The 57,113-nt window shown below is 73.4% G+C and carries 55 protein-coding genes and 1 tRNA gene (2 of these 56 only partly in view); 6 read left to right on the top strand and 50 right to left on the bottom strand.

Translation table 11 applies throughout. The annotated features are described in order from the left end of the window. The 5 genes from QWY28_RS09035 to QWY28_RS09015 all read right to left on the bottom strand — a co-directional run. Positions 1–450, bottom strand: partial view of an ABC transporter ATP-binding protein gene (locus tag QWY28_RS09035; protein WP_300952169.1) — the 5' end (the start) only. 531 nt of this gene lie to the left of the window's left edge; the window shows 450 of its 981 coding nt (coding positions 1–450); its start codon is at positions 448–450; its stop codon lies beyond the left edge, outside the window. Further along, entirely contained in the window at positions 443–1,651 is a 1,209-nt protein-coding gene (locus QWY28_RS09030; protein ID WP_300952168.1) for a branched-chain amino acid ABC transporter permease, read from the bottom strand. Before QWY28_RS09030 ends, QWY28_RS09035 begins: the two co-directional genes overlap by 8 nt. Positions 1,652–1,671: 20 nt before the next feature. After that, complete coding sequence (locus QWY28_RS09025) at positions 1,672–2,994, bottom strand: ABC transporter permease subunit (RefSeq protein ID WP_300952166.1); 1,323 nt, start codon at positions 2,992–2,994, stop codon at positions 1,672–1,674. 258 nt (positions 2,995–3,252) lie between these two features. Next, entirely contained in the window at positions 3,253–3,870 is a 618-nt protein-coding gene (locus QWY28_RS09020) for an ANTAR domain-containing response regulator (RefSeq protein ID WP_300952165.1), read from the bottom strand. 57 nt (positions 3,871–3,927) lie between these two features. Beyond that, complete coding sequence (locus QWY28_RS09015; protein ID WP_300952164.1) at positions 3,928–4,092, bottom strand: hypothetical protein; 165 nt, start codon at positions 4,090–4,092, stop codon at positions 3,928–3,930. Between the two features lie 68 nt (positions 4,093–4,160). Between QWY28_RS09015 and QWY28_RS09010 the strand changes: the two genes are divergently transcribed. Then, positions 4,161–4,244: transfer RNA gene (locus QWY28_RS09010), tRNA-Leu, on the top strand. 63 nt (positions 4,245–4,307) lie between these two features. Next, the gene (locus tag QWY28_RS09005) at positions 4,308–5,087 is read left to right on the top strand and encodes a transcriptional regulator (RefSeq protein WP_300952162.1); all 780 of its coding nucleotides are present in this window, start codon (positions 4,308–4,310) and stop codon (positions 5,085–5,087) included. An 8-nt stretch (positions 5,088–5,095) separates the two neighbouring features. Here QWY28_RS09005 and pyk read toward each other — a convergent pair whose 3' ends face one another. The 8 genes from pyk to trpC form a co-directional block, all read right to left on the bottom strand. Continuing rightward, a complete protein-coding gene (gene pyk / locus QWY28_RS09000) occupies positions 5,096–6,559 on the bottom strand; it encodes a pyruvate kinase (protein WP_300952160.1) in 1,464 nt (487 codons plus the stop codon). A gap of 118 nt (positions 6,560–6,677) precedes the next feature. Then, positions 6,678–8,147: a glutamate synthase subunit beta gene (locus QWY28_RS08995; protein ID WP_300952158.1), complete on the bottom strand. Its 1,470-nt coding sequence runs from the start codon at positions 8,145–8,147 to the stop codon at positions 6,678–6,680. Continuing rightward, positions 8,140–12,684: a glutamate synthase large subunit gene (gltB, locus tag QWY28_RS08990; protein ID WP_300952156.1), complete on the bottom strand. Its 4,545-nt coding sequence runs from the start codon at positions 12,682–12,684 to the stop codon at positions 8,140–8,142. Before gltB ends, QWY28_RS08995 begins: the two co-directional genes overlap by 8 nt. Positions 12,685–12,872: 188 nt before the next feature. Then, a complete protein-coding gene (gene lgt / locus QWY28_RS08985; protein WP_300952154.1) occupies positions 12,873–13,787 on the bottom strand; it encodes a prolipoprotein diacylglyceryl transferase in 915 nt (304 codons plus the stop codon). After that, positions 13,784–14,386, bottom strand: a complete 603-nt coding sequence (locus QWY28_RS08980) for an SCO family protein (protein ID WP_300952152.1) — start codon at positions 14,384–14,386, stop codon at positions 13,784–13,786. Before QWY28_RS08980 ends, lgt begins: the two co-directional genes overlap by 4 nt. Next, positions 14,379–15,209 carry a tryptophan synthase subunit alpha gene (gene trpA / locus QWY28_RS08975; protein ID WP_300952150.1) on the bottom strand — a complete coding sequence of 277 codons (831 nt, stop codon included), beginning with the start codon at positions 15,207–15,209 and terminating at the stop codon, positions 14,379–14,381. Before trpA ends, QWY28_RS08980 begins: the two co-directional genes overlap by 8 nt. Further along, on the bottom strand, positions 15,206–16,489 hold the full coding sequence (gene trpB, locus QWY28_RS08970; RefSeq protein WP_439117241.1) for a tryptophan synthase subunit beta: 1,284 nt from the start codon (positions 16,487–16,489) through the stop codon (positions 15,206–15,208). The genes trpA and trpB overlap by 4 nt, the downstream gene beginning before the upstream one ends. Further along, positions 16,486–17,268 carry an indole-3-glycerol phosphate synthase TrpC gene (trpC, locus tag QWY28_RS08965; RefSeq protein WP_300952148.1) on the bottom strand — a complete coding sequence of 261 codons (783 nt, stop codon included), beginning with the start codon at positions 17,266–17,268 and terminating at the stop codon, positions 16,486–16,488. Before trpC ends, trpB begins: the two co-directional genes overlap by 4 nt. Positions 17,269–17,420: 152 nt before the next feature. Between trpC and QWY28_RS08960 the strand changes: the two genes are divergently transcribed. Beyond that, the gene (locus QWY28_RS08960) at positions 17,421–17,798 is read left to right on the top strand and encodes a DUF4190 domain-containing protein (protein WP_300952146.1); all 378 of its coding nucleotides are present in this window, start codon (positions 17,421–17,423) and stop codon (positions 17,796–17,798) included. A gap of 19 nt (positions 17,799–17,817) precedes the next feature. On the opposite strand, the gene QWY28_RS08955 is transcribed toward QWY28_RS08960, so the two are convergent. The 16 genes from QWY28_RS08955 to hisD all read right to left on the bottom strand — a co-directional run bounded on the left by QWY28_RS08955 (position 17,818) and on the right by hisD (position 33,589). Continuing rightward, positions 17,818–18,219 carry a DUF2752 domain-containing protein gene (locus QWY28_RS08955; RefSeq protein WP_300952144.1) on the bottom strand — a complete coding sequence of 134 codons (402 nt, stop codon included), beginning with the start codon at positions 18,217–18,219 and terminating at the stop codon, positions 17,818–17,820. 7 nt (positions 18,220–18,226) lie between these two features. Beyond that, the gene (locus tag QWY28_RS08950; protein WP_300952143.1) at positions 18,227–18,421 is read right to left on the bottom strand and encodes an HGxxPAAW family protein; all 195 of its coding nucleotides are present in this window, start codon (positions 18,419–18,421) and stop codon (positions 18,227–18,229) included. Positions 18,422–18,534: 113 nt separating this feature from the next. Continuing rightward, the gene (locus QWY28_RS08945) at positions 18,535–19,161 is read right to left on the bottom strand and encodes a Trp biosynthesis-associated membrane protein (protein WP_300952141.1); all 627 of its coding nucleotides are present in this window, start codon (positions 19,159–19,161) and stop codon (positions 18,535–18,537) included. After that, positions 19,154–19,501: a phosphoribosyl-AMP cyclohydrolase gene (hisI, locus tag QWY28_RS08940; RefSeq protein ID WP_300952139.1), complete on the bottom strand. Its 348-nt coding sequence runs from the start codon at positions 19,499–19,501 to the stop codon at positions 19,154–19,156. The genes QWY28_RS08945 and hisI overlap by 8 nt, the downstream gene beginning before the upstream one ends. 45 nt (positions 19,502–19,546) lie before the next feature. Further along, positions 19,547–22,597, bottom strand: a complete 3,051-nt coding sequence (locus tag QWY28_RS08935; protein ID WP_300952137.1) for an Ig-like domain repeat protein — start codon at positions 22,595–22,597, stop codon at positions 19,547–19,549. Positions 22,598–22,777: 180 nt separating this feature from the next. Then, positions 22,778–24,574, bottom strand: coding sequence for an ABC transporter ATP-binding protein (locus tag QWY28_RS08930; RefSeq protein ID WP_300952136.1), 1,797 nt, complete (start codon positions 24,572–24,574; stop codon positions 22,778–22,780). Beyond that, complete coding sequence (locus tag QWY28_RS08925; protein ID WP_300952134.1) at positions 24,571–26,385, bottom strand: ABC transporter ATP-binding protein; 1,815 nt, start codon at positions 26,383–26,385, stop codon at positions 24,571–24,573. The genes QWY28_RS08930 and QWY28_RS08925 overlap by 4 nt, the downstream gene beginning before the upstream one ends. Before the next feature lie 197 nt (positions 26,386–26,582). Continuing rightward, positions 26,583–27,251 carry a TasA family protein gene (locus QWY28_RS08920; protein WP_300952132.1) on the bottom strand — a complete coding sequence of 223 codons (669 nt, stop codon included), beginning with the start codon at positions 27,249–27,251 and terminating at the stop codon, positions 26,583–26,585. Between the two features lie 223 nt (positions 27,252–27,474). After that, entirely contained in the window at positions 27,475–27,954 is a 480-nt protein-coding gene (locus QWY28_RS08915) for an MOSC domain-containing protein (RefSeq protein ID WP_300952130.1), read from the bottom strand. A 103-nt stretch (positions 27,955–28,057) separates the two neighbouring features. Next, positions 28,058–28,819, bottom strand: coding sequence for an imidazole glycerol phosphate synthase subunit HisF (hisF, locus tag QWY28_RS08910; RefSeq protein ID WP_300952129.1), 762 nt, complete (start codon positions 28,817–28,819; stop codon positions 28,058–28,060). After that, positions 28,816–29,550, bottom strand: coding sequence for a bifunctional 1-(5-phosphoribosyl)-5-((5-phosphoribosylamino)methylideneamino)imidazole-4-carboxamide isomerase/phosphoribosylanthranilate isomerase PriA (priA, locus tag QWY28_RS08905; protein WP_300952127.1), 735 nt, complete (start codon positions 29,548–29,550; stop codon positions 28,816–28,818). The genes hisF and priA overlap by 4 nt, the downstream gene beginning before the upstream one ends. Positions 29,551–29,587: 37 nt before the next feature. Continuing rightward, complete coding sequence (locus tag QWY28_RS08900; RefSeq protein WP_300952125.1) at positions 29,588–29,914, bottom strand: hypothetical protein; 327 nt, start codon at positions 29,912–29,914, stop codon at positions 29,588–29,590. Positions 29,915–29,924: 10 nt separating this feature from the next. Next, positions 29,925–30,572: an imidazole glycerol phosphate synthase subunit HisH gene (gene hisH, locus QWY28_RS08895; RefSeq protein WP_300952124.1), complete on the bottom strand. Its 648-nt coding sequence runs from the start codon at positions 30,570–30,572 to the stop codon at positions 29,925–29,927. Beyond that, entirely contained in the window at positions 30,569–31,177 is a 609-nt protein-coding gene (gene hisB / locus QWY28_RS08890) for an imidazoleglycerol-phosphate dehydratase HisB (protein WP_300952122.1), read from the bottom strand. The genes hisH and hisB overlap by 4 nt, the downstream gene beginning before the upstream one ends. Continuing rightward, entirely contained in the window at positions 31,174–32,283 is a 1,110-nt protein-coding gene (locus tag QWY28_RS08885) for a histidinol-phosphate transaminase (protein WP_300952120.1), read from the bottom strand. Before QWY28_RS08885 ends, hisB begins: the two co-directional genes overlap by 4 nt. Positions 32,284–32,290: 7 nt before the next feature. Beyond that, on the bottom strand, positions 32,291–33,589 hold the full coding sequence (gene hisD / locus QWY28_RS08880; protein WP_300952118.1) for a histidinol dehydrogenase: 1,299 nt from the start codon (positions 33,587–33,589) through the stop codon (positions 32,291–32,293). Positions 33,590–33,675: 86 nt separating this feature from the next. Between hisD and QWY28_RS08875 the strand changes: the two genes are divergently transcribed. Together QWY28_RS08875 and ybaK are read left to right on the top strand one after the other, a co-directional pair. Next, the gene (locus QWY28_RS08875; RefSeq protein ID WP_300952116.1) at positions 33,676–34,341 is read left to right on the top strand and encodes an LON peptidase substrate-binding domain-containing protein; all 666 of its coding nucleotides are present in this window, start codon (positions 33,676–33,678) and stop codon (positions 34,339–34,341) included. A gap of 234 nt (positions 34,342–34,575) precedes the next feature. Next, positions 34,576–35,070, top strand: coding sequence for a Cys-tRNA(Pro) deacylase (ybaK, locus tag QWY28_RS08870; RefSeq protein WP_300952114.1), 495 nt, complete (start codon positions 34,576–34,578; stop codon positions 35,068–35,070). A 22-nt stretch (positions 35,071–35,092) separates the two neighbouring features. Here the strand turns inward: ybaK and QWY28_RS08865 are convergent, their stop codons facing one another. The 3 genes from QWY28_RS08865 to lepB all read right to left on the bottom strand — a co-directional run bounded on the left by QWY28_RS08865 (position 35,093) and on the right by lepB (position 37,327). Then, positions 35,093–36,013, bottom strand: coding sequence for a hypothetical protein (locus QWY28_RS08865; protein WP_300952112.1), 921 nt, complete (start codon positions 36,011–36,013; stop codon positions 35,093–35,095). Continuing rightward, positions 36,010–36,507 carry a SigE family RNA polymerase sigma factor gene (locus QWY28_RS08860; protein ID WP_300952111.1) on the bottom strand — a complete coding sequence of 166 codons (498 nt, stop codon included), beginning with the start codon at positions 36,505–36,507 and terminating at the stop codon, positions 36,010–36,012. Before QWY28_RS08860 ends, QWY28_RS08865 begins: the two co-directional genes overlap by 4 nt. Before the next feature lie 70 nt (positions 36,508–36,577). After that, positions 36,578–37,327, bottom strand: coding sequence for a signal peptidase I (gene lepB, locus QWY28_RS08855; protein WP_300952109.1), 750 nt, complete (start codon positions 37,325–37,327; stop codon positions 36,578–36,580). Between the two features lie 84 nt (positions 37,328–37,411). On the opposite strand from lepB, the gene QWY28_RS08850 reads away from it, so the two are divergent. Continuing rightward, complete coding sequence (locus QWY28_RS08850) at positions 37,412–37,768, top strand: hypothetical protein (RefSeq protein WP_300952108.1); 357 nt, start codon at positions 37,412–37,414, stop codon at positions 37,766–37,768. Between the two features lie 38 nt (positions 37,769–37,806). Here the strand turns inward: QWY28_RS08850 and QWY28_RS08845 are convergent, their stop codons facing one another. The 18 genes from QWY28_RS08845 to mraY all read right to left on the bottom strand — a co-directional run. Next, a complete protein-coding gene (locus tag QWY28_RS08845; RefSeq protein ID WP_300952106.1) occupies positions 37,807–38,364 on the bottom strand; it encodes a hypothetical protein in 558 nt (185 codons plus the stop codon). Beyond that, positions 38,349–41,906, bottom strand: coding sequence for a DNA polymerase III subunit alpha (gene dnaE / locus QWY28_RS08840; RefSeq protein ID WP_300952104.1), 3,558 nt, complete (start codon positions 41,904–41,906; stop codon positions 38,349–38,351). The genes QWY28_RS08845 and dnaE overlap by 16 nt, the downstream gene beginning before the upstream one ends. 162 nt (positions 41,907–42,068) lie before the next feature. Further along, positions 42,069–42,785 (bottom strand): GNAT family N-acetyltransferase, encoded by a 717-nt coding sequence (locus QWY28_RS08835; RefSeq protein ID WP_300952103.1) that lies wholly within the window; start codon positions 42,783–42,785, stop codon positions 42,069–42,071. Then, the gene (locus QWY28_RS08830) at positions 42,772–43,707 is read right to left on the bottom strand and encodes an RluA family pseudouridine synthase (protein ID WP_300952101.1); all 936 of its coding nucleotides are present in this window, start codon (positions 43,705–43,707) and stop codon (positions 42,772–42,774) included. The genes QWY28_RS08835 and QWY28_RS08830 overlap by 14 nt, the downstream gene beginning before the upstream one ends. Further along, complete coding sequence (lspA, locus tag QWY28_RS08825; protein WP_300952099.1) at positions 43,704–44,258, bottom strand: signal peptidase II; 555 nt, start codon at positions 44,256–44,258, stop codon at positions 43,704–43,706. Before lspA ends, QWY28_RS08830 begins: the two co-directional genes overlap by 4 nt. Next, positions 44,231–45,115, bottom strand: coding sequence for a TraR/DksA family transcriptional regulator (locus QWY28_RS08820; RefSeq protein WP_300952097.1), 885 nt, complete (start codon positions 45,113–45,115; stop codon positions 44,231–44,233). The genes lspA and QWY28_RS08820 overlap by 28 nt, the downstream gene beginning before the upstream one ends. A 182-nt stretch (positions 45,116–45,297) precedes the next feature. Further along, on the bottom strand, positions 45,298–46,050 hold the full coding sequence (locus QWY28_RS08815) for a DivIVA domain-containing protein (RefSeq protein WP_300952095.1): 753 nt from the start codon (positions 46,048–46,050) through the stop codon (positions 45,298–45,300). A gap of 170 nt (positions 46,051–46,220) precedes the next feature. Next, complete coding sequence (locus tag QWY28_RS08810) at positions 46,221–46,511, bottom strand: YggT family protein (protein ID WP_300952093.1); 291 nt, start codon at positions 46,509–46,511, stop codon at positions 46,221–46,223. A gap of 6 nt (positions 46,512–46,517) precedes the next feature. Next, positions 46,518–47,021 carry a cell division protein SepF gene (locus tag QWY28_RS08805; protein WP_300952091.1) on the bottom strand — a complete coding sequence of 168 codons (504 nt, stop codon included), beginning with the start codon at positions 47,019–47,021 and terminating at the stop codon, positions 46,518–46,520. 58 nt (positions 47,022–47,079) lie between these two features. Beyond that, on the bottom strand, positions 47,080–47,778 hold the full coding sequence (locus QWY28_RS08800; RefSeq protein WP_300952089.1) for a YggS family pyridoxal phosphate-dependent enzyme: 699 nt from the start codon (positions 47,776–47,778) through the stop codon (positions 47,080–47,082). Then, on the bottom strand, positions 47,775–48,506 hold the full coding sequence (locus tag QWY28_RS08795) for a purine nucleoside phosphorylase YfiH/LACC1 family protein (RefSeq protein WP_300952088.1): 732 nt from the start codon (positions 48,504–48,506) through the stop codon (positions 47,775–47,777). Before QWY28_RS08795 ends, QWY28_RS08800 begins: the two co-directional genes overlap by 4 nt. Positions 48,507–48,513: 7 nt before the next feature. After that, positions 48,514–49,725 (bottom strand): cell division protein FtsZ, encoded by a 1,212-nt coding sequence (gene ftsZ, locus QWY28_RS08790; RefSeq protein WP_300952086.1) that lies wholly within the window; start codon positions 49,723–49,725, stop codon positions 48,514–48,516. Between the two features lie 422 nt (positions 49,726–50,147). Next, positions 50,148–50,915: a cell division protein FtsQ/DivIB gene (locus tag QWY28_RS08785; protein ID WP_300952085.1), complete on the bottom strand. Its 768-nt coding sequence runs from the start codon at positions 50,913–50,915 to the stop codon at positions 50,148–50,150. Beyond that, on the bottom strand, positions 50,908–52,275 hold the full coding sequence (gene murC / locus QWY28_RS08780) for a UDP-N-acetylmuramate--L-alanine ligase (protein ID WP_300952083.1): 1,368 nt from the start codon (positions 52,273–52,275) through the stop codon (positions 50,908–50,910). The genes QWY28_RS08785 and murC overlap by 8 nt, the downstream gene beginning before the upstream one ends. Next, the gene (murG, locus tag QWY28_RS08775; protein ID WP_300952082.1) at positions 52,272–53,351 is read right to left on the bottom strand and encodes an undecaprenyldiphospho-muramoylpentapeptide beta-N-acetylglucosaminyltransferase; all 1,080 of its coding nucleotides are present in this window, start codon (positions 53,349–53,351) and stop codon (positions 52,272–52,274) included. Before murG ends, murC begins: the two co-directional genes overlap by 4 nt. 6 nt (positions 53,352–53,357) lie before the next feature. Beyond that, entirely contained in the window at positions 53,358–54,614 is a 1,257-nt protein-coding gene (ftsW, locus tag QWY28_RS08770; protein WP_300952080.1) for a putative lipid II flippase FtsW, read from the bottom strand. 15 nt (positions 54,615–54,629) lie between these two features. Then, a complete protein-coding gene (murD, locus tag QWY28_RS08765) occupies positions 54,630–56,090 on the bottom strand; it encodes a UDP-N-acetylmuramoyl-L-alanine--D-glutamate ligase (protein ID WP_300952303.1) in 1,461 nt (486 codons plus the stop codon). A gap of 20 nt (positions 56,091–56,110) precedes the next feature. Then, positions 56,111–57,113: the 3' portion of a phospho-N-acetylmuramoyl-pentapeptide-transferase gene (gene mraY, locus QWY28_RS08760; RefSeq protein WP_300952078.1), read on the bottom strand. Its footprint extends 68 nt past the window's final position; 1,003 of the gene's 1,071 nt are visible here — the last part of the coding sequence; the start codon falls outside the window, past its right edge — the gene reads right to left on this strand; its stop codon occupies positions 56,111–56,113.

Here is a 57,113-nt window from a genome sequence, read left to right as displayed (position 1 = left end):
CTTGAGCAGGTTCTCGCCGGCCTGGCCCTGCGCCCCCAGCATCATGTTGTCCATCACCGTCATCCGGTTCAGGGACTTGGTGAGCTGGAAGGTGCGGACCATGCCGGCCTGGGCGACGCTCGAGGCCGACGTCTTGTCCAGCGCCCGGCCGTCGAACTCCCAGTGCGCGCCGGAGCCGGCGGAGCTGGGCTTGTCGAAGCCGGTGATCAGGTTGAAGAACGTCGTCTTGCCGGCGCCGTTGGGGCCGATGAGCGCGGTGATGATGCCGCGCTGGACCTCGAGGTGCTCGACGTCGACGGCGGTGATGCCGCCGAAGCGCCGCTCGATCTTGTCGACCTTGAGGATCGGGTCGCGCTTGGCCGACCCGGGCTCCGGCGTGACGCCGGACATGAGGGCACGACGCGCGGCGGGGTCCGCCAGGGACGACGTGCCGATGGTGGTCTCAGACATTGAACCGGAGCTCCCTCTTGTTGCCCAGGATTCCCTGCGGTCGGAAGATCACGAGCAGGACCAGCGCGACACCGACGATGATGAACGAGAACTGCTCGGTCTGCTGGGTGCTCATCACGCTGTCGGGGACGTAGGCACGCGCCGACTCGCGGATGAGGATGCGCGCGGAGAAGAACAGCACGGTGCCGAGCACCGGGCCGAGGATCGTCGCAGCACCGCCGAGCAGCAGCGCGGTGTAGGCGAAGAACGTGATCTGGCGGCCGAGCGCGTCCGGCTGCACCGTCGAGGCGAGCACGTAGACCATGCCGCCCAGCGCGCCGAACAGTCCGCCGATGACCAGCGACTGCATCTTGATCGCGAAGACGTTGCGACCGAGGCTGCGCATCGCGTCCTCGTCCTCGCGGACACCCCGCAGCAGACGGCCCCACGGGCTGCGGACCAGCAGGTAGACCACGAGGGTGCTGAGCGCCACGAGCGTCCAGGCGACCGCGCGGACCCACCAGCCGTTGACGCCGGAGCGGCCGTAGGTGACCGGCATCGCGAAGAACACGGCGTAGAGGCCGATCACCACGATCAGCGCGACGAGCAGCTTGTGCACCAGCCCGCGGCGCCGCTCGGCGGGAGCCGCGGCCGGGTCGTCGGCGCGCTTGGCGCGGCGTACGAGCACGACGACCGCGACGACGCAGGCCGCGAAGACCAGGCCGCCGAGCGCGCGGACCCAGCCGGCACCGTCGGCCACGTCGGTGTAGTTGAAGGGCACCAGCGTGAAGGAGCCGTCGCCGAAGAACGACAGGTCGACGAACGCCGGCTGGTAGGTGCGGCCCTGGATGCCCTGGGCGCCACCGGTGAGGTCCTTGAGGTTCGCCAGGCGTCCGACGAACCTGATGATCTCCGCCGCCGAGATCGTGACGATCGCGAGGTAGTCACCGCGCAGCTGGAGCGTCGGTATGCCGAGCACCAGGGCGAAGACGAACGCCAGGCCCAGGCCGATCAGCACCGCGAGCGGCAGCGGGATGTCGTGGACCAGCGAGATGGCGAAGCCGTACGCACCGAGCAGCATGAAGCCGGACTGGCCGAAGTTCAGCAGGCCGGTGTAGCCGAAGTGCAGGTTGAGGCCGATGACGGCGATGGCGACCGCGGCGGTGCCGGGGCTGATCGCCTCGCGGATGACCGCGCCGAGGATGTCGAGGATGGTGTCCATGCGTTGAGTCCCTCTCCCCTTCAGCCGACCCGCTCGGCGCGGCCGAGGATGCCCTGAGGCCTCACCAGCAGCAGCACGATCAGGATGCCGAGGGCAACGGCGTACTTGAGGTCACCGGGCGCGCCCAGCGGTCCGGCCAGCTCCACCACGAGCCCGATGATGATCGAGCCCACGAAGGCGCCGAAGGCCGTTCCGAGGCCACCCAGGGTGACGGCGGCGAACAGCAGCAGCAGGATCTGCATGCCGGTGTCCCAGCGGATGCCGTTGCTGATGACCAGCGCGTAGAGCACGCCGGCCAGGCCGGCGAGACCGGCCGCGGCCGTCCACACCAGCCGGATGATCTTGTCCACGTCGATGCCGGAGGCGGCGGCGAGCGCGGGGTTGTCGGACACCGCGCGGGTGGCCTGGCCGATGCGCGTGCGCACCAGCACGTAGCCGACGACCGCGATCGCCACGATGGCGACGCCCATCGCGAGGAAGGACAGGTTGGTCAGCGTCACCGGGCCGAAGGTGGTGGTGCCGAAGTCGCGCACCACGACCTTCTGCAGCGAGGCACCGACGAAGAACTGGTAGGCGTACTGGGCCGCCAGCGCGAGACCGATCGTCACGATCATCAGCTGGGTCAGGCCCAGCCCGCGCCGTCGCAGCGGTTGCCAGAGCAGGCGGTCCTGGAGGTAGCCGCTCGCCGCGCAGATCACCGTGGTCACCACGATGCCGAGCCACAGGTTGATCCCGGCGAGGTTGACCAGGCCGTAGGCGACCATGCCGCCGAGCGTCACCTGCTCGGCGTGGGCGAAGTTCGACAGACCGGTCGTGCCGTAGATGAGCGAGAGGCCGAGGGAGGCGAGCGCGAGCAGCAGGCCGAGGCGGAGGCCGTTGACGACCGACTGGGCGATCTGGTCGGTGAACGACTCACCGCCGGCGTCGTAGTCCTCGCTGCGGACCTCGACGATCGGCGAGACCGACGTGCCGAGCTTGGCCGCGACCTTGACCGACCCGTCGGGGCCGGCGATGGCCGACCGCGGCGGGAGCTGCTCGAGGCCGTCGGGGAGCGTCTCCTCGTCGAGGACGACGAAGTACTCCCCCGCCTCGGAGACCGCGAAGCTGAACTTGCCGTCCTCCGCGGTGGTCACGGTCTCGACGTCGTTGCCCTCGGCGTCACGCAGGACGACGTCGACGCCGGCGACGGGCTCGGCCCGGGAGCCGACGGTGCCGCTGATGCAGCCGGTCTCGTCCGGTTTCGGGAGGCACAAGGTGGCCGCGTTCGCGCTCGGGGAGCCCGACAACAGGAGCAACGGGACCAGCAGGCTCAGCAGCAGCGCGCCGACCAGACCCTTCCTCACGGCCCGCGCACCGGTCGTGCGGACGTGGTGACGAGACTTCAAACCGGTCCTCCCATTCCAAGGCACCCGGCGGGCACCGCCCGGAGAGTCTAGGGGGACCGATGGTGGTCTGGGGCACATCCGGGCGCGCTTGCCACGGCTTTACCGGACCGTGATCTGGCGGTGACCTGCGACGACGCTTCCGTGGCCGCCCGGGGGTGCGCCCAGGGGTGCGCCCCGGGGTGCGTCGAGCGGTCTCCGGTGCACGACGGAAGGTCGTCAGCCGGCGATGCCGGGCCCGTGCTCGACGACGCCGTCGGCCACCTGTCGCATCGAGAGCCGCAGGTCCATCGCGGTCTTCTGGATCCACCGGAACGCCTCGGGCTCCGAGAGCCCGAGCTGCTGCTGCAGCACGCCCTTGGCCCGGTCGACGGACTTGCGCGTCTCGAGCCGCTCGGTCAGGTCGGCGACCTCCGCCTCGAGCATCGAGAGCTCGGAGAACCGGCTCACCGCCATCTCGATGGCCGGCACCAGGTCGGACTTGGAGAACGGCTTGACGAGGTACGCCATCGCGCCGGCGTCGCGCGCCCGCTCGACGAGCTCGCGCTGGGAGAACGCGGTCAGGATGACCACCGGTGCGATCCGGTCGCGGGCGATCGCCTCCGCCGCGGCGATCCCGTCGAGGACCGGCATCTTGACGTCGAGGATCACCAGGTCGGGCCGCAGCTCCTGGGCGAGCTCGATCGCGAGCGCCCCGTCACCGGCCTGGCCGACGACGTCGTACCCCTCCTCGCCGAGCATCTCGGCGAGGTCCATGCGGATGAGCACCTCGTCCTCGGCGATCACGACGGTGCGCGTGGTGCTGCTGGCACTCGGGACGGCGGCGGGCTCGGTCACGGGCCACAGGGTATCGGCGCCGTCGCCGCCCGTCCCGCGGACGTCGTGGGGCGCCGGTCACGCGGGGCGTCGGCCGCGCTCCTGCTGCAGCCTCTCGACCCACGCCTCGGCCTCCGCCCGCTCGAGCAGCCGCCGGCTGCACGCGACGGCGGCCGTCCGGGCGTTCGCCACCGCCCGCTCGTTGCTCTCCGCCGCCCACCGCCAAGGTCTCGTCCAGGTCACGCGCAAAACTGTAGCGATCTGGTCGACTTAAGGGAAGGGGTGCGAGGGCGATACGATCCGACCACCTCGCCGGGTTGGTGGAATAGGCATACACGGCGCACTCAAAATGCGCTGCCCTCACGGGCGTGTGGGTTCGAGTCCCACACCCGGCACCCCTGTCCGCCCGTGGCACCTCGTCGTGTCCGGCTGTCGGCGGCGGCCGCAAGCATGCCGCCGTGCCGCACGTCCGTCCGATCGCGACCGTCGAGAGCGCCCTCCGCGCCTCGGACGCCGGCATGCCCGACCGGGAGAACGCGGCCGCGCACGGCGTCGCCGTCAAGACCATCCGGCGGTGGCGCCGGGAGTACCAGCGACGCGGGCGTCCCCGTGGACAGACGCACCTCGCGCCACCGTGCCCACGGTGCGACGACGCAGCGCTGGACGGCGCGGCGTACGCCGAGCTGCTCGGCTGGTACCTCGGCGACGGACACATCTCGACCGGCCGTCGCGGCGTGCACGCCCTGCATGTCTACGACGACGCCCGGTACGTCGCCGACATCGCCCGCGTGCAGCACCTCATGCGGGCGGTCAAGCCTGGCGGCCGACCACACACCCGCGACGTGCCGGGCGCCGTGGTCATCACCGTGTCCTGGAAGCACTGGCCCTGCCTGTTCCCCCAGCACGGGCCCGGACGCAAGCACGAGCGGCCGATCGTGCTGGAGCCCTGGCAGCGCGAGATCGTCGCGGCGCATCCCGGGCCGTTCCTGCGCGGGCTGTTCCACTCCGACGGCTCGCGGGTGCGCAACTGGGCCACGCGGACGGTCGGCGGCGTGACGAAGCGCTACGACTACCCGCGGTGGCAGTTCAGCAACCGGTCCGACGACATCCACGACCTGTGCACGTGGGCTCTCGACCTCACCGGCATCGCGTGGCGGCGGTCGGGGCGCTGGACGACCTCGGTGTCGCGCCGGGACGCGGTCGCCGGGCTCGACCGGCTGATCGGCCCGAAGTCCTGAGACCGGGCTCAGGTGGCGCGGCGGTACGCCGGCGCGACGCCCTTGATGGCGTCGCCCATGCGGTGGATGCGCAGCGCGTTGGTCGAGCCCGGGATGCCTGGAGGCGCGCCGGCGATGATGACGACGAGGTCGCCCTCCTCGACGCGGCCGATCCGCAGCAGCTGCTCGTCGACCTGGCGGACCATCTCGTCGGTGTGCTCGACCGAGGCGGTCTTGAAGGTCTCCACGCCCCACGAGAGCGACAGCTGGGAGCGCACCGGAGCCTCGGGGGTGAACGCGAGGATCGGCACGGTGCCGCGCAGGCGCGACATGCGCCGGGCGGAGTCGCCGGACTGGGTGAAGGCGACGACGTACTTGGCCTCGACCCGCTCGGCGACCTCGAGCGCGGCCTTGGCGATGACGCCGCCCTTGGTGTGCGGGTCCCAGTCGATGGCCGAGACGCGGTCGACCGCCTCGGCGGCGAGGGCGTGGCGCTCGGTGGCCTCCACGATCCGGGCCATCGTCTCGACGGTGTGCACGGGGTACTCCCCCACGCTGGTCTCGCCGGACAGCATCACCGCGTCGGCTCCGTCGAGGACGGCGTTGGCGACGTCGGAGGCCTCGGCGCGGGTCGGCGCCGGGTTGCCGATCATCGACTCGAGCATCTGGGTGGCGACGATGACGGGCTTGGCGTTGAGCCGGGCCTTCTCGATGATCCGCTTCTGCAGGAACGGCACGTCCTCGAGCGGGCACTCGACGCCGAGGTCGCCACGGGCGACCATGAAGCCGTCGAAGGCCGCCACGACCTCGTCGAGGTTCTCGATGGCCTGCGGCTTCTCGATCTTGGCGATGACCGGCACCGAGACGCCGACCTCGCGCATGATCCGCCGCACGTCCTCGGCGTCGTCGGCGCTGCGCACGAAGCTGAGGGCGACGAAGTCGACGCACAGCCCGAGGGCGAAGCGCAGGTCGCGCTCGTCCTTGTCCGAGAGTGCGGGGACCGAGACCGCGACGCCCGGCAGGTTGATGCCCTTGTTGTCGCTGACCCGGCCGCCGACGAGCACCTCGGTGTGCACGTCCGAGCCGTCGACGGCGGTCACGCGCAGGCGCACCTTGCCGTCGTCGATGAGGATCGGGTCGCCGACGTTCACGTCGCCCGGCAGGCCCTTGTACGTCGTGCCGGCGACCTCGCCGTCGCCGGGGACGTCGCGGGTGGTGATGGTCCACGCCTGGCCGCGTCGCAGCTGGACCGGTCCGCCGGCGAACTTCTCCAGGCGGATCTTGGGGCCCTGCAGGTCGGCGAAGATGCCGACGCCGTGACCGCTCGCGTCCGCCGCCTCGCGCACGAGCCGGTAGGCCTCGGCGTGGTCCTCGTGCGAGCCGTGGCTCATGTTGAGCCGGGCGACGTCCATGCCGGCGTAGACGAGCTCCCGGATCCGTCGAGGCGACGAGGTCGCGGGGCCGAGGGTGCAGACGATCTTGGCTCTACGCACGGGCCCAGCCTACCGAGGTTTTGAACGTTCCAACACCGAACCCCCGGACAAGACGACAGGGTCGGCCCGCCCGGTTCCCCGGACGGGCCGACCCTGCTCGGCGCGGGTGGTGGCCCGCTCAGACCATCAGCGGCCGGTCGGTCGGCTTGACCGGCGCGGGCAGCGCCGTCGTGCCGGTGAGGTAGGTGTCGACCGCGGCCGCGGCGGCGCGGCCCTCGGCGATCGCCCACACGATGAGCGACTGCCCACGGCCCGCGTCGCCGGCGACGAACACGCCCGGCACCGAGGTCTGGTAGCCGAGGTCGCGCGCCACGTTGCCGCGCTCGTCGAGGTCGACGCCGAGCTGCTCGACCAGCCCGGGCCGCTCGGGACCGGTGAAGCCCATCGCGAAGAGCACCAGCTCCGCGGGGATCTCCCGCTCGGTGCCCTCGATCTCGACCAGCTTGCCGCCCTCGAAGACCACGTCGACGAGCTTGAGCGCGCGGACGTTGCCGTCCTCGTCGCCGAGGAACTCCTTGGTCGAGACGGCGTAGACCCGCTCGCCGCCCTCCTCGTGCGCCGAGGAGACCCGGAAGGTCATGGGGTACGTCGGCCACGGCTGTCCCGCAGGCCGGCTCTCCGGCGGCTCGGGCATGATCTCCAGCTGGGTGATCGAGGCCGCGCCCTGGCGGGTGGAGGTGCCGAGGCAGTCCGCGCCGGTGTCGCCGCCGCCGATGATCACGACGTGCTTGCCGGTCGCGGTGACCTGGCCCTCGACGGTCTCCCCCAGCGCGGCCCGGTTGGCCTGCGGGAGGAACTCCATCGCCTGGTGGATCCCACCGAGCTCGCGGCCCGGGGCCTGGAGGTCGCGCGGGACGGTCGAGCCGATGGCGACGACCACGGCGTCGTACCGCTCGCGGAGCCTCTCGGCGGTCAGCGCGTCGCTGCCCACCTCGACGCCGGCTCGGAACACCGTGCCCTCTCGCCGCATCTGGTCGAGGCGGCGGTCGAGGTACTTCTTCTCCATCTTGAACTCGGGGATGCCGTAGCGCATCAGCCCGCCGATCTTGTCGGCCCGCTCGTAGACGGCGACGGTGTGACCGGCCCGGGTGAGCTGCTGGGCGGCGGCGAGGCCCGCCGGGCCCGAGCCGATCACCGCGACGGTGCGGCCCGAGAGCCACTCCGGCGGCTGCGGGCGGACGTACCCGGAGTCGAAGGCGCGGTCGGCGATCGTGACCTCGACGTTCTTGATGGTCACCGGGTCCTGGTTGATGCCCAGGACGCAGGCGGCCTCGCACGGGGCGGGGCACAGCCGGCCGGTGAACTCCGGGAAGTTGTTCGTCGCGTGGAGCCGGTCGATCGCGTCGTCCCAGTCCTCGCGCCAGACCAGGTCGTTCCACTCGGGGATGAGGTTGCCCAGCGGGCAGCCCTGGTGGCAGAACGGGATGCCGCAGTCCATGCAGCGGCCGGCCTGGGGGCCGATGATCGGCAGCAGCGCCCGACCGGCCGAGCCCGGGTAGACCTCGTCCCAGTCCTGGACGCGCTCGTCCACCGGGCGCCGGGTCGCGACCTCGCGACCCTCCTTCAGGAATCCCTTCGGGTCAGCCATGGAGGGCTCCCATCATCGCGTTCGCGGTCTCGTTCTCGTCCAGCCCGTCGGCCTCGGCCTTCGCCTTGGCCTCGAGGACCTTGCGGTAGTCGGTCGGCATGACCTCGGTGAACCGGGCCAGGGCGGCCGGCCAGTCGGCCAGCAGCGACGCCGCGACCTCCGACCCGGTCTCCTCGTGGTGCTCGCGGACCAGCTGCTCGAGCTCGGCGGCGGCGTCCCCGGTGACCGGGCCGAGCTCGACGAGCTCGGTGTTGACCCGCTGCGGCTTGAGGTCGAGCACCCACGCGACGCCACCGGACATGCCGGCCGCGAAGTTGCGCCCGGTCTTGCCCAGGACGACCACGCGGCCGCCGGTCATGTACTCGCAGGCGTGGTCGCCCACGCCCTCGGTGACCGCCCACACGCCGGAGTTGCGGACGCCGAAGCGCTCGCCGACCCCGCCGCGCAGGAAGATCCGGCCCGACGTGGCGCCGTAGCCGATGGTGTTGCCGGCGATGATCTGCTCCTCGGAGCGGAACGGCGCCGAGCGGTCGGGCCGCACGACGATCCGGCCGCCGGAGAGGCCCTTGCCGACGTAGTCGTTCGCGTCGCCCTCGAGCCGCAGCGTCATCCCCGACGGCACGAACGCGCCGAAGGACTGGCCCGCCGAGCCGGTGAAGGTGATGTCGATCGTCCCGTCGGGCAGCCCGGCGCCGCCGTACCGCTTGGTCACCTCGTGGCCGAGGATCGTGCCGACGGTGCGGTTGACGTTGCGGATCTCGACCTGCGCCCGCACCGGCTCGCCGCGCTCGAGCGCGGCCTCGGCCAGCGGGACGAGCGTGGTGACGTCGAGCGCCTTCTCCAGCCCGTGGTCCTGGCTGGTGGTGTTGCGCAGCGACGCCCCCTCGGGCAGCTCGGGCACGTGCAGGACCGGGGTGAGGTCCAGCCCGGCGGCCTTCCAGTGGTTGACCGCCGCGGCCACGTCGAGCGTCTCGACCCGGCCGACGGCCTCGTCGATGCTGCGGAAGCCGAGCTCGGCGAGGTACTCGCGCACCTCCTGGGCGATGAACTCGAAGAAGTTCACGACGTACTCGGCCTTGCCGTTGAACCGCTCGCGCAGGACGGGGTTCTGCGTGGCGACGCCGACGGGGCAGGTGTCGAGGTGGCAGACCCGCATCATGATGCAGCCCGAGACGACCAGCGGCGCGGTCGCGAAGCCGAACTCCTCGGCGCCGAGCAGCGCGGCGACGACCACGTCGCGACCGGTCTTCAGCTGCCCGTCGGCCTGCACGACGATGCGGTCGCGCAGGTTGTTGAGCAGCAGGGTCTGCTGGGTCTCGGCCAGGCCGAGCTCCCAGGGACCGCCGGCGTGCTTGAGCGAGGTCAGCGGCGAGGCGCCGGTGCCGCCGTCGTTGCCGGAGATCAGCACGACGTCGGCGTGGGCCTTGGACACACCGGTCGCGACCGTGCCGACGCCGACCTCGGAGACCAGCTTCACGTGGACGCGGGCCGACGGGTTGGCGTTCTTGAGGTCGTGGATCAGCTGCGCCAGGTCCTCGATCGAGTAGATGTCGTGGTGCGGCGGCGGGCTGATCAGGCCCACGCCCGGCGTGGAGTGCCGGGTCTTGGCCACCCACGGGTAGACCTTGTGGCCGGGCAGCTGGCCGCCCTCGCCGGGCTTGGCGCCCTGGGCCATCTTGATCTGGATGTCGTCGGCGTTGGTGAGGTACTCCGCGGTCACGCCGAACCGGCCGGACGCGACCTGCTTGATCGCGCTGCGTCGCTCGGGGTCGTGCAGCCGCTCGGGGTCCTCGCCGCCCTCACCGGTGTTCGACTTGCCGCCGAGCCGGTTCATGGCGATCGCCAGGGTCTCGTGCGCCTCCTGGCTGATCGAGCCGTAGGACATCGCGCCGGTGGAGAAGCGCTTGACGATCTCCGAGACCGGCTCGACCTCGTCCACGGGGATGGGGTCGCGGCCGGTGACCTCGGCGCCCTTGAACCGGAAGAGCCCGCGCAGCGTCATCAACCGCGCCGACTGCTCGTCGACGCGCTCGGTGTACTGCTTGAAGACGTCGTAGCGACCCGCCCGCGTGGAGTGCTGCAGGCGGAAGACCGTCTCGGGGTCGAACAGGTGCGGCTCGCCGTCGCGGCGCCACTGGTACTCACCGCCGGTCTCCAGCTCGCGGTGCGTCGGCGAGATGCCGCCGCGGGGGTACGCCGTGGCGTGGCGCCGGGCGACCTCCTCGGCGATGGTGCCGAGCTCGACACCGCCGAGCTTGGAGGTCGTGCCGGTGAAGTACCGGTCGACCACCGACGAGGACAGGCCGACGGCCTCGAAGATCTGGGCGCCGGTGTAGGAGGCGACCGTGGAGACGCCCATCTTCGACATCACCTTGAGCACGCCCTTGCCGAGCGCCTTGACCAGGTTCTTGACCGCGACCTCGGGCTCGGTGGTGACGTAGTAGCCGTCGCGGGCGAGGTCCTCGACGGACTCCATCGCGAGGTAGGGGTTCACCGCGGCGGCGCCGTACCCGACGAGCAGGGCCACGTGGTGGACCTCGCGGACGTCGCCGGCCTCGACGAGCAGGCCGACCTGGGTGCGGGTCTTCTCCCGGACCAGGTGGTGGTGGACCGCGCCGGTGAGCAGCAGCGACGGGATCGGCGCGAGCTCGGCGGTCGAGTGGCGGTCGGAGAGCACGATGATGCGTGCGCCCTCGGAGATCGCCTTGCTGACCTCGGCGCAGATCTCGTCGATGCGGCGGGCCAGCGCCTCGCCGCCACCCTCGACCTCGTAGAGGCCGCGGGAGACGTGGGTGATGAAGCCCGGCATGTCGCCGTCGCGGTTGATGTGGCGGATCTTGGCCAGGTCGTCGTTGGAGATGACCGGGAAGGGCAGCACGACCTGCCGGCACGACGCCGGCTGCGGCTCGAGCAGGTTCGACTCCGGGCCGATGGTGCCGTTGAGCGAGGTGACGAGCTCCTCGCGGATGGCGTCCAGCGGCGGGTTGGTCACCTGCGCGAAGAGCTGGTTGAAGTAGTCGAACAGCAGCCGAGGCTTGTCGCTCAGCGCCGCGATGGGCGTGTCGGTGCCCATCGAGCCGATCGGCTCCGCGCCGCTGTTGGCCATCGGCGACAGGATGACCCGCAGGTCCTCCTGGGAGTAGCCGAAGACCTGCTGGCGACGCGTGACCGAGGCGTGGGTGTGCACGATGTGCTCGCGCTCGGGGATGTCGTCGAGGTGGACGAGACCGGCGTGCAGCCACTCCTCGTAGGGGTGCTCCGCGGCCAGCTCGGCCTTGACCTCCTCGTCCTCGATGATCCGGTGCTCGTCGGTGTCGACGAGGAACATCCGGCCCGGCTGCAGGCGGCCCTTGCGGACGACCTTCGCGGGGTCGATGTCCAGCACGCCGACCTCGGAAGCCAGGACGACGAGGCCGTCGTCGGTGACCCAGTAGCGCGAGGGGCGCAGGCCGTTGCGGTCGAGCACGGCGCCGATCTGCGAGCCGTCGGTGAAGACCACGCAGGCGGGCCCGTCCCAGGGCTCCATCATCGCGGAGTGGAACTCGTAGAACGCCCGGCGCTGGGCGTCCATCTCGCCGTGGTTCTCCCACGCCTCGGGGATCATCATCAGCACGGCGTGCGGCAGCGAGCGGCCGCCCATGTGCAGCAGCTCGAGGACCTCGTCGAAGGACGCGGAGTCCGAGGCGCCCGGGGTGCAGATCGGGTAGAGCCGCTCGAGGTCGCCGGGGATCAGGTCGGACTCGAGCAGCGCCTCGCGGGCCCGCATCCAGTTCCGGTTGCCCATGACGGTGTTGATCTCGCCGTTGTGGGCGATGTAGCGGAACGGGTGCGAGAGCGGCCAGCTCGGGAAGGTGTTGGTCGAGAACCGCGAGTGCACCACGGCCATGGCCGAGGTCATCCGCTCGTCGCGCAGGTCGGGGAAGACCTCGTCGAGCTGCGCGGGGGTGAGCATGCCCTTGTAGACCAGGGTGCGCGAGGACAGCGACGGGAAGTAGACGTCGGTCTCCCGCTCGGCGCGCTTGCGCAGGCAGAAGGCCATCCGCTCCAGGCCGAGGCCGGTCAGCCGGCTGCCCTTGCCGGCGACGAAGAGCTGCTCGAAGGTCGGCATGACGCCGAGCGCCGTCTGGCCGAGCGGCGAGGGGTCGACCGGCACCTCGCGCCAGCCGAGGACCTCCAGGCCCTCCTCGTCGGCGATCTCCTCGACGCGGCGGCGCGTGGCGGCCACCGCCTCGGCGTCACCGGGCAGGAACGCGGTGCCGACGGCGTACGCGCCGCGGCCGGGCAGCTCGAAGTCCACGACCTCGCGCAGGAACGCGTCCGGGACCTGGAGCAGGATGCCGGCGCCGTCGCCGGAGTTGGTCTCGGCGCCCGCGGCTCCGCGGTGGTCGAGGTTGAGGAGCGCGGTCACGCCCTGGCGGACGATCTCGTGGCTCGCCTCGCCCGACAGGTTCGCGACGAAGGCCACACCGCACGCATCGTGCTCGTGGCTGGGGTCGTAGAGCCCTTGGGGCGGCGGGAACGCGTGCGAGTAGGGCACTGGGTTCTCCCGTCGTCGAGCCGGTCCCGGGCGGAGGCACCGTGGTGGCTCCGGACCGGAGAGGCCGGCTGGTCGGCACATGCAGGGTTCAGCGGTGCGGGCGCGGGGCCCGGGAAGCTGAGGTGGGGTGCAGGGACGACGTTGGCCCACGCGGAGCCGTCAGGTTACCACCGCGTTGCGCGCCGAAGTCATCCAGCGACGTCGCCGCGGACGTCGGACATCTCACGCCCCGTGTCCGGGCCGCCGGCGGGGCGGCCGTCGGTGTGGACGCTGTCCTCCCGCCCGGGGTGGCGCCGCGCGGACCAGGCGAAGTACGCCGCCGCGAGGACGAACAGCACGATCGAGGTCCACACGTTGAACCGCAGGCCGCCGACGTCGGACAGCTCGACGTCGTCGATGCGCAGCATCTCGATCCAGCCGCGCCCCAGCGTGTAGGCCATCACGTAGAGCGCGGCGACGCGGCCGTGGCCGAGCCGGAAGCGGCGGTCCAGCCAGACCACCAGGGCGAAGGCCGCGAGGTTCCACAGGCACTCGTAGAGGAACGTCGGGTGGAACGTCGCCTGGTCGAGGTAGCCCGACGGGCGGTGGGCGGCGTCGATCTCGAGCGCCCACGGCAGGTCGGTGGGCTTGCCGAAGAGCTCCTGGTTGAACCAGTTGCCCCACCGGCCGAGCGCCTGGGCGACCAGCACCGTCGGGGCGATCGCGTCGAGGACCGGCAGCAGCTTGATGCCCTTGAGCCGCGCACCGATGATCACCCCGACGGCGCCGAGCGCGATCGCGCCCCACACGCCGAGGCCGCCGCGCCAGATGTACAGCGCCGTGACGGGGTTGTTGCCCTCGCCGAAGTAGCGGCCGCTGTCGGTGGCGACGTGGTAGAGCCGGCCGCCCACGAGACCGAAGGGCACGCCCCAGATCGCGAGGTCCTGGATGTCGCCGGCGGTGCCGCCCCGGGCGACCCAACGGCGCTCGGAGAGCCACACCGCGACGACGATGCCGAGGATGATCGCCAGCGCGTAGCCGCGCAACGGCACCGGCCCGAGGTACCACGTGCTCTCGGACGGGCTGGGGATGCTCATCGCCAGCACGCCGGCGCCGAGGCTCATGCGTCCCCCAGCAGCGTGGAGATGTCGTGGGCGAACTGCGCGGCCGAGGTCGACTGCCGCCAGAACATCGGCGCCTGGTCGTTGCCGTCGACGGCGATCACGTAGGTGCTGTGGCTGTCGAGGCCGTAGCCGCCGGAGTCGAGCTCCTCACCGTCGGCGACGAACACGCCGACCGACTCCGCGACGGCCGCGGTCGTGTCGAGGTCGCCGCGCACCCCGACGTACGTCGGGTCGAAGCGGTCGAGGTAGTCGCGCAGGACCGGGCCGGTGTCGGTGGCCGGGTCGGTGCTGACGAAGGCCACCTCGACCTGCTCGCGCTCGGCGTCGCTGAGCTTGTTGAGCCCGGAGGTGAGCGTCTGCATCACCAGCGGGCAGACGTCGGGGCACTGGGTGTAGCCGAAGAAGACCAGCGTCAGCCGGGCGTCGGTGTCGTCGGCGAGCGAGAACGGCTGGCCGTCGGTGTCCTCCAGGGGCGTCGCGGCCACCTCGAAGGGCGGGTCGACCACGCTGCCGGTCACCTCGGGCTCGTCGCTGCCCCCGCAGCCGGCCAGCAGGAGCGCACCGGCCAGGACACCGGCGAGGCCCGGACGGCTACGCACGGCGCACCCCGCCGGCCAGGTCCTCGGTGAGCGCGGTGAGGGCGCGCAGGCCCGCGGCCCGGTCGTCGGGGTGGTCGAGCAGGCAGCGCACGAACGCCGAGCCGACGATCACGCCGTCGGCGTACGCCGCCAGCTCGGCCGCCTGGTCGCCGTTGCTGACCCCCAGGCCGACGCCGACGGGCAGCTCGCCGCCCGCCGGACGGAGCCGCGTGGCGCGCTCGACCAGCGGCGCGGCGAGGTCGCTGGTGGTCGCGCGGGCACCGGTGACGCCCATGACGGCGGTGGCGTAGACGAAGCCGCGGCAGGCGGCGGTCGTCATCGCGATCCGCTCGTCGGTCGAGGACGGCGCCACGAGGAAGACCTTGTCCAGGCCGTGCTCGTCGGCGGCGGCGATCCACTCCGGGGCGCTGTCGGGGGTGAGGTCGGGGGTGATCAGCCCCGCTCCTCCGGCGCTCGCGAGGTCGGCTGCGAAGCGCGGCACGCCGTAGCGCTCGACCGGGTTCCAGTAGGTCATCACGACCGTCGGCACGCCGGTCGCCGCGACGGCCTCGACCGTGCGCAGCACGTCGGTGGTGCGCACGCCGCCCTCGAGCGCGGCCTGGGCGGCCGCCTGGATGGTCGGCCCGTCCATGACCGGGTCGCTGTAGGGCAGGCCGATCTCGATGACGTCGCAGCCGGCGTCGACCATCGCACGCAGGGCGTCGATGCCGCCCTGCACGTCGGGGTAGCCGGCCGGCAGGTATCCCACGAGGGCCGCGCGGCCCTCGGCGCGGGCCGTCGCGAACGCCGTCGCGGTCGTCGGGGTGGTGCTCACGGTGCTCATCCGACCGGCTCCTCGGTCACGTCGTCGGAGACCTCGGCGTCGGTGCGGCCCAGGCCGAACCACTCGATCGCGGTCCCCATGTCCTTGTCGCCGCGACCGGAGAGGTTGACCAGCACGGTCGCCTCGGGACCCTTCTCCGCGGCCAGCTCGCGGGCGACGCGCAGGGCGCCGGCGACCGCGTGGGCCGACTCGATGGCCGGGATGATCCCTTCGGTCCGGCTCAGCAGCGCCATCGCCTCCATCGCCTCGGCGTCGGTGACCGGCGTGTACGTCGCCCGGCCGGTCGCCGCGAGGTGCGCGTGCTGGGGGCCCACGCCCGGGTAGTCCAGCCCGGCGGAGATCGAGTGCGACTCGATGGTCTGCCCGTCGGCGTCCTGCAGCACGTAGGTCCGCGCGCCGTGCAGCACGCCCTTGTCGCCGGCGTGGATCGTGGCCGCGTGGCGCGGGGTGTCGACCCCCTCGCCGCCCGGCTCGAAGCCGTGGATCGCGACGTCCTCGTCGTCGAGGAAGGCGGTGAACAGCCCGATCGCGTTCGACCCGCCACCCACGCACGCGGCGATCGCGTCCGGCAGCACGCCGTACCGCTCCAGGCACTGTGCGCGCGCCTCGTCACCGATGCCGCGGGTGAAGTCGCGGACCATGCTCGGGAAGGGGTGCGGCCCGGCGGCGGTCCCGAAGAGGTACGCCGTGTGGTCGACGCTGGCGACCCAGTCGCGCAGCGCCTCGTTGATGGCGTCCTTGAGGGTGGCGCTGCCGGACTCGACCGGCACGACCTTGGCGCCGAGCAGGTGCATCCGCGCGACGTTGAGCGCCTGCCGGCGGGTGTCGACCGCGCCCATGTAGACGGTGCAGTCGAGCCCGAAGTAGGCGGCCGCGGTGGCGCTGGCGACGCCGTGCTGGCCGGCGCCGGTCTCGGCGATGACGCGCGTCTTGCCCATCCGCTTGGTCAGCAGCGCCTGGCCGAGGACGTTGCGGATCTTGTGCGCGCCGGTGTGGTTGAGGTCCTCGCGCTTGAGCAGGACCCGGGCGCCGACCTGCCGGCTGAGCCGCTCGGCGTGGTACAGCGGGCTGGGCAGGCCGCCGTACTCGCGCAGGATCGCGTCGAAGTCCGCGACGAAGCCGGGGTCGGCCATCGCCTCCTGCCAGGCCTCGGTCAGCTCGTCGAGCGCGGCGACGAGCGCCTCGGGCATGAACCGCCCGCCCCAGCCGTGCTCGGGACCGCCGAACCAGCCGCGCTCGTCGGCGTCGTAGCTCGTCGTGCGGTGCACCTCGGTCGTCATGCCCCTGCTCCTGTCATCGCGCGGACGGCGCCCTGCGGGTCGCCGTCCTTGACCAGCGCCTCGCCGACGAGCACCGCGCGGGCGCCCTCGCCCACGAAGCGCTCGACGTCGCTGCGCGAGAAGATCCCGGACTCCGCGACCTTGACCCGGTCGTCGGGAACGAGGGGGGCGAGCCGGCCGAAGGTGTCGGCGTGGATCTCCAGCGTCTTGAGGTTGCGCGCGTTGACGCCGACCAGCTCGGCGCCGAGCTCGACCGCGCGCTCGGTCTCGGCCTCGTCGTGGACCTCGACCAGCACGGTCAACCCGAGCTCGCGGGCCTCGTCGTGGAGGCGTCGCAGCTCGTCGCCGGACAGCGCGGCCACGATGAGCAGCGCCAGGTCGGCGCCGGCGGCCCGCGCCTCGACGAGCTGGTAGCTCGACACGATGAAGTCCTTGCGGAGCACCGGCACGTCGACCGCCGCGCGGACCGCCCGGAGGTCGGCCAGGCTGCCGCCGAAGCGCCGCTGCTCGGTGAGCACGCTGATCGCGGCGGCGCCGCCGGCGGCGTACTCCTTCGCGAGCACCGCGGGGTCGGGGATGTCGGCGAGGTCGCCCTTGCTGGGGCTGCGCCGCTTGACCTCGGCGATGACGCTCGAGCCGGGCGCGCGCAGGTGCGGCATCGGGTCGCGCGGCGGGTCGACGTCGGCCAGGGCCGCGCGCACGTCGGCGAGGGGCAGGGCCGCCTCGCGCTCCGCGAGGTCGGCCCGGACCCCGGCGACGATGTCGTCGAGCACGGACACGGGTCCTCCTCGAGCTGGGAACGGGGCGTGATCAGGGGCGATCGGGGTCCGCGGACCTCGGTTCCGCCTCCCCAGAGTCTGGCACGCGGTCCGCTACGGTCCTCGCACGGGCCGGGCGCCGGGACCCGCCCCCGACACCCGGGAGAACCCGCATGAGCTACTCCGACCCGCCGCCGCCGTCCGGGCCGTTCGGTGGTCAGCCCCCGTACGGCGGGGACCAGCCGTACGGCGCCGGCCAGCCCGGCCAGCCGGCCAAGACGTCCGGCAAGGCGACCGCCGCGATGATCACCGGCCTCGTGGGCGCGCTGACCCTGTGCTGCGGCTTCTTCGTGGTCTCGAGCATCGCGGCCGTCGTGCTCGGCTTCCTCGCCCGCCGCGACATCGCCGCGTCTGGGGGCACGCTCAAGGGCGACGGCCAGGCCCTCACCGGGATCATCGCCGGTGGCCTCGGGATCGCGCTGTTCGTAGTCTCGATCCTGCTCGTGCTCACCGGCGTCGTGGACTACAACTTCGACTACAGCACGTCCTGATCCCCCGCGACCTGCCCGGTCAGGGTGCCAGCCAGGACCCGGCCGGCAGGTTGCGCACGACGGCGAAGACCACCGCCACCCCGCACAGCACGACGGTGCCGCCGGTGACGAGCCGGGGGTCGGGCTCGCGGGTCTCCCCGCGCCAGCGGCGGGCCACCCACCACAGGTAGAGGGCGGCGAGGACCGGCAGCAGCGCGACGAGGAGCAGGTTGCTCGACGCGGCGTCGGCGAGGCGGCCGTTGCCGAGGTCGTTGACGGCCCGCAGGCCGCCGCAGCCGGGGCACCAGAAGCCGAGCGCGGCGCTCGGGCAGGACCCCCACGAGCCGCGCCCGTGCGGGTCGCGCAGGTGGAGGGCGAGCGCGGCGGCCGCGAGGCCGCCGAGGGTGACCGCGGGCGCGAGGAGACGCCGGCCGCGGGTCACCGCGGGATCACCCGTGCAGGCCCATCTTGTCCATGACGATGAAGAGGACGAGCGCGCCGATCACGAGGGCGGCACCGACCCAGAACACCACGAAGCTGATCGGGTCGAGCATCAGCCCGACGCCGCCGACGATGAAGCCGATCATGGCGACCACGACGGCGGACCAGGCCGCGGGGGTGTTGCCGTGGTTGTCGTGAGACATGCGTGGAGCTCCTCGATCGGGTCGGGCGGCGCTGGCCCGGAGCGGGCCGGCGGAGGGCGGTGCAGCGCGCTGCAAGGTGGTGCGGGCCGATCCTAGCGACACCGCGGCGACGGTCAGGCCGTCGGGTCGCGCCCCTCGTCCATCGCCTTCCACAGGTCGATGTTGGTGGCGTCCTCGGGGGGCACGGTCGCCGCGGGTGCGCCTGCCGCGCCGGCCGGCGCGTCGTAGCGGGTGCCCATCTCCGGCCAGGTCGGGACCAGCCGCACCGCCAGCACGCTCGCGACGAGCGTCGCGACCGAGCCGAGGGCCGAGGCCCAGAACCACGCGGTGCGACCGATGTCGGGCACCGTGCCGGTGTCGTCGTACAGCGCGCGGACGTCGTCGACGGTCGCGGACCAGCCGACCACGACCGCGGCCACCAGCCCGACCGCCGCGACCGCGCCGAGGACGGCGACGCCACGGCGCACCCGCCGCCGGGTGACCAGCACGACGCCCCAGCAGGCGAGCACCACGAGCGCGGCCGCGGTGGCGGCGGGCATCTCGCCGGCGTCGCTCAGCGCGTACCCGGCCAGGGCCGCCGCTCCCCCGTCGTCCCCGGCCTCGGCCCACGGGCGGCTGCCGCCGACCGCGGCGAGCGTGCCGCCGGCGAGGCCCAGCAGGACGACCGGCCCGAAGGTCCGCCGGCCACCGGCCGCGGGTGCCGCGGGTGCGTGCTCGGGGCTGGGTGCGGGCTCAGCCACGGGTCGGCAGCTCCACCGCGTCGAAGCAGGTCCGGTCGCCGGTGTGGCAGGCGGCGCCCTCCTGGTCGACCTTGACCAGCAGGGTGTCGCCGTCGCAGTCCAGGCGTACCTCCTTGACCCACTGGACGTTGCCGGAGGTCTCCCCCTTGATCCAGTACTCCTCGCGCGAGCGCGACCAGTACGTCGCGCGCCCGGTCGTCAGCGTCCGGTGCAGCGCCTCGTCGTCCATCCAGCCGAGCATCAGCACCTCGCCGGTGTCGTGCTGCTGCACGACCGCCGGCACCAGGCCGTCGGCGGTGCGCTTGAGGCGGTCGGCGATGTCGGGGGCCAGGGAGCTCACCTGCCCAGTATCCCCGGGAGTGTCCCCGGCCCCCGTCGCCGGGGCTCAGCCCGGGATGCCGACCCGCACCTTCCGCGAGCCCGACGCGGTGAGGGTGTCGCCGGCGTACCGCACGGTGAACGCGTGCATCCCGTCGGCGAGCTGCCGCACGACGAGGCGGACGCGCCCGTCGCGGAGCAGCCCGGCGGCCACGACCCGACCGCGCTCGAGCACCCGCACCCGGCCCGTCGGGTCAGCGCCGGCGGCGGTGACGACGACGCGGAGGACCGCCGTGCGGCCGTCGGTCACCGTGGTGAGCCCGAGTCGCGGCGTCGCCTTGACCAGCGCACCGAGGGAGGCGGTGCGCTGGGTCGGCGCGAGCGTCGGGTGGGTGTAGGTCACGCGCACGCCCAGGCGGCGGCCGAGGTCGTCGCGGCCGACGCGGTAGGTCCGGTCCGTCGCCCCGGAGATGTCCCGCCCGTCCCGGAGCCACTGGTACGTCGCGGTGGCGTCGCCCGGGCTGTAGGTGCCCGCGGCGGCGCTGAGGGTCGCGCCCACCCGCGCCTTGCCGGTGACCGCCGGAGCGCGCGTCACGGTGACCTCGCCCTCGGCGACCGGGGCCGTCGGCAGCGAGGTGGCGGCCGTGTCCTCGTGCCGGTCGCGGCGCGCGGTGACCACGACGGTGAGGGGCTTGCCGAGGACGGCGGCGGTGGGCGTGTACGTCGCGCCGGTGGCGCCCGGGACGGCGGTGCCGCCGGCCTGCCACTGGTAGGTGAACGACGTCGGTGCCGGGGTCCACGAGCCCGGGGTCGCTCGCAGGGTGCCGCCGACGACCGGCGAGCCGGTGACGGCGGGTCGGACCGTGTTGGTGAGCTTCGCGAGGTCGGCGACCACGGCCGCCGTGCGAGCCGACTCCGCGACGCCCTCGGCGAGACCCGGCCTGCCTGCGGTCACCCGCACGGAGACCTGCTTGCCGACCTGGGCCGCACCGAGCACGAGCTCGGGGGTCGTGGCGCCCGGCACGACGACACCGTCGGCGAGCCACTGGTAGGCCAGGGTCGGGTTCTCGACCGACCAGGTGCCGGGGGTGGCGGTCAGCTTCTGGCCCTCGCGCGGGGTGCCGCTGACGGTGGGCAGCACGCGGTTCGCGACGGCGCCGCGGGTCACCGCGGAGGTGGCCGTGGAGGTGGCCGTCGCCTTCCCACCGTTGCCCGTGGCGGTGACCTCCACGGCGATCCGGCGGCCGACGCTCGCCTCGGTCGGGTCGAAGGTCCGCGCCGTCGCGCCGGGCACGTCGACGCCGTCGGCCGTCCACTGGTAGGCGAGGGCGGTCGGCGTCGAGCTCCACTCACCGGCCGTCGCGGTCAGCGTGGAGCCGGTGGCGGGGGTGCCGGTCACGGTCGGGAGCAGGCGGTTCTCGTAGGCCGCGCCGCCGAGCGGGCCGGCGCTGGGGCCGGTCTGCTGGGAGGTCAGGGTGAGCGGCTCGAGGCCGGCCTGGGTGCCGGTGACCCGGATGGAGTAGCGGACGCCGGAGGAGAAGAACGACGGCGTGAAGGTGTCGCCCGTGGCGCCGGAGATCGGCGAGCCGTCCGCCAGCCACTGCACGGCCAGCGTGGTGCCCGGGGACCAGGTGCCCTTCTGGGCGGTCATCGTGGTGCCGCCCTTGGCGCCGCCGGAGATCCACGGCCGCGCGGTGTTCTGCACCTGCGCGCGGCCGACGGTGAAGTCCACGCCGGAGGTCGGGCCGGTCACCGGCACGTCGGTCGCGGCGGCGAGGGTCGGGGCGTCCGGCCAGTAGACCCCGAACGGCTGCCCGCCGGTCGTGCCCGAGGCCCGCAGCCGGTAGGAGCGGTGCGCGACGCGCATCGACCACGCGCCGTTGGCGGCCGTCGTGCTGGTGGCGACGGGGTCGGTGACCTGGGTGACGACCGGGACGCCGTCGCGGATGTCGGTCACGAGGCGGTGGAAGGCCTCGACGGTCGCCGGGACGGCCGCACCTTGCGGGGTGCGGACGGAGCCGGAGAGCAGGCTGGTCGCGATCGTCCGCGCCGGGACCTCGGTCACCCGCTCGCCGGCGACGGTGACGTCGGCGGCCTGGTCGAGGCCGACGAGGCCGGGGAGGAAGCCCTGGCCGAGCCCGTCCAGGACGGCCTTCACGCGGTAGGTCCCCGCCGGGAGGGTCTGCTCGTAGTAGCCGTTCGCGTCGGTGGCGACCGGAGCCTGCAGCGCCTGCCAGGACCGTCGCAGGGTGTTGGTCCGGTGCTCCTTCGTGCGCACCTCGCGCAGGAACGAGAGGCTCGCGCGGCCGGTGTACGGCGTCCCGTCGGGGTTGACCAGGCGGCCGGTCACCCGGCCGGGCAGCGCGAGGGTCGCGTCTGTTCCGGGCCGGTCCTGCCGGTCGGCCACGACGACGTCGGTGCCCTCCTCGGGGATCTCGCCGCCACCGACGAAGGTGGTGGCGTAGCCGGTGCGGCTGAACCCGATCCGGTAGGTGCCGGGCTCCAGGGGCAGCGCGTAGGTGCCGTCGGCCGCCGTGGTCGCGGTCGGCAGGCCGGTCGAGGCCCAGCGCTGCTCGCCCCGGGCGTCGACGGAGAAGAGGTACGGCGTGACGGTCGCGCCGTTGAACGCCCGCCCGTCGAGGGTGCGCACCGTGCCCGACACGGTCCCGCCGGCCGGGCGTGCCGCGAGCACGACGGTGTCGACCGACCGGCCCGCGGCGGTCACCTCGAGGGCGGTCGCGGCGTCGCGCGTGCCGACGCCGTCGTACCACTCGGGGACGAAGGCCGGCGCCTCGAAGCCGACCACGTAGCCCTCACCCGGCGGCACGGCGACCACGAAGGCGCCGGTCGCGCCACTGGTCGCGGTGGCGACCGCGGTGTACGTCGTGCCGCCCGCCGTCACCGACCGCTGGCTGACCCGGACGGTGACGCCGGTGATGCCCGGTCCGCTGGCGCTGCCGGACCGCACGGTCCCGGTGATGTCCGCGGTGGTGGGCGCGGCCGGGTCGTCGAGCGCGGCGGCGGGCGAGGCGCTCAACGCGCCGAGCACGAGCGCCAGCGCGGTCAGCAGGACCACGAGCGGTCCGGTGCGCGGGCGGGCGAGCGGGGTGGCGGGCATGGGTCACCTCTCGTGGCGGGTGGCGCCGCCCCCGGAGGCGGAGCGGCGACCCTCCAACGACCCCGTCGGAGCCCTGTCACGGGCGCCCGGGGAGCAAAGGTGAAACCACCCGTGCCGACTAGCCCGAGCGGGCCATGCCGCCCTGGGGTGCCTCCCGTCCGGCCGCGCGAGCGCGCCCGGTCAGCGGCCCTGCTGGGCCACCCAGGAGGCGTGGAGACCGGCGTACACGCTGCCCGCCTCGGCCACGAGCGCGGCGTGCGGGCCGCGCTGGACCACCCGCCCACGGTCGACCACGACGACCTCGTCGGCGTTCTCCGCCGTGGAGAGCCGGTGGGCGATCGTGACCGACGTGCGCCCGGTCATCAGCCGCTCCAGGGCCCGCCCGATCCGCATCTCCAGGGCCGGGTCGACCGCGCTGGTCGCCTCGTCGAGGACGAGCAGGTCGGGGTCGGCCAGGTGGGCGCGCAGCAGCGCGACGAGCTGCCGCTCCCCCGCCGACAGCGACTCGCCGCGCTGGCCGACCGGCGTCTCGATGCCCCGCGGCAGGGTGGCGAGCCAGTCGCCCAGGCCCAGCTCGTCGGCGCTGGCGCGGATCTCGTCGTCGGTGGCGTCGAGCCTGCCGTAGCGGACGTTGGCGGCGAGCGTGTCGTCGAAGAGGAAGCCCTCCTGCGGCACGAGCACGACGCTGCGCCGCAGGGACGCCGACCCGAGTTCGCGGACGTCGACGCCGTCGAGCAGCACGCGCCCCTCGGTGGGGTCCATCAGCCGGGTCAGCAGCTTGGCGACCGTCGACTTGCCCGAGCCGGTCTCGCCGACCACCGCGACCCGGGTGCCGGAGGCGGTGGCCAGGTCGACGTCGCGGAGCACCAGCGGGCCGCCCGGGTAGGCGAACGAGACGTGCTCGAAGCGCACGTCGATCGGGCCGCGCGGCAGGACCGCGCCGTCCGGGCCGGGGTCGACCAGGTCGGCCGGCGTCTCGAGGATGCCGATGACGCGACGCCAGCCCGCGATGGCGTTCTGGGCGTCGGTGAGGATCTGGGTGCCCATCTGCACGGGCCCCACGAACAGCGTCACGAGGAACGCGAACGCGAGCACCTCGCCCGCGGTGATGTCGCCGCCCCACAGCCGTCCCTGGCCCAGCCAGATGCCGACGACGAGCACCCCGGCGTTGGCCAGCCCCGCGGAGACGCCGCCGAGCGAGAACGAGAACGCCGTGAAGCCCTGCGCCCGCGTGCTGGCCGCCTTGTGCGCGTCGATCGCCTCGTCGATCCGCCGCTGCGTGCGGTCCTCGACGGCGTAGGAACGCACGACGGCCGCACCGACGACCGGCTCGGACACGGCCGAGAGCATCAGGCCGACCTGGCGACGTACGGTGCCGTAGGCGTCGGAGAGCTTGCGCTGGAAGTAGCGCAGGGACAGGAACAGCGGCGCGAAGCACAGCCACACGACCAGCGCGAGCTGCCAGCTGTAGACCACCATCACGACGGTCGCGACGAGCACCTGCCCGACGCTCACGACGAACAGCAGACCGCCGAAGACGAGGAACTGGCTGACCTGGTCGACGTCGCTGGTGACGCGCGCGACCAGGGCCCCGCGGCGCTCGGTGTTCTGGGTGAGCAGGGGCAGGTCGTGGACGTGGCGGAAGGCCTTGGTGCGCAGCGTGGCCAGCCCGCGCTCGGCGGAGGTGAACAGGCGCGTGGTCATCGCGTACGACGCCCAGCTGGTCACCACGATGGCGAGCGCCGCGATGACGCCGGCCCAGACGGTGAACGAGACGTCCGGCCCGTCGGGGCCGTTGACGCCGCGGTCGAGCACCTGCTGGACCGCGATCGGCACGACGACCTGGCCGGCCGAGGCGAGCACGGCGAGCGCCAGCGTGCCGCCGATGCCCTCCTTGAGCTCGGGCGAGAAGTGCACGCCGCGGCGGAGGGTGCGGATCGCGCCGATCTCCTCGCCGGAGTCCATCACGGTGCTCATGCGGTCACCTCCGCGTGCTCGTCGTCGTGCTCCTGCTCGTAGGCGTTGACGAGGTTCGCGTACGACGCGCTGCGCGCCAGCAGCTCGGCGTGGGTGCCCCGGTCGGCGATCCGGCCGTCCTCGAGGTGGACCACCTCGTCGGCCAGCGCGATCGTCGCCTTGCGGTAGGCGACGACCACGAGCGAGGGGCCGTCACCGGACTCGTCGCGCAGCGCTGCCAGGATGCGCGCCTCGACCTCGGGGTCGACCGCCGAGGTGGCGTCGTCGAGCACCAGCAGCCGCGGCCGGCGCACGAGCGCGCGGGCCAGCGAGATCCGCTGCCGCTGGCCGCCCGACAGCGAGGTGCCGCGCTCGCCGAGGCGCGTGTCGAGGCCCTGCGGCAGGGCGGCGACGAAGCCGTCGGCCTGGGCGGCACGCAGCGCCGCCCACACCTCGTCGTCGCCGACGTCGGCACCGAGGGTGACGTTGCCGCGGACGGTGTCGTCGAAGAGGAAGGGGGTCTGCGGCACGGTGGCCACCGCCCGGGCGAGCTCGCCGCGGCCGAGGTCGCGCAGGTCGGTGCCGTCGAGCAGGATCCGGCCCGCGTCGGGGTCGACCAGGCGGCTGAGCAGCATCGTCAGCGTGCTCTTGCCGGACGCGGTGGCGCCGACGACGGCGACCGTGCGGCCCGGCTCGACGGCCACGTCGACCCCGTCGAGCAGGCGGCGGCCCGGGTCGTAGGAGTAGGCGAGGCCCTCGACGGCCAGGGCCGCCCCGCGGGCGCCGGACCCGGCGGCCGGGGCGGCCGGGCGGTCGCCGTACGGCATCTCGCCGGTCGCGTCGAGGACGCCGCGCACCCGGCGGTAGCCCACGACGCTGCGCGGGAACTCGCCGAGCAGCCAGCCGATCGAGCGGATGGGGAAGGAGACGATGGTGAGGAGGTACGCCACGGTGACGACGTCACCGGCGTCGGTCGCGCCGCTGAGGACCCGGGACACGCCGACCGCGAGCACGACGAGCACGCCGATGTTGGGCAGCGCGGCGAGCGTCGGGTCGAACGCCGCGCGGATGCGACCTGCCCGGACGTTGACGTCGCGCAGCTCGCGGGCGCGGGCGGCGAAGCGCTCGGTCTCCTCGCCCTCGCGGCCCAGCGTCTTGACGACCATGGCGCCGTCGAAGGACTCGTGCGCGATCTCGCTGACCTCCGCCCGCAGCTGCTGCGCGCGGGTCATCCAGCCCTGGGCGAGCCGCTGGTAGGCGACGTTGACGGCGATGACGACCGGGAAGATCGTCAGCCCCACCAGCGCGAGCACGAGGTCGGCCAGCAGCATCTGGACGACGGCGATCACCATCATCGCGACGGTGCCCACCGCCATCGGCAGCGGCGCGATCGGACCCCACGCGGCCTCGACGTCGGAGTTGGCGTTGGAGAGCAGCTGGCCGGTCGGGTGCCGCTGGTGCCACTCCATCGGCAGCGAGAGGTACTGCCGGGTGACGGCGCGACGGGTGTGGGCCTGCATGCGGTACTGCATGACGCCGGCGCCGAGCCGCCGCGCGACGATGCCGACCGCGCGGAGGATCGCGACGCCGAGGAACAGCCCGAGGACCGCGAGCAGCATGTCGGCGCCGACCTCGCCGGTCTCGAACGCCGGCAGCACGACGTGGTCCGTCGACCAGCCGAGCACCCACGCGTCGGCCACGGTCAGTGCCCCGAACAGCACGCTCCCGAGGGTCGAGACCGTGAAGATCCACGGCTCCCGCCGGATCGCCACCCACAGCACCCGGAAACCTGCTGCCGTGGACCCGCGGCCCTGCTCCTGCTCGTCCGTCACCCGCTCCTGCTTCCCTCGACCTCCGCCCAACAGCCGGGCCGCGCCACGATATTCCGGCCTCTCCCACCCCGCCGCAGCGGGAGCCGTGCCGCCGAGGTGGCAACGCGCAGGTCCGGGTATGCCGCGAGCGGCCGCCGGTGTGCCGGCGACCGCTCGGGGTCGGGTCGTGCTGTGCAGTGGTGCGACGTGCAGGTGGGTCAGCGGTTCTCGGCGGCGCGCTGGGTGGCGTCGAAGACCATGTTGATGGTGTTGCCCATGCCCTGGAAGTCGTTGCCCGCGGCCTCGGGGAACTTCAGCGTCACCCGCAGGTTGGCGACCTTCGCGTCAGTGTTCAGCGCCGTCGTCGCGGCCGCCAGGTCCAGGTTCGCACCCACCACCGGACGCGAGGCCAGCACCGCAGTCGTGGTGCCGGCGCACTTCAGCGCACCGTTGGACTTGGTCGCATCCACCTTCGTCCACGCCACCGAGCACTGGTCGATCGCCAGCTGCAGGCCGTTGACGGTGTCGGTGGTCAGCAGGTTGCTCGACGCACCGGTCGTGGTCAGCTTCACCGACCCGAACTTCTCATCCGTCGCACCCCGCGTCAGCACCACGTCCCGCTCCACGGTGTCACCGGGCACCAGGCCGACCGCCGCGATGCTCGGACCCTGCGTGCTCGCACCCTGACCCAGCGTGATCCGACCCGCCGCGACCTGCTCGGACGCCGACGTGGTCGAGGTGAACGCACCGAACGTGCCCAGACCCGCCACCGACGCAGCACCCGCCACCAGCGCCACCGACGCCGCGACCTTCGCCAGCGTCTTGCGGTTCTTGCGGGAGGAACGAACAGCCTTGCGGGAACCAGCGGAAGCAGCGGTCGAGGTCATCGGAGAGAGCCTTTCGGGAGGGATCCGCCGGTCTCTCCGGCGGGGCAGTTCCTTGATGACCCGAACTCTGCCGACCCCACATCAAGCCACCCCCGCCCTCACCCCCGACATTCCCTCAAGACCCCCGCAAGACCCCTGAGACAACCCACCCCCCACCGTTCCGGGGATAGTCACGGACGAAAACGTCCCCCACGACCACACCGGAGGACGAAAACGTCCGCGACTACCCCGCGACCTGGACCACCTCGTCGCCGACGCGGATGGTGCCGGAGGTGAGGGCGCGGAGGATCGAGCCGCCACGGCGTCGCAGGGCGGCCGCGCCGCCCGGCCCCATCGACGTCTCCATCACCCGGCAGGGCGCTGCGACGCGGACGACCTCCAGGAGCACCTCGCCCACCCGGAGGCGCACGCCCGGGACGGTGGGTACCGCTCCCCCGCTCACCGTGACCGTACGCCGCGTGGCGCTCGGAGCGACGTCCCGGCCGAGCTCGGCCGCGGCCTCGGCGAGCGCGTCGGCCGACTGGACCGAGACGTGCCGGTGCCGCGTGCCGAACCACCGGTCGCCGACGACCCCGCGGCCGGCGACCACCTCGATGCTCGTGCGCTCCTCCATCGGCGCGTGCCGCTCGGGCGCGACGTGCAGCGCCGTGACCCGCACCCGACCGTCCGGGATCACGACCGCCGGGCCGGTCGAGGCGTACACGATCGTTCAATTGCGCTGATGTGTACCTGCGCAAGCGCTTCCACACCTCGACGACCGTTGAATTGAACGACCGTCGACGCCCCCGACCGACCCGCAGGAGCAATCACCGGACCGGGTGGCCGGCCTGGGTCAACGCGTGCTTGACGTCGCCGATGCGCAACGTGCCGAAGTGGAAGACCGTGGCCGCGAGGACCGCGTCGGCGCCGGCCTCGACGGCGGGCGGGAAGTGCTCGACGCGGCCGGCACCGCCGGAGGCGATGACGGGGATCGAGACCTCGCGGCGTACCGCGGTGACCAGCTCGAGGTCGAAGCCGTCCTGGGTGCCGTCGGCGTCCATGGCGTTGAGCAGGATCTCGCCGGCGCCGAGCTCGGCGGCGCGGACGGCCCACTCGACGGCGTCGATCCCGGCGGACTTCCGGCCGCCGTGGGTGGTGACCTCGAAGCCGGACGCGGTGCCGGCGGCACGGCGGGCGTCGACCGAGAGGACGAGCACCTGGTTGCCGAACCGGTCGGCGATCTCGGCGACCAGCGCGGGCCGGTGGAGGGCGGCGGTGTTGACCGCGACCTTGTCGGCGCCGGCGCGCAGCAGCCGGTCGACGTCCGCGACCGCGGCGACGCCGCCGCCGACGGTGAGCGGGATGAAGACCTGCTCGGCGGTGGCCGAGACGATCTCCATCGTGGTCGAGCGGCCCTCGTGGGAGGCGGAGATGTCGAGGAAGGTCAGCTCGTCGGCGCCCTCGGCGTCGTAGACCTTCGCCAGCTCCACCGGGTCACCGGCGTCGCGCAGGTCCTGGAAGTTGATGCCCTTGACCACCCGGCCGGCATCGACGTCCAGGCACGGGATCACCCGGACCGCGAGCGTCACGACGCACCGCCGCGGGTCAGCGCCAGCGCGTCCTCGAGGGTGAACCGGCCCTCGTAGAGCGCGGTCCCGGCGATCGCGCCCTCGACGCCGATCGGCACCAGGTCCATCAGCGCCCGGATGTCGTCGAGCGTGCTCACGCCGCCCGAGGCGATCACCGGCCGGTCGGTCGCGGCGCACACGTCGCGCAGCAGCTGCAGGTTCGGGCCCTGGAGCATGCCGTCCTTGTTGACGTCGGTGACGACGTACCGCGCGCAGCCCTCGGCGTCGAGGCGGGCGAGGGTCTCGTAGAGGTCGCCGCCGTCCTTGGTCCAGCCGCGCGCAGCCAGGGTCGTGCCCCGGACGTCGAGCCCGATGGCGATCCGGTCGCCGTGCTCGGCGATGATCCGGGCGCACCACTCCGGGTTCTCCAGCGCGGCGGTGCCGATGTTGACCCGCCGGCAGCCGGTGGCCAGCGCCGCCTCGAGGGACTCGTCGTCACGGATGCCGCCGCTCATCTCGACGTCGATGTCGAGCGCGCCGACGATCTCGGCCTGCAGCTCACGGTTGGAGCCGCGCCCGAACGCCGCGTCGAGGTCGACCAGGTGCAGCCACTCCGACCCGGCGTCCTGCCAGCGCCGCGCGGCGGCGACCGGGTCGCCGTACACGCGCTCGGAGCCGGCGACGCCCTGGGCGAGCTGGACGGCGCGGCCCTCGGTGATGTCGACGGCGGGCAGCAGCTGGAGGTGGGACATGGATCTCGCTTCCTCGATCGGGACGGGGCTGAAGGGGTCAGCGCCGGAACAGCAGGGTGTGCAGGACGGGCGCCGCGAGCACCGAGACGACCAGGGCGCCGAGCCGGGCCGACCACTCCGGGAGGAACACCCAGACCGCGACGTTCGCGACCAGCAGCGCCCCCAACAGCCACTGCCACTGCCGACGCCGCCGGGTGGCGATGATGCCGGAGGGACGGGTACGCCGTGCCGGGAGGCGCGAGGTCATCGCCCGGACGCGCGCGTCACGGCGTTCTCGCCGCTCGGCCTCGGCGGCCCGGGCCGCGGCGACGACCGCGGCCTCGCGCTGCCGCTCCTCGCGGCGCCGCGCCCGCTCCTTGCTCACGGCGGCGCGCTCACAGGGAGGCGACCCAGTTGCGGAAGAGCGCCGCGCCGGCGTCGCCGGACTTCTCGGGGTGGAACTGCGTGGCGGTGAGCGGACCGTTCTCGACGGCCGCGACGAACCGGTCGCCGCCGTGCTCGGCCCAGGTGACCAGCGGCGCGCGCGTGCGGTTGTTCGTCACCAGCTCCCACTCGCGCACGCCGTAGGAGTGCACGAAGTAGAACCGCTCGTCCTCGATGCCGGCGAAGAGCGTGGAGCCCTCGGGCACCTCGACGGTGTTCCAGCCCATGTGCGGGACGACGGGCGCCTGCAGCCGCTCGACGACGCCCGGCCACTCGTCGCACCCGTCGGTCTCGACCCCGTGCTCGACGCCGCGGCCGAAGAGGATCTGCATGCCGACGCAGATGCCGAGCACCGGCCGGCCGCCGGCGAGCCGCCGGCCGATCAGCCGGTCGCCCTTGACCGCGCGCAGGCCCTCCATGCAGGCCGCGAACGCGCCGACGCCCGGGACGAGCAGGCCGTCCGCCGCCAGGCAGGTGTCGAAGTCCGAGGTCAGCTCCACCTCGGCGCCGGCGCGCTCGACGGCGCGCACCGCCGAGCGCAGGTTGCCCGAGCCGTAGTCGAGGACCGCGACCTTCGGGGCGCTCCCCTCGGCCGTCACAGGGCGCCCTTCGTCGAGGGGATGCCCGTCTCGCGGGGGTCCAGCGCGACGGCGTCGCGGAACGCGCGCGCGAACGCCTTGAACTGCGTCTCCACGATGTGGTGCGGCTCGCGGCCGGCCAGCACGCGCACGTGCAGCGCGAAGTGGCCGTGGAAGGCGATCGACTCGAAGACGTGCTGGGTCAGCGAGCCGAGGTAGGCCGGCGTCGATCCGCCGAGCTGGACGTACTGCTGCCCCTCCGGCTCGCCGGTGTGCACGCAGTAGGGCCGCCCCGAGACGTCGACGACCGCGTGGACGAGCGCCTCGTCCAGCGGCACGGTGGCGTCGCCGAAGCGGCGGATGCCGATCTTGTCGCCCAAAGCCTGGCGCAGCGCCTGGCCCAGCGCGATCGCGGTGTCCTCGGTGGTGTGGTGGGCGTCGATCCAGTGGTCGCCCTCGGAGTGCACGGTCAGGTCGACCAGGCTGTGCCGCGCGAAGGCGGTGAGCATGTGGTCGTAGAAGCCGATGCCGGTCGAGACGTCGTGGCGGCCCGCGCCGTCGAGGTCGACCTCGACGAGCACCTTGGACTCGCTGGTCTGTCGCTCGATGCGTGCGGTCCTGCTCATGGCTGTCCCTCTTCCCTCACCAGTACGTCGCTCAACGCCTGCCTGAACGCGGCCATCTCCGCGGGTGTTCCGATCGAGACCCGCAACCACCCCGCGGGGCCGACCTCCCGGACGAGCACCCCGCGCTCGAGCAGGTCCTGCCACACAGCATGCCGGTCGGCAAAGGTGCCGAACAGCGCGAAGTTGGCGTCGCTGTCGGCGACCTGGAGCCCCTGCTCGCGCAGCCAGGAGACGGTGCGGTCGCGCTCGCCGCGCAGCTCGTCCACCTTCCCGAGGAGCTCCGGGGCGTGCCGGAGCGCCGCGAGCGCGGCGGCCTGGGTGACCGCCGAGAGGTGGTAGGGCAGCCGCACCACGCGGATCGCGTCGCAGATCGCCGGGTCGGCGGCCAGGTAGCCCAGCCGCAGGCCCGCGGCGGCGAACGCCTTGCTCATCGTCCGGGTGACGACCAGGTTGCGGTGGACCGGCAGCAGCTCGAGCGCGCTCGGGACGCCCTCGCGCCGGAACTCGCCGTACGCCTCGTCCACCACGACCAGGCCCTGCGGCTCGGAGGAGGCCGCCGCCTCGCACAGCACGGTGACCGCCTCCGGCGGGAGCGCCGTGCCGGTCGGGTTGTTCGGCGAGGGCAGCAGCACCACGCTCGGCCGGTGCTCCCGCACCAGCGCGGCAGCAGCCTGGAGGTCGAGGGAGAAGTCGCCCTCGCGCCGCCCCTGCACCCAGGTCGTCGAGGTGTCGCGGGCGTACTCGGGATACATCGAGTACGTCGGCGCGAAGCTCAGCGCCGAGCGACCCGGCCCGCCGAAGGCCTGCAGCAGCTGCAGCATCACCTCGTTCGAGCCGTTGGCCGCCCACACCTGCTCGACCGCGATCCCGTGCGGGGTGTCGCGGGCGAGGTAGTCGGCCAGCGCGGTGCGCAGCGCGACGTGCTCACGGTCGGGGTAGCGGTGCAGCCCCCGGGCCGCCTCCGCGACCGACGCCGCGATGTCGGCGACGCAGGCCTCGGAGGGGCCGTAGGGGTTCTCGTTGGTGTTGAGCTGGACCGGCACGTCCAGCTGGGGGGCGCCGTACGGCTCGAGGCCGCGCAGCTCCTCCCGGATCGGGGGGAACACGACGCGATCAGCCTCCGAAGCGGGCGCGGACCGCGGCGCCGTGGCCGGGCAGGTCCTCGGCCTCGGCCAGCGTGACGACGTGGTCGGCGACCTCGGCGAGCGCGTCGCGGGAGTAGTCCACGACGTGCACCGACTTGGTGAACGCGCGCACTGACAGGCCCGAGGAGTGGCACGCGCAGCCGCCGGTGGGCAGCACGTGGTTGGAGCCCGCGCAGTAGTCGCCGAGGCTGACCGGGGCGTGCGGGCCGACGAAGATCGCGCCGGCGTTGCGGACCCGGGCGGCCCACGAGGCGGCGTCCTCGGTCTGGATCTCCAGGTGCTCGGCGGCGTAGGCGTTCACGACCTCCAGGCCCTGCTCGAGGTCGTCGACCAGCACCACACCGGACTGGGCGCCCGTCAGCGCGGTGCGGATGCGGTCGGTGTGCTTGGTGGCGAAGACCTGCTTGTCCAGCTCGGCCTCGACGTCCGCGGCCAGCCGCTCGGACGGGGTGACGAGCACCGCGCCGGCCAGCGGGTCGTGCTCGGCCTGGCTGACCAGGTCGGCGGCGACGTACGACGCGTCGGCGGTGTCGTCGGCCAGGATCGCGATCTCGGTGGGACCGGCCTCGGAGTCGATGCCGACCAGGCCCTTGAGCAGCCGCTTGGCGGTGACGGTGTAGATGTTGCCCGGACCGGTGACCAGGTCGACCCGCTCGCACGGGCCGGTGCCGTAGGCGAACATCGCGATCGCCTGGGCGCCGCCGACGGCGTACACCTCGTCGACGCCGAGCAGCGCGCACGCCGCGAGGATCGTGGGGTGCACCTCGCCGCCGTGGTCCTTCTGCGGCGGGGAGGCGAGCGCGATCGACTCGACGCCGGCGACCTGGGCGGGCACGACGTTCATCAGGACGCTCGAGACGAGGGGCGCGAGCCCGCCGGGCACGTAGAGGCCCACGCGGCGGATCGGCACCTTGCGGTGCGTGACGCGCGCGCCCGGGCCGAGGTCGGTGACCGCGTCCTTCTCCAGCTCGGCCTCGCAGGTGGCGCGCAGCCGGCGGACGGACTCCTCCAGCGCGGCCCGGATCGCGGGGTCGAGCCGCACGAGCGCCTCGGTGGTCGCGCCGGCGGGGACGCGGAGCTCGTCGAGCTCGACGCCGTCGAACTGCCGGGCGTACTCCTTGATCGCGTCGACTCCGCGGGTGCGGACCGCCTCGCAGATCGCATGCACCGCGGGCACCGCTGCCTCGACGTCGAAGTCGGCCCGGGGGACGACGTCGCGGTAGTCGACGGGACCGGTGGTCCCGCGCAGGTCGATGCGGCGGATCATGCCCCGATCCTACGATCGCGGACCCCGCCGCCCCGAACCGGTGACGCTGGCCGGACGCCCGCGCGCATCGGACTAGGTTGGGTCCTGTGACCGACGCGCTGCCGCTGTTCCCGCTCAACGCGGTGCTGTTCCCCGGCGTCAGCGTGCCGCTGACGGTCTTCGAGGACCGCTACCGGGCGATGGTGCACCACCTCCTGCGCGTCGAGGACCCTGCCGAGCGGGTCTTCGGGTCGGTCGCGATCCGCGAGGGCTACGAGGTCGGCGACCACGGAGCCCAGTCGCTGCACCGGATCGGCGTGCGGGTGCAGATGACCGAGGTCGAGCCGCACCCGGACGGCTCCTTCGACATCGTCGCCGTCGGCCTGGACCGGATCGAGCTCGAGCGGCTCGACACCACCGGCCTCTTCCCCGTCGGCCACGTCCACGACCGGCCCGAGCCGACCCGGCCGGTCCCCGAGGGGCTGCTCGAGCAGGCGCGGGCGACGTTCGTCGCCTACCGGGCCGCGCTCGCGGAGATCCGCAGCGACCCGTACGACGGGACGCTGCCGCGCGACGCGTCGTACCTCTCCTGGACCCTGTCGGCTTGCGCTCCCCTGCCGATGCCCGAGCGGCAGATGCTGCTGGAGGCCGAGGACGCCGAGGAGCGGCTCGTGCTCGTCACCGACCTGCTGCGCACCGAGCTGCGCGCGATGAACGTCATCCCCTCGCTGCCCGCCACCGACGTCGCCCGCACCCGCTGGTCCCCCAACTGAAGGAGCGAGCGAGCAGCGGCACGCGAGGAACGAGCGCGGCGCGTGGCGAGCGAAGATCGAGCAAGCGACGCGGCCGAGGAACGAGGTCGCGCGAGCGGGTCGGGATCCGGTGAGGGACGCGCCGAGCGCGACCGCGAACGAGCGCGACCACGAACACCGACCACGAACACCGAGCGAGAGCACCGAGCGCGAGCACGAACACCGGGGCGACCACCAACGCCGAGAGGAGAACCAGTGGCGAAGAAGAAGGCGGTCCGCGCCGGCGGCACCCCCGCGACGGTCGCGCTGAGCGCGGCCGGCATCGCGTTCACGACCCACGAGTACGACCACGACCCCCGCGCCGCGTCCTTCGGCCTCGAGGCGGCCGAGGCGCTCGGCCTGGAGCCGGCGTGCGTGTTCAAGACGCTGATGGCGAACCTCGACGGCAGGCTCGTCGTCGGCATCGTCCCGGTCGACCGGCAGCTGGACCTCAAGGCCCTGGCGCGGGCACTCGGGGGCAGCAAGGCCGCGATGGCGGAGGTGGCGGCCGCCGAGCGGGCCACGGGGTACGTCGCCGGGGGCATCTCGCCGCTGGGTCAGAAGCGTCCGCACCCGACCGTGGTCGACGCGACCGCGCTCGACCACCCGACGGTCTACGTGTCCGGCGGCCGTCGCGGGCTCGACCTCGGTCTCGCGCCGGCCGACCTCGTGGCGGCCACGTCGGCGACCGTGGCCCCGATCGCCCGCTGACACCGGGCGCGCGGAGAGCCGGTCAGAAGCAGACGTGGTCGGGGTCGGGCTCGGCCGGCTGGAACACCACGGGCCCGTCGAGGCCGGTGGAGGTGAACACCACCCGGTCCTCCGCCGTCCGGGTCGCGGTGCCGCGGAGCAGGTCCGACCCCGTCGGCGAGCTCCCGTTCCCCCGCTCGTCGGTCTCCCAGAGCGTCGCGTCGATCCGGGCGAACCGCAGCCCGCAGTGCGCGAAGACGGTCAGCGGCGCCGTCGCCCCGACCGGCAGGGTCTCGTTCCCCGCACCGTCCAGCAGCACGCCGGCACCGCCCTCGCCGTCTGCGTCCGGGCCGTCGGTCGCGCGTGCGCGAGGCACGAGCACGACGTCGGACTGGACGTGGAAGACCTCCGCCCCGGACGGCAGGCACGGGTGCGGGTGGCGCGTGGCGGACCCGTAGCCGCCGCCCACCCGCACCCGCTGGCCCCCGCGCGCGACCTCGTCGCCGTCGGCGTCGCGGAGGTGCACCGCGCCGCCCGGCTCCACCTCGGCGGTGTAGCCCGCCGGCCAGGTGGCGTAGGTGCGCGAGCCCGCGCCGCCATCGAGGACGACGCATCCCTCGGCGTCGAGGCCGAGCACGCCGGTGGCCAGGGCCAGCCTCGAGGCGTCCCCCGGCTCCCAGCCGTTCGTCGGGAGGTCCACCGGTGCAGGCTCCGACGGGGCCGCCGGGTCGCCGGCCTCCAGGCCGGCCCGCCCGCCCGGACCACCGGCGCCACCGGCGCCGCCGAGGCCGATCGTCGTCCCGGCGAGCACCAACGCGGTCGCCGCCGCGACTCCCGTCACGACGGCGGTGCGACGCCGCCGCCGTGCTCGGCGGCCGGCGCGCAGCAGGCCGTCGACGGAGGCGGGCCGGACCGGGAGGTCGGCGAGCACCCGGTCGAGCAGGTCAGCGGGCTGGTGGTTCATGGGCGACGTCCTTCGGCGAGGTGCGGGGACTGGGCGAGCTGGGCGAGGGCGCGCGCGAGGCGGCTCTTGACGGTGCCGGGGGCCAGGCCCAGGACCGCTGCCGTCCGCTGCTCGCTGAGCTGGGCGAGGTGGCGCAGGACGACGACCTCGCGGTGCGCCGGCGAGAGGTCGGCCAGCGCGCGGCGGACCGCGTCCGCGGCGTCGACGTCCCCGGTCGGGTCGGCGGAGGCGCGGTCCGGCAACGTGTCGGTCGGCCGCTCGCCCCACCACCGGCGACGGCGGCTGTCGCGGTGGCAGTTGAGCAGCACGCGGTAGACGTAGGCGTCGCGGTCGTCCGCGCGGCGTACCCGCGACCAGGAGGTGTAGCAGCGCAGCAGCGTCGTCTGTGCCAGGTCGTGGGCCTCGTCGAGCGTGCAGCCGAGCACGACGCCCGAGCGCACGAGGCTGCTCCAGCGCGCGCCGGCGTAGGCGGAGAAGTCCCCGTCGTCGTCCATCGGTGCTCCTGTGGGTGGTCGCTCCTCGTCCGACGAGGTGGCGCCACCACCTGGTTCCGCTGGCGGCGGATCAGCTCCCGGTCGCCGGCTCCGGGACGTCCGCGAAGGTCCCGGGGCGGGTGAGCCGGTCGATCCGGTCCGCGGGCCAGGCGAGGAGGAAGACCTTGCCGACGACGTTCCCGACGGGGACGTAGGGGTCGTCGCTGCAGTCGGTCGTCCCCGGCAGGCACAGGTGCCTGCTGGAGTCCGCCGACCGCTCGCGGTTGTCCCCCATCACGAAGAGGCTCCCCTCCGGGACGGGACCCGCGGTCCAGGAGCAGGACGGCACCTGGGGTCCGCGACACGCCACGGTCGCGGCGTCGCGCACGTAGGCGTCCTCCTCGAGCGGCCGCCCGTTGACCGCGAGGCGGCCCTGGTCGTCGCAGCAGACGATCGTGTCGCCGGCCACGCCGATGACCCGCTTGACCAGGTGGCCCCCCACCGGGCGCAGCCCCACCCACCCGAGCACCCGGCCGACGGCCGTCGTCCTCCCGGTGGCCCCGGGCTCGAGCCACGACCCGGGGTCCTCGAAGACCACGACGTCGCCGCGCTCGGGCTCGCCGTCGAACCAGTACGACACCTTCTGCACCAGGATCCGGTCGTCCTCGACCAGGCCCGGCTCCATCGACTCCGACGGGATGTAGAAGGCCTGCACGAACAGCGACTTCACCACCACTGCGAGCAGCACCGCCACGACCAGCAGCACCAGGCCCTCCTGCCACAGCGGCCTCCGCCGTCGTCGTCGTCCGGTCGGGCGGTCGGGCGAGGGGTCCGGGGCCATGCGTGGGTGATACCACGCGGCCGGTCGCACCGCCGGGACGCCGGGCGCGTGCAACCATCGGTCATGGGTCGACGTCCCACCGGCATGAGCACGCTCCCCCGCCTGGTCTCGGCCGGAGGTCTCCTCGCCGCCCTCGCCTGGGCGCCCGGCGCCGCGGCGATGCCGCTGGCCGACGTCCACGCCCCGCACGCGCCCGCGCCGGCCGCACAGGGCGGCAGCCGACCGGTCGAGATGCCCGAGGTCCGCCCCGACGGACCCGCTCCGGTCCCGTTCCAGCGCTGGCGCACCGAGCACCTCCCCCGGCCGGTGCCGCTGCCTGAGGCGTCGACCAAGCAGCTGCTCCCCGGGCTGCCGCCGGCGGGCTGCGTCGGCCCCGCCGTCGGGTCACCCCGGCTGCAGGTGACGTGCCTGCCCGGGCCCGTCCCGCCGCAGGCTCGCTGAGCCCGCCGGCCGTGCGCCGGGCCGGGCCGTCGGCCGGGTCAGCCCCGGGCGGCGGCGGCGCGCTTGGTGGTGACGAGGAAGACCACCGCGGTCCCGACCAGCGCCCCGCCGGGGAGCGCCAGCCAGGCGTGCGGCAGGTCGACGACCAGCGCGCTGTCGAGCTCCGTGCCGTCGGCGGCCGTCCGCGCGAGCGTCTCCGGGTCGGCGGGGCTCCACTCGAGCCCGAGCCGCAGCATCAGCCAGCCGCCGAGCGCGGCCCCCACGAGGGTGGCGGCGAGGGTGACCAGCTCGGCCCGGTCGAAGACGTACGCCGTCAGCGCGCCGACCAGGAAGCCGGTCAGGACGGCGACCAGCACGTAGAGGACCGTGCCCGAGACGGCGCTGCGAAGCCCCTCCTCGTCGGTGAACCACCGCCCGTCCTGCACGACCCCGGGGACCGGCGTCCACAGCTGGTACCAGATCACGCCGGCGACGAGGCCCGCCACGACCAGTGCCGTCACGACCGCGAGCGCCTCGAGCGCGACCGCCAGCACGCCGGTACGCCGCGTGCGCGCGGCCGGCCCGTGGGTCGCCGGCGCCGTCAGCTGGTCAGGCACCCGGGGCCCAACAGCTGCTTGAGGTCCGCGAACAACGCCGGGCTCGGGGTCACCCGGTGGTGGTCGCCGATCCGCATGACCAGGGTCTTGTCGCGCATGAGCACGCGCAGGTGCACCTCGGTCATGCCGGGATGGGTGGACAGCACGTCCTTGAGGTGGGCGACCACGTCCTGGTTGACCCGGGTCTGGGGCACCTTGATCACCACCGGCCCCGAGGGGCCGTCGGTGATGTCGGGGACCGTCACCTCCTGCCCGTGCAGCTCCGGCTGGTCCTTGCTGCGCGAGATCCGGCCCTTGACGGTGAGGATCGCGTCCTCGGTCAGGTAGGTGCTGGCCAGCTGGTAGGAGCTCGGGAACAGCAGCACGTCGATGGCGCCGTCGAGGTCCTCCAGCGTGATCATCGCCCACGCGTCCCCGCGCTTGGTGATCTTGCGCTGCACCGAGGTGACCAGGCCGCTGACGGTGATCGTCGCGCCGTCGGGCCGGTCCTCGTCGAGCATCAGCTGGCCGATGGTGCAGTCGCTGCTGTTGGCGAGCACGTGCTCGAGGCCGAGCAGCGGGTGGTCGGAGACGTAGAGGCCGAGCATGTCCCGCTCCCGGCTCAGCACGGTCATCTTGTCCCACTCGTCGACCTCGGGGAGCGGCACGCTCACGTCGAAGCCGACCTCGTCGGCCTCGCCGAGCCCGCCGAAGAGCGAGTCCTGCCCCTCGTCGGCGCGCTTGAGGCCGACGTACCGGTCGACCGCGTCCTCGTGGATCAGGTGCAGCGCGCGGCGCAGGTGCTTCATGTCGTCGAAGGCGCCGGCGAGGATGAGCGACTCGATGACCCGCTTGTTGCAGACGTGGGACGGCACCTTGGTGAGGAAGTCGTTGAAGTCCTGGTAGCGCCCCTTCTCCTCGCGCGCCGCCACGATGCCGTCGACGACGTTCGCGCCGACGTTGCGGATCGCGGTCAGGCCGAAGCGGATGTCGGTCCCGACCGGCGTGAAGTCGTGGGCCGACTCGTTGACGTCCGGCGGGAGCACCTGGATCCGCATCCGGCGGCACTCGTTGAGGTAGATCGCCAGCTTGTCCTTGTCGTCCTTCGCCGACGTCAGCAGGGCGGCCATGTACTCGGCCGGGTAGTTGGCCTTGAGGTAGGCGGTCCAGTAGGTGATGACGCCGTACGCCGCGGAGTGGGACTTGTTGAAGGCGTAGTCGGAGAACGGGAGCAGGATCTCCCACAGCTTGTCGATCGCGTCCTGGGGGAAGCCGCGCTCGAGCATGCCGGCCTGGAAGCCGGCGTACTGCTTGTCGAGCTCCTCCTTCTTCTTCTTGCCCATCGCGCGCCGCAGGTTGTCCGCGGCGCCCAGGGTGAAGCCGGCCAGGACCTGGGCGATCGCCATGACCTGCTCCTGGTAGACGATCAGGCCGTAGGTCTCCCCCAGGACCGGCTCGAGCGCCTCCGCGAGCGCCGGGTGGATCGGCTCGATCGGCTCGCGGCCGTTCTTGCGGCGCGCGTACTTGTTGTGCGAGTCGGCGCCCATCGGGCCGGGGCGGTAGAGCGCGCTGACCGCGGTGATGTCGGCGAACTGGTCGGGCTGCATGGAGCGCAGCAGCGCGCGCATGCCGCCACCATCGAGCTGGAAGACGCCGAGGGTGTCACCGCGGCCCATCAGCTCGTACGTCGCCCGGTCGTCGAACGGCAGCTCCTCCAGGACGACCTTCTCGCCCCGGTTGGCCTCGATGTTGACCAGCGCGTTCTCCAGGATGTGGAGGTTGCTCAGGCCCAGGAAGTCCATCTTGACCAGCCCGAGCGCCTCGCACATCGGGTAGTCGAACTGGGTGATGATGGCGCCGTCCTGGGGGCGCGACATGATCGGCACGATGTCGATCAGCGGGTCGCTGGACATGATCACGCCGGCGGCGTGCACGCCCCAGTTGCGGATCTGGCCCTCGAGGCCCACCGCGGTCTCGTAGATCGTGCGGACGTCGACGTCGGAGTCGTGCAGGGAGCGGAACTCCCCGCCCTCGCCGTACCGCTTGTGGTCGGGGTTGAACAGCTCCTTGAGCGGGACGCCCTTGCCCATCACGTCGGCCGGGAGGGCCTTGGTGATCCGGTCGGAGATCGCGAAGCCGTAGTCGAGCACGCGCGCGGCGTCCTTGATCGCGGCCTTGGCCTTGAGCCGGCCGAAGGTCGCGATCTGGGCCACGCGGTCGGCGCCGTACTTGCGGGTGACGTAGGCGATGACCTCGCCACGGCGGTGGTCGTCGAAGTCGATGTCGAAGTCCGGCATCGAGGGGCGCTCGGGGTTGAGGAACCGCTCGAAGAACAGGCCGTGCTCCAGCGGGCACAGGTCGGTGATGCGCAACGCGTACGCCGCGATCGAGCCCGCACCCGAACCACGACCGGGTCCGACGCGGATCCCGTTGTCCTTGGCCCACTGGATGAAGTCGGCGACCACCAGGTAGTAGCCGCAGTAGCCCTTGGCCGAGATGACGCCGAGCTCCATCTCGACGCGGTCCCTGACCTCCTGGGTGACCCGGTCGCCGGGGTAGCGCGACTCGATGCCCCGCCAGACCTCCTTGCGGAACCAGCTCTCCTCGGTCTCGCCCGCGGGGATGTCGGCGCGCGCCATGTAGCCGCCGGTGGACTCGACGAACTCCACCTCGCAGCGCTCGGCGAGCGCGAGGGTGTTGTCGCACGCCTCGCGCATGTCGTGGCGGTCGGCCCACAGCTCGCGCATCTCGGCAGCGGACTTGATGTAGTAGCCGCCGCCGTCGAACTTCAGCCGGTTCGTGTCGGCGAGCCGCTTGCCGGACGCGACGCAGATGAGGGCGTCGTGGGCCGCGGCGTCGTCGGGGTTGTTGTAGTGAGAGTCGTTCGTCGCCAGCGGCGGGATGCCGAGCTGGCGGCCGAGCTTGAGCAGGTCGTCGCGGACCCGCTTCTCCACGGAGATGTCGTGGTCCATCAGCTCGAGGAAGACGTTGTCGCGGCCGAACATGTCCTGCAGCTCGCCGGCCTCGCGCACCGCCTCGTCCCACTGGCCCAGGCGCAGGCGGGTCTGGATCGCACCGCTGGGGCAGCCGGTGCTGACGATGATCCCCTCGCTGTGCTCGGCGAGGATCTCCTTGTCCATGCGCGGCTTGTAGAAGAAGCCCTCGAGGCTCGAGCGCGAGGAGAGCCGGAAGAGGTTGTGCATGCCGACGGTGTTCTCGGCCCACATCGTCATGTGGGTGTATGCGCCGCCGCCCGCGACGTCGTCGCCGCCTTCCTCCCTGACGTCGCCCTTCCCCCACCGCACGCGCTTGCGCTCGCCGCGCGGGGTGCCCGGGGTGAGGTACGCCTCGATGCCGATGATCGGCTTGACGCCGTGCTTGCGGGCCTTGGACCAGAAGTCGAAGGCGCCGTGCAGGTTGCCGTGGTCGGTCATCGCGATGGCGGGCATCCCGAGGTCCGCGACGCGGGTGAAGAGTCCGTCGAGCAGCGAGGCCCCGTCGAGCATGGAGTACTCGGTGTGGACGTGCAGGTGGACGAACGAGTCCTGCGAGCCGGTCGACATCGGCGGTATCGATCTCCTCGGGGTCGAAGCGGCGGATGGGCAGCATCAGCCACCGGGTGGACGGCCCGGCGTCGATCCTGGGGGAAGGACGTCAGGTTACTCGACGGCCGAGCCCGATGCTGGCACTCGTCGCCGACAGTGGGGCCGGCCGTGACGAACGCGTCAGCGGGCGGCGTCGAGGGAGGCGGTGATGATCGCGTCGACGACCGGGACGAGCCGGTCGGTGCCCAACTCGGGCGCCCGGCGGGCGATCCGCTCGGCCACCTCGAGCTCCCGGGCGGGGTCGCGCGCGGCGTCGGACTTGAGCGGCTGGATGGCCCGCGTGAGCGCCGCCCGGCGCGCCAGCAGGTCACCCAGCTCGGCGTCGACCTCGTCGACGAGGCCGCGCAGGAACGCGACCGGGTCTCGACCCGGCCACGCCATCCGCACGTCGGGGCTGCGCTCCTCGTTGGCCGACCCGTCGGTGCGCTCGAGCTCGATGAGCCCGTGGCGCGCGTAGAAGGCGCGGGCCGGTGCGTTGGACTCGAAGACCCACAGGCAGAACCCGTCCGCGAGCCGGTCCTTGACGAGGTCGACCAGCACCGAGCCGACTCCTCGGCGGGCGGCCGACGGGTCGACGTACAGGTCGTCGAGCCAGGTGCCGGTGTGCCGGGCGTAGCCGACGACCCGCTCCCCCGCCTCGGCGACCCAGACCTGGTCGGCACCGATGCGGGTGGCCAGGAACGGCGCGAGCGTCGCGTCGGGGTGCGCCGGCTCCGGCATCGGCGCGGCGCGCCGGGCCCGCAGGTGCACCGCCGCCAGCGCGCCGGCATCGCCGGGCACGGCCGGACGGACGGTCAGCCCGTCGAGCGCCGCCCGCGAGCGCTCAGGTGGCGTCACGGATGACCTCGAGCGCGTGCGCCAGGTCGTCGGGGTACGTCGACGCGTAGCTCACGTGCTCGCCGGTCTCGGGGTGCTCGAAGCCGAGCCGGACCGCGTGCAGCCACTGGCGCTCCAGCCCGACCCGACGGGCCAGCGTCGGGTCCGCGCCGTAGGTCAGGTCCCCCACGCACGGGTGCTTGAGCGCAGCCATGTGCACGCGGATCTGGTGGGTGCGCCCGGTCTCGAGGTGGACCTCGAGCAGGCTGGCGAAGCGGTGCGCCTCGAGGGTGTTGTAGTGCGTGACGCTGGCCCGGCCGTCGGCCATGACCGCGAACTTGTAGTCCGCCTTGGGGTGCCGGCCGATCGGGGCGTCGACGGTGCCCTCGAGCGGGTCCGGGTGGCCCTGGACGAGCGCGTGGTAGGTCTTGTCGACGGTGCGGTTGCGGAAGGCGTTCTTCAGCACCGAGTAGGCGTGCTCGGACTTCGCGATCACCATGACCCCGGACGTGCCGACGTCGAGACGCTGCACGATGCCCTGGCGCTCCGAGGCGCCGCTGGTGGCGATCCGGAACCCCGCGCCGGCCAGGTGGCCCACGACGGTCGGGCCGGACCAGCCGGGCGAGGGGTGGACGGCGACGCCGACCGGCTTGTCGATCACCACGATCGCGTCGTCGTCGTGGATGATCCCGATCCCCTCGACGATCTCGGGGACGACCTCGAGCGGGTCGACCAGGCTCGGGATCGTCACGTCGAGCACGGCGCCGGGCAGGACGCGGTCGCTCTTGCCGACCTCGGCACCGTCGAGCTGGACGAGGCCCGCGGCGATCAGGTCGGCGGCGCGTGTCCGCGAGACGCCGAACATCCGCGCCATCGCGGCGTCGACGCGCTCGCCGGCGAGGCCGTCGGGCACGGTCAGGCTGCGGTGGTCGGTCTGGGTCACCGGTCCTCCCTCCCGCCGTCGATCCGCACGCCGCGGAAGGCCTGGACGAGGATCAGGGCCGCCGCGACGTTGATGCACATGTCGGCGACGTTGAAGACCGGCCAGTTCGGCAGCATGAACATGTCGATCACGTGCCCCCGCAGAGGGCCGGGCGAACGGAGCAGGCGGTCGGTGAGGTTGCCTGCCACCCCGGCGAGCAGCAGGCCCAGCGCGACCGCCCAGACCACGTCGCCGATCCGGCGGGCCAGCCACAGCACGACCAGGACCGCGGCGATCGCGATGCAGGACAGCACCACGGTGTACTCCGTGCCGGTGCTGAACGCCGCGCCCGGGTTGCGCACCAGGTGCAGCACGAGCAGGTCGCCGACCAGCTCGACGTCCGGCCGGTCGGTGAGGTGCTCGACGGCGAGGATCTTGGAGACCACGTCGACGGCGTACAGGACCGCGAAGACCCCGGCGAACAGGAGCCGGAAACGGGCCCGCCGCGGGTACGACGGTACGGCGGGACGGGCGGTGTCGTCGCTCAGCGACGTTCCTCGCGCTGCTTGCATGTCATGCAGAGTGTCGCACGGGGAAAAGCCATCAGCCGCATCTTCCCGATGGGCTCCCCGCACGACTCGCACACGCCGTACGTCCCGTCGTCGATGCGTCCCAGGGCCCGCTCGATCTGGGCCACCTTGTCGCGCTCGTTGTTGAGGACGGTCAGCTCGTGGTCGCGCTCGAAGGACGTCGAGCCGATGTCGGCCTGGTCCTGCCCGGCCCCGTCGCCGGAGTCGCGCATGAGGCCCGAGAGCTCGTCGTCGAGGCCCTGGATGATCGTGGCGCTGTGGTCACGCTGCTCGTGGAGCTCGTCGATGACCTCGGCGAGCTCCTCGCTGGTCCACGCCTCCTCCCCCTCCTTGACGACCAGGCTCGCGAGCGGCGCCTGCTTCGCGGCCGCCTTCGGGCTGGCCGCACCGGTGCCTGCCGCCTTCGCGGTGGCCTTCTTGCCGCTCGTCTGCTGCGAGCCGGACTTCTGGCGGGCTTCGGTCACCGGCGTGGCCTTCCTCGGGGTGGGTGACGTCTCGGCGGGGGTCCTCCGCGCCGGGGTCTTCGTGGCGGGCGCCTTCTCCGCGGGGGTCTTCGTGGCGGGGGTCTTCGTGGCGGCGGCCTGCTTCGGCGGAGCCTTCTTCGCGGGGGTCTTCGTGGCGGCGGCCTTCTTCGGCGGAGCCTTGTCCGCGGCGGCCTTCTTGGCCGGGGCCTTCTTGGCCGGGGCCTTCTTCGCAGGCGCCTTCTTCGTCGCGGGGGCCCTCTTCTCGGGCGCCCGGTCCGCGGTGGGCTCGGGCTCCGCGGTCCCGACCAGGCCGATCACCCGCCGGGCGGCCGACACGGCGGTCCCGGTCAGGCCCCTCCTCGTGCTCCGTGCCATCGGGCCTCCTCGGGCCGGTCGCGGCGATGGCGGTGAGCCACCGTGCTGGGCCGGAGGGTAGTCGAGCCGGTTGCCCCGACCAACCGGACACTCCGAGGCGCGGACGCAGACGGACGGCCGGCCACGAGGGCCGGCCGTCCGGGAGGTCGTGCGGTGCCGCGGTGCGGCGGGTGGTGCCTAGCTCAGGACTCGTCCTCGCCGAGGATGGAGCGGAGTCGCTTCGGAGCGGGCTGCTCGTCGGTCGGCGCCGCGCTCTCGGCCGCGCCGAGGGCCTCGAGCTGCTGGGTGAAGTAGCTCTTGAGACGGGAGCGGTACTCGCGCTCGAAGGAGCGCAGGGTCTCCACCTCGCTGTTGAGCCGGTCCCGCTCGCGCTCGAGCTCGCCGAACATCTGCTGGCGGCGCTCGGCGGTCTCGGAGTCGAGCATCTGCGCGCGGGTGCGGGCGTCGGACTCGAGGCGGTCGGCCTTGGTCTTGGACTCCGACTCCAGGCGCTCGGCCTTGGTGCGGGCCTCGCCGACGATCTTGTCGGCCTCGTTCTTGGCCTCGTCGACGAGCTCGTCGGCGTTGCGGGTGGCGATCTCGAGCAGCCGCGCGGCGGCGTTCGAGGCCTGCGGGACGGTCTCGACCCGGATGGTCTCGAGCGGGGCGCCGGCGTTCGCGGCGGCCGGCTGCGCGACCGGGGCCGGCGTGGGCTCGGGGGCCTTCTCGGCGGCCGGCGCGGGCGTCGGCTCGGCGGGCTGGGCGACCGGCACCGGCTGGGTGCCCGACTGCACGGAGGACAGCTTGGCCCGGAGGTCGTCGTTCTCCTTCGTGAGCCGCGCGAGCTCGGCCTCCACCTCGTCGAGGAACTGGTCGACCTCCCCCATGTCGTAGCCCTCACGGAGCCGGACAGGAGTAAAGCGCTTGTTGCTCACGTCCTCAGGCGTCAGCGGCATGACCTCACCCATTCGTTGTCGTGTCGGTTGTGGCAGGTGCGTGTGCACAGACATGTGCCAGCGGCTCCGTCGAACAATAGCGCTTGGCCCGGGACGGGTGTGACCCGGCGGACGCGCTGGTCAGGGCGGCGGAGCCGCGCACGCGTGTCGCCCGGCGGACCGCCGCTCCCTCAGAGGAAGACGGCCCGGTTGACCTGGAGCAGGACGTAGGCCGTGATCATCACGAGGATGAAGCTCAGGTCGAGCGCCACGCTGCCCAGGCGCAGCGGCGGGACCACCCGGCGCAGCGCCTTGATGGGCGGGTCGGTGACGGAGTACACGACTTCGAGCGCCACCAGCAGCACGCCCGTCGGCGACCAGGAGCGGGCGAAGACCTGCACCCAGTCCACGACGAACCGCACCCACAGCAGCGCGATGAAGACCCAGAGGACGATCTCGATGATCGACCCGACTACGTGCACCTGACCTCAGCTCTGGTTGAAGAAGCCGCCCTCGGCGATCCGCTGCTTGTCCTCAGCGGCGACCGAGACGTTGGGCGGGGAGAGCAGGAAGACCTTGTTCGTGACGCGCTCGATGGTGCCACGCGTGGCGAAGACCAGCCCCGCGGCGAAGTCGACCAGGCGCTTGGCGTCGGCGTCGTCCATCTCCGAGAGGTTCATGATGACCGGGACGCCCTCGCGGAAGTTCTCCCCCACGGTGCGCGCCTCGTTGTAGGTGCTCGGGTGCAGCGTGGTGATCCGGCTCAGCTCGGCCACGACGCCCGCCGACGGCACCGGCGCGACGGGACGGCGGCGCTCGGCGAGGTCCGCGACCGGGGCCGGCGCCGCGCTGCGGGGACGCTGCGCGCGGGCTGCCGCGGCGACCGGCGTCGTCTCCTGGGTGTGGTAGTCGTCGCCGTCGTACTCGTCGTACCGGCCGGTGTCCTCGAGCAGGCCGAGGTACTCGCCGATCCTGCGCATCGCGCCGCTCATGGGTGTGACCTTTCGGGACTCAGCGCCCGCGTGGGGCACTCATGGGGTGATCTGGACACTACTTGTCCGTGGGCCTCGAACCGAGGACCGCGGAGCCAATCCGCACGTGTGTCGCGCCGTTGCGCACCGCGTGCTCGAGATCGCCGGACATGCCGGCGGACAACCAGGTCGCCGCGGGGTGCTCGGCGACGAAGGAGGAGCGCACCTCGGCGAGCCGGGCGAACGCCGCCGCGGGGTCCTCGCCCAGCGGCGCGACCGCCATCAGCCCCCGCAGGCGCAGGTGCTCCTCACCGGCCACCCGCTCGGCCAGGGCCGGCAGGGCGTCGGGGTCGACCCCGGCGCGGCCCTCGCGACCGGGCGGGTCGAGGCTCACCTGGAGCAGCACGTCGAGCGGCTCCTCGCGCCCCGCCGCTCCCCGGCCCAGGGGACCGACGAGCTTGGGCCGGTCGACGGACTCCACGACCGAGGAGTACGCCGCGACGGCGGCCGCCTTGTTCGACTGCAGGCCGCCGATGAAGTGCCACCGCAGCCCGAGGTCGGCGCACTCGGCCGCCTTCGCCTCGGCCTCCTGGTGGCGGTTCTCGCCGACGTCGGTGACACCGAGGTCGGCCAGCAGCCGCACGTCGGAGGCCGGGAAGAACTTGGTCACCACCACGAGCGCGACCTCGTCGACGTCGCGGCCGGCCGCGGCGCACGCGCCGGCGATCCGCTCGCGGACCGCCGCGAGGCCGGCGGCCAGCTCGTCGCGGCGGCTCATCGGACCCTCCGCACGAAGCCGGCGTGACGCCCGGCGTCCCGGCCGTCGCGGCGGTGGGAGTAGAGGTCCGGCGACTCCACGGTGCAGCGGGCGACGTCGACGACCTCGACCCCGTCGCGCTCGAGCTGGGCCCGCACTCCGGCACCGAGGTCCAGCGAGGGCGTGCCCCACGTCGTCGTCGCGACCGTCGCCGGCTCCACCGCCCCCACCTCCCCCTGCATCCGCTCGGGCACCTCGTAGCAACCCCCGCACACGTGCGGGCCGATCCATGCGACCACGTCGGACCCGCCCAGCTCCCGCATCCGGGCGACCGTGGCGGGCACGACGCCCGTCGCGACCCCGGCGCGCCCCGCGTGAGCCGCGCCGACGACCGTCCCGCCCGAGAGCAGGACCGGCACGCAGTCCGCCGCACGCACCATCAGCACCACGTCCGTGCGGGTGGTCACGATCCCGTCGCCCGGGGCCCGGTCGACAGGCCCGTCCGCCGTGACGACCTCGCAGCCGTGCACCTGGCGGAGGTCCGCCAGCCCGGCACCCGGGGCGATCTCGGCGAGGACGCGGCGGAGGTTCTCCGCGCGAGCCCGGCCGAGGTCGTCGGGGTCGTCGTCGCGCGCGACCGCGAGGTCGAGCTCGTCGTACGGCGCGGCGCTGACCCCGCCGAACCGGTCGGTGAAGGCGAGCTCCACGGACCGGCCGACGGGGCCGTGCGTCGTGCGGAAGGCGAACAAGGACGCGTTACTTCAGGAAGTCCGGCACGTCGAGCTCGTCGTCGTCGAACTGGACCTGGCGCGGGGCCGGACGCTGGGCGGGCTGGGTCGGGGCCGGCGCCGCCTGCTGCGGACGGCTCGCGGCCGCGACGGGCTCGCGCTCCTCCTGGCGGACGGGCGCCTCCTCGCGGCGGGCGCTCCCGAGCACCTGGGCCGCGTTGCGGGTCTCCTCCTGCGTCTGCTGCGGGCGGGGCTCGCGCCGCAGCACCGTGCCCTCGTCGCGCCGCTTCGGCGTACCACCGTCGAAGCCGGCGGCGATGACCGTGACCCGGACCTCGTCACCGAGGGCGTCGTCGATGGTCGCGCCGAAGATGATGTTGGCCTCCGGGTGAACGGCCTGGGCGACCAGCGCGGCGGCCTCGTTGATCTCGAACAGGCCGAGGTCGGAGCCGCCGGCGATCGAGAGCAGGACGCCGTGCGCGCCGTCGATGGAGGCCTCCAGCAGCGGGCTGGAGACCGCCATCTCCGCGGCCGCGACCGAGCGGTCCTCACCGCGGGCCGAGCCGATGCCCATGAGGGCGGAACCGGCGTTGGCCATGACCGACTTCACGTCGGCGAAGTCGAGGTTGATCAGGCCCGGGGTCGTGATCAGGTCGGTGATGCCCGAGACGCCCTGGAGCAGGACCTGGTCGGCCTGCTTGAAGGCGTCGAGCACCGAGACGTTGCGGTCGCTGATCGAGAGCAGGCGGTCGTTCGGGATGACGATGAGGGTGTCGACCTCCTCGCGCAGCGCGGCGATGCCCTCCTCCGCGGAGTTGGCGCGGCGGCGGCCCTCGAAGGCGAAGGGTCGGGTCACGACGCCGATCGTCAGCGCGCCGAGCGAGCGGGCGATCCGGGCGACGACGGGAGCGCCGCCGGTGCCGGTGCCGCCGCCCTCGCCCGCGGTCACGAACACCATGTCGGCGCCCTTGATGACCTCCTCGATCTCGTCGGCGTGGTCCTCGGCGGCGCGACCGCCCACGTCGGGGTTCGCGCCGGCGCCGAGGCCGCGGGTGAGCTCGCGCCCGATGTCGAGCTTGACGTCGGCGTCGCTCATGAGGAGGGCCTGGGCGTCGGTGTTGATCGCGATGAACTCGACACCCTTGAGCCCCACCTCGATCATCCGGTTGACGGCGTTGACGCCGCCACCGCCGATGCCCACGACCTTGATGATGGCCAGGTAGTTCTGTGCAGCTGCCACGGCGGCTTCGCCTTTCGGTGGTGGTCGGTCCGGTGGGTGCGGGGCGGGCCCGCTGGAGAAGTTCGTCCGACGCGGTGTGTCTCAACTCTGACCCTCAGGTGGAGGGTTATAGTTATGTCAACCTCGTCGTGGCCATGACACTAGGCAGCAGACCACTCCCGATCCGGGAGGACACGCCGCGTGTCGCCCGTGTCGTGGATCCCGGACCCTTCGGACCGGGCCTGGCTCCGATCGTCCGGTCCCGCAGCCGCAGGTGTCGTCTCCTCGCATGCAATGCGCCGTCCGGAGGTCTGCCGCGCTGACCCGACGGCGCTCCAGTCGGATGGCGCGTGACCGCCCGAACGGCGCGGCAGACGGGTGGACAGCGCGTTGCCCGGCGCAGCAGGCCGTCCCGGCACCAGGTGGAGCGCCCCCTCGGCGGGTCAGGACTCGCCGCAGACCGCGGGCTGGGTGCAGACGGTGGGCTGGCCGGGGACGGAGACGTCGTAGATCGGGGCCTGCTGGGCGGCGAGCAGGCCGGCGAGGACCTCCGCCTTCTGCTCGGAGTCCTCCGCGCTCCCCCACCGGACGGTGCGGCCGTCGCGCAGGGCAAGGGAGACCTGGTCGACGGTGCGCACCTCGACGTGGTCGACCTTCGCGGCGAGGTCGCCGGGCAGGGCGGCCACGACGGCGGCCGCCTCGACGAGCGCGTCGTCGGCGACGTCGGCGGCCACCTCGACCCGCGGCAGGCCCGCCGGAGCCTGGCGGAACCGGTCGAAGACGACGCCCTCGGCGTCCAGGCCGCGGAACTCGCCGCCGATGGAGACGACGGCCACCGGGGTGCGCTCCTCGACCGCGATGAGCACCGAGTCGGGCCACTGGCGCGAGACGTCGACGCTGCGCACCGGCGCGAGGGTCTCGACCCGCGACGCGATGGCCCCGAGGTCGAGCGTGGCGAGCGGCTCGCCGGTCGGGACGTCCGCGGCGGCCCGCACCTCGCCGGAGCTGAGCGTGCCGGTGCCGCGCACCTCGACGCCCTGCACCGCGAGCCGGTCGGAGAAGAGCACCAGCCAGACCCCGCCGGCGACCAGCGCCACGACGAGCACGAGCGCGAGGAGCAGCCGCCACCGGCGTCGCCGGCCCGCGCGCTGCCGGCGCGCGAACCGGCGTCGGGTCCGCTCGAAGGTGTCGGTGCTCGACCGGTCAGCCATGGTCGGGCAGCAGCTCCAGGACGCGCGGGCCGACGGTGGTGATGGTGCCGGCGCCGAGGGTCAGCACGAGGTCGCCGGGGCGCGCGCGGCGGACCAGCTCGGCCGCCACGTCGTCGAGCTCCGGCACGAACGCGACGCGGTCGGCCGGCAGCGGCACCGCGCCGGCGACGTACGCCCCGGTGACCTCGGGGTCGGGGTCCTCACGAGCGAGGTAGACGTCGGTGAGCACGACCTCGTCGGCCGCGCCGAGCGCCTGGCCCATCGCCTCGCCGAAGATCCGCGTGCGCGAGACGAGGTGCGGCTGGAAGGCGACGACCAGGCGCCCCTCCCCTGCCAGCGACCGCGCGGACTGCAGGTCGCCGACGATCTCGGCCGGGTGGTGGGCGTAGCTGTCGTAGACGCGGACGCCTGCGACCTCGCCCTTGCGCTCCATCCGCCGCTTCGTCCCGGTGTACGCCGCCAGGCCGGCGCGCAGCGCGGCCGGCTCGAGCCCGAGGGTGACCCCGGCGGCCAGCGCCGCCAGCGCGTCGGCGAGGTAGTGGTCCCCGGGCGACCACAGCGTGACCCCCGCGAGCGCGTCCGGCCCGACGTCCACCCCGGCGTCGGCCCGGGTGGAGACCGTGACGACGCGGCGCCCGAGGGACCGCTGCCGCTCGGCCAGCGCCGCCGCCCCGGGGTCGTCGACCACGCAGACGAGGAACCCGTCGGGCGAGACGGTGTCGGCGAACTCGTCGAACGCGGCGGCGTACGCCTCCGGGGTGCCCCACTGGTCGAGGTGGTCGGCGTCGACGTTGGTGACGATCGCGGCGTACGGGCTGTAGTGGAGGAACGCGCCGTCGCTCTCGTCGGCCTCGGCGACGAAGAGGTCGCCGCTCCCCTCGGCGGCGTTGGTGCCGGTCGCGGCCAGCTCACCGCCGACGGCGTAGGTCGGGTCGGCGCCGGCGGCCTGGAGCGCCACGGTGAGCAGCGAGGTGGTGGTGGTCTTGCCGTGGGTGCCGGCGACGGCGACGACCCGGCGGCCGGCCATGACCGAGGCGAGCGCGGTCGAGCGCGGCAGGACGAGGAGCCCGCGACGGACGGCCTCGAGGTACTCCGGGTTGTCCTCGCGCACGGCCGTGGAGACCACGAGGGTCCCGGCGTCGCCGACGTGCGCGGCGTCGTGCCCGACGTGCACGGTCGCGCCGGCCGACCGGAGCGAGGCCAGGGTGGGGCTGTCCACCCCGTCGCTGCCGCTGACGGCGATCCCACGGGCGAGCATGATCCGGGCGATGCCGGACAGCCCGGCGCCGCCGATGCCGACGAAGTGGACGCGGCCGAGGTCCTCGGCGGCGGGCACGTGGTCGGGGACGGGGACCCTCACGCGCCGCTCCCGCCGACCTCGAGGACGATCCGCGCGAGCTTCTCGTCGGCGTCGCGCGGGATGAGGCCGCTGGCGGCGGCGCTCATCGCGGCGAGCCGCTCGGGGTCGCGGGCCAGGCCGGGCACGGTCGACGCCACCCACGTGGAGGTGAACGCCTCGTCGGAGACCAGCAGCGCTCCCCCGGCGTCGACGACCGGCCGGGCGTTGTGCGCCTGCTCGCCGTTGCCGATCGGCAGCGGCACGAACACCGCCGGGACGCCGCTCGCGGCCGCCTCGGTGACGCTGTTGGCGCCCCCGCGGCAGACCATCAGGTCGGCGGCGGCCAGCGCGAGGTCCATCCGGTCGACGAAGTCCACGACGACGTACGGCGTGCCGGTCACGGCCGGCGTCGCCTCGCCCTTCGGGCCCACGACGTGCAGCACCTGCACGCCGGCCTCGCCGAGCGCGACGGCGGCGCCGGAGACCGACTGGTTGAGCCGGCGCGCGCCCTGGGAGCCGCCGGTGACCACGAGCGTGGGCAGGTCGGGGTCGAGGCCGAAGAACGCCCGCGCCTCCGCGCGGAGCGCCGCGCGGTCCAGGGTCGAGATCATCCGGCGGATCGGCAGGCCGACGTGCTCGGCCTTCGGCAGCGGCGTGTCGGGGAACGAGACCGCCACCCGGCGCGCGACCCGCGCGCCGACCTTGTTGCCGAGGCCGGGGACGGCGTTCTGCTCGTGGACGACGACCGGCAGGCCGCGGCGGCGCGCGGCGAGGTACGCCGGCACCGAGACGTACCCGCCGTAGCCGACGACCACGTCGGGCCGGACCCGGTCGAGCACGTCGTCGGTCGCACGGACGGCCGCACGCAGGCGGCCGGGCACGCGCAGCAGGTCGGCGCCGGGCTTGCGCGGGAGCGGCACCGGCGGGATCAGCTCCAAGGGGTAGCCGGCCTCGGGGACCACGCGGTTCTCCAGCCCGCGGGGCGTGCCGAGGCAGGTGATCTCCACGTCGGGCCGCAGGCGCCGCAGGGCGTCGGCGGTGGCGAGCAGGGGCGAGGTGTGGCCGGCGGTTCCTCCGCCGGCGAGCAGGACGCGCATCGCGGGTCAGCCTACGAGCGAGCGGCTGCGGTCGCGCTTCCGGTGGGCCAGCGCGCGCGCCGCCTCCGGCTCGCGGCGCGCGAAGCCGATGAGCAGGCCGAGCGCGACGAGGGAGGGCAGCAGCGCGGAGCCGCCGTAGGAGACCAGCGGCAGCGGGATGCCGATGACCGGCAGCAGGGCGAGCACCATGCCGACGTTGATGATCATCTGGCCGATCAGCCACACCACGATGCCGAAGGTGCAGTAGCGCACGAACGGGTCGGCGGTCTCGCGGGCGACGCGCAGGGCGGCGTACGCGATGGTCAGGAACAGCCCGATGACCAGGAGCGTCCCGACCAGGCCGAGCTCCTCGCCGAGCACGGCGAAGATGAAGTCGGTGTGGGCCTCGGGCAGGTCGCCCCACTTCTGCTGGCTGGCGCCGATGCCCTGCCCGAAGACACCGCCGGTGGAGAGCGCGTACAACCCGTGGGCGGGCTGCCAGCCCGCGTCGTGGTAGTCCTGGAACGGGTCGACGAAGTTCGTGATCCGGCCCAGCCGCTCCGAGCTGGTCGAGGCGATGAAGATCGCCAGCACGCTCAGGATCGACAGGCTGAAGCCGAAGAACCGCGCGGGCGCGCCGACCACCCACAGCAGGCCGAGCAGGATCGCCATGAAGACCAGCGCGGTGCCCAGGTCCCGACCCACGACGACCAGCCCGGTGGCCAGCAGCAGGCCGGGCACCACCGGCACCATGATCTGGTGCAGCTGGCCCAGGCGGCGCTCCTTGTTGGCGTAGGTCGCCGCGGCCCACACGACCAGGGCGAGCTTGGCGATCTCGGAGGGCTGGATCTGCACCGGGCCGAGCGCCAGCCAGTTCTGGTTGCCGTTGACGGTGACGCCGAGGAAGGCGGTCATCAGCAGCAGCACCAGCGCGACGAGGTACGCCGGGAAGGCGAGGCGCTTGAGCCAGCGCGTCGACAGCCGGCTGGCGACGTACGCCGCCGGCAGGCCGAGCGCGACCCAGACCAGCTGCCGGGTGACGACCGCGTAGGAGCTGTCGAGGTAGCGGAAGGAGTACACGCTCGAGGCGCTCAGCACCATGATCAGCCCGATGGTGAGCAGCAGCCCCGAGGCGCCGAGCAACAGGTAGTACGCCGTCAGCGGCTTGTCGAGCGCCTCGCGGGCCGCCGCGAACCAGGCGAACCGGCCGGCGCGCCCCGCTCGTGCGGACCGCGGTGCCGCGGAGGAGGCGTCGGTGGCGGGCGGCTCCACGGTGGTGGTCATCGCCCGCCTCCTCGCTCAGTCCTGACCGGTCCTGCTCCGCACGGCCGCCGCGAACCGGTCCCCGCGGTCGGCGTAGCTGGTGAACAGGTCCATGGAGGCGCAGCCGGGAGCCAGCAGGACCGTGTCGCCGGGTCGGGCCAACGCGGCCGCCGCCTCCACGACGCGCTCCATGGGAGCCTGTTCGGGACCAGTCTCACCGGCACCGACGTCGATCACCGGCACATCGGGGGCGTGTCGCGCGAGCGCCTCGGCGATCACCGCGCGGTCCTGCCCGAGGAGGACCACGCCCCGCAGCCGGTCGCGCACCGAGCGGACCAGCTCGTCGAAGCCGGCACCCTTGGCGAGGCCCCCGGCCACCCACACGACGGGGTCGTAGGCCTGCAGCGAGGCCTGGGCGGCGTGCGGGTTGGTGGCCTTGGAGTCGTCGACCCACGCGACGCCCGCGTGCTCGGCGACGAGCGCGATCCGGTGGCCGTCGGGGTGGAAGGCGCGCAGCCCGTCCCGCACCGCCTGCTGCGAGACGCCGTGGGCGCGCGCGAGGGCGGCGGCCGCGAGCGCGTCGGCCACGAGGTGGGGCGCCGGCCCGGGCAGGTCGGCGACGGTGCAGAGCTCGGCGGCGCTGGTGCCGCGCTCCTCGATGAAGGCGCGGTCGACCAGGATGTCCTCGACGACCCCGAGCATCCCCACGCCGGGCATGCCGAGGGTGAAGCCGATCGCGCGGGCGCCCTCCTGCACGTCGGCCTCGCGGACGAGCCGCTCGGTCTCGGGGTCGGCCGCGTTGTAGACGCAGGCCCGCTGCACGTTCTCGTAGATCCGGCCCTTGTCCGCGGCGTAGGCCCGCATCGGGTCGGGGCCGGCGTACCAGTCGAGGTGGTCCTCGGCGAGGTTGAGCACGGCCGCGGACTCCGCCGCCATCGACCGCGTGTGGTGGAGCTGGAAGCTGGAGAGCTCGACGGCCAGCACGTCGTACGGCTCGGGGTCCATGACCACCTCGACGAGCGGGCGGCCGATGTTGCCGGCTGCGACGCTGCGCAGCCCGGCCGCGCGCAGGATCGAGTCCAGCATGCCGACGGTGGTGGTCTTGCCGTTCGTGCCGGTCACCGCGAGCCACGGCGCGGCCCGCTCGGGGTCGCGCAGGCGCCAGGCGAGCTCGACCTCGCTCCAGACGGGCACGCCGCGGTCCCGGGCCTGCGCGAGCAGCGGCGCGTCGGGCCGCCAGCCGGGGCTGGTGACCAGGACGTCCACGTCCTCGGGCAGCACGGCCGTGGCGCCCTGCTCGAGCCGGATCGAGGCGCCGAGGACCTCCAGCAGCTCGGCCTTCTCCTCCTTGCCGGCCGCCGACTCGTCGAGGGCGGTGACGGTGGCGCCGAGGTGGAGCAGGTTGTCGGCGGCCGCGAAGCCGGAGACGCCGAAGCCGGCCACGACCGCGCGGACGCCTCCCCAGGAGTCGCGCTGGCCCAACGAGTCGAGATTCACCACAGACCTCCGGTAGGGGTTCAGATGCCCGCGACCCACTCGGCGTAGAAGATGCCGAGGCCCGCGGCCACGCAGAGCCCGGTGACGATCCAGAACCGGATGACCACCGTGACCTGCTCCCAGCCGAGCATCTCGAAGTGGTGGTGGATCGGCGCCATCCGGAAGATCCGCTTGCCGCCGCTGACGCGGAACCAGCCGACCTGCAGCATCACCGAGAGGGTCTCGACGACGAACACGCCGCCGAGGACGATGAGCAGCAGCTCGGTGCGGGTGAGGATCGCGAGCCCCGCGAGGGCGGAGCCGAGCGCGAGCGAGCCGGTGTCGCCCATGAAGATCTGCGCGGGCGAGGCGTTCCACCACAGGAACCCGAAGCAGGCGCCGGTGATGGCGGCCGCGACCACGGCGAGGTCCAGCGGGTCGCGCACCTCGTAGCAGGTGGCGCCGGGCGAGATCGCGCAGGACTGGTTGTTCTGCCAGATGTTGACCAGCGTGTAGGCGCCGAAGACCATCACGCTGGCGCCGGTGGCCAGGCCGTCGAGGCCGTCGGTGAGGTTCACGGCGTTCGAGGTGGCGGTGACGATCAGCCAGATCAGCGCGAGCACCACGACGGTCGGCAGCGCGAACGCGGTGAAGTCACGGATGAACGAGACGTGGTTCGACGCCGGGGTTCGGCCCCGGTCGTCCTCCAGCCACGGCGAGAGCGCCAGCAGGCCGAAGACCACCGCGATGACGGTCTGGCCGACCATCTTCGCCTTGCTCCGCAGGCCCAGGCTGCGCTGCTTGGAGATCTTGATGAAGTCGTCGAGGAAGCCGACCAGGCCCATCCCGACGAAGAGGAACAGCAGCAGCAGCGCCGAGGCCGACGGCTCCGACATCGTGATCAGCTTCGCGGCGAAGTAGCCGACGACCGTCGCGGCGATGATGACGACGCCGCCCATGGTCGGCGTGCCGCGCTTGGTGTGGTGGCTGGTCGGTCCGTCGTCGCGGATCTCCTGGCCGTAGCCCAGCCGGGTGAACTGCGTG

This window comes from Nocardioides oceani (assembly GCF_030412965.1).
In the GTDB taxonomy this organism is placed as follows: Bacteria; Actinomycetota; Actinomycetes; order Propionibacteriales; family Nocardioidaceae; genus Nocardioides; species Nocardioides oceani.
Note: the sequence above shows the minus strand (reverse complement) of the source record. Positions and strands in the feature narration are given on the sequence as shown.

Bases quoted from the DNA above. Each gene is read 5' to 3' on its own strand.
- QWY28_RS09030 (WP_300952168.1), bottom strand. From the start codon at position 1,651: ATGGACACCATCCTCGACATCCTCGGCGCGGTCATCCGCGAGGCGATC.
- QWY28_RS08995 (WP_300952158.1), bottom strand. From the start codon at position 8,147: ATGGCTGACCCGAAGGGATTCCTGAAGGAGGGTCGCGAGGTCGCGACC.
- lgt (WP_300952154.1), bottom strand. From the start codon at position 13,787: ATGAGCCTCGGCGCCGGCGTGCTGGCGATGAGCATCCCCAGCCCGTCC.
- trpA (WP_300952150.1), bottom strand. From the start codon at position 15,209: ATGAGCACCGTGAGCACCACCCCGACGACCGCGACGGCGTTCGCGACG.
- trpB (WP_439117241.1), bottom strand. From the start codon at position 16,489: ATGACGACCGAGGTGCACCGCACGACGAGCTACGACGCCGACGAGCGC.
- QWY28_RS08960 (WP_300952146.1), top strand. From the start codon at position 17,421: ATGAGCTACTCCGACCCGCCGCCGCCGTCCGGGCCGTTCGGTGGTCAG.
- QWY28_RS08950 (WP_300952143.1), bottom strand. From the start codon at position 18,421: ATGTCTCACGACAACCACGGCAACACCCCCGCGGCCTGGTCCGCCGTC.
- QWY28_RS08935 (WP_300952137.1), bottom strand. From the start codon at position 22,597: ATGCCCGCCACCCCGCTCGCCCGCCCGCGCACCGGACCGCTCGTGGTC.
- QWY28_RS08930 (WP_300952136.1), bottom strand. From the start codon at position 24,574: ATGAGCACCGTGATGGACTCCGGCGAGGAGATCGGCGCGATCCGCACC.
- QWY28_RS08920 (WP_300952132.1), bottom strand. From the start codon at position 27,251: ATGACCTCGACCGCTGCTTCCGCTGGTTCCCGCAAGGCTGTTCGTTCC.
- priA (WP_300952127.1), bottom strand. From the start codon at position 29,550: ATGTCCCACCTCCAGCTGCTGCCCGCCGTCGACATCACCGAGGGCCGC.
- hisB (WP_300952122.1), bottom strand. From the start codon at position 31,177: ATGAGCAGGACCGCACGCATCGAGCGACAGACCAGCGAGTCCAAGGTG.
- hisD (WP_300952118.1), bottom strand. From the start codon at position 33,589: ATGATCCGCCGCATCGACCTGCGCGGGACCACCGGTCCCGTCGACTAC.
- QWY28_RS08865 (WP_300952112.1), bottom strand. From the start codon at position 36,013: ATGAACCACCAGCCCGCTGACCTGCTCGACCGGGTGCTCGCCGACCTC.
- QWY28_RS08860 (WP_300952111.1), bottom strand. From the start codon at position 36,507: ATGGACGACGACGGGGACTTCTCCGCCTACGCCGGCGCGCGCTGGAGC.
- lepB (WP_300952109.1), bottom strand. From the start codon at position 37,327: ATGGCCCCGGACCCCTCGCCCGACCGCCCGACCGGACGACGACGACGG.
- QWY28_RS08850 (WP_300952108.1), top strand. From the start codon at position 37,412: ATGAGCACGCTCCCCCGCCTGGTCTCGGCCGGAGGTCTCCTCGCCGCC.
- dnaE (WP_300952104.1), bottom strand. From the start codon at position 41,906: ATGTCGACCGGCTCGCAGGACTCGTTCGTCCACCTGCACGTCCACACC.
- lspA (WP_300952099.1), bottom strand. From the start codon at position 44,258: ATGCAAGCAGCGCGAGGAACGTCGCTGAGCGACGACACCGCCCGTCCC.
- QWY28_RS08820 (WP_300952097.1), bottom strand. From the start codon at position 45,115: ATGGCACGGAGCACGAGGAGGGGCCTGACCGGGACCGCCGTGTCGGCC.
- QWY28_RS08815 (WP_300952095.1), bottom strand. From the start codon at position 46,050: ATGCCGCTGACGCCTGAGGACGTGAGCAACAAGCGCTTTACTCCTGTC.
- QWY28_RS08805 (WP_300952091.1), bottom strand. From the start codon at position 47,021: ATGAGCGGCGCGATGCGCAGGATCGGCGAGTACCTCGGCCTGCTCGAG.
- QWY28_RS08800 (WP_300952089.1), bottom strand. From the start codon at position 47,778: ATGAGCCGCCGCGACGAGCTGGCCGCCGGCCTCGCGGCGGTCCGCGAG.
- QWY28_RS08785 (WP_300952085.1), bottom strand. From the start codon at position 50,915: ATGGCTGACCGGTCGAGCACCGACACCTTCGAGCGGACCCGACGCCGG.
- murG (WP_300952082.1), bottom strand. From the start codon at position 53,351: ATGCGCGTCCTGCTCGCCGGCGGAGGAACCGCCGGCCACACCTCGCCC.
- ftsW (WP_300952080.1), bottom strand. From the start codon at position 54,614: ATGACCACCACCGTGGAGCCGCCCGCCACCGACGCCTCCTCCGCGGCA.